Origin of the sequence: Methylobacterium sp. C25 (genome assembly GCF_021352225.1) — a bacterium.
Classification (GTDB): domain Bacteria; phylum Pseudomonadota; class Alphaproteobacteria; order Rhizobiales; family Beijerinckiaceae; genus Methylobacterium.
Map to the genome: position 1 here is coordinate 226988 of NZ_JAAUVI010000005.1, position 51699 is coordinate 278686.

The window sequence follows — 51699 nt, forward strand, 5'->3', positions numbered from 1 at the left end:
CTGCTCTGAGACTTTGCGGCGGCCGATGGCGAGCAGCAGGTTGGCGCGGGCCGGGTCGAGCAGCCGGTCCTCGGTGATGGTGCCGGGCGTGACGAGGCGCTGCACTTCGCGCCGAACCACCGATTTCGGCCCGCGCTTCTTGGCCTCGGCCGGATCCTCGACCTGCTGGCAGACGGCAACACGGTGGCCGAGAGCGATCAGGCGGCTAAGATAGTCGTCGGCGCGCTCCACCGGCACGCCGCACATCGGGATCTCGGAGCCTGCATGCTTGCCGCGCTTGGTCAGCACGATCCCGAGGGCACGGGAGGCGATCTCGGCATCTTCGAAGAACAGCTCGAAGAAGTCGCCCATCCGGTAGAACAGCAGGCAGTCGGTATTGGCCGCCTTGATCTCCAGGTATTGCGCCATCATCGGCGTCGCCCCGGCGCGGTCGAAGGAAATGGGCTCTTTCGCGGTCACGGGTTCGCGGCTCATGCGGCGACGCTTAACAGAAGCAGCCCGCTGAATCAGGCGAGCGCCGAATCTCGCCTGGGGAAACGGCTCCGCTTTCTGCAACGCCGAGCTTCGGCTGCATCGCCCAAAGTCTTGGTTGAGCCCACTGGCGGGCGGCAGTAGGCCACTGCCTCAAAAGAGGAAACGCCGATGACCGACAGCACGCCCATCCAGCCACGCAAGCGTCCGACCTTCACGGAAGATGAGGCACTCACCTTCCATGCCGGTGATCGGCCCGGCAAGCTGGAGGTCATAGCCACGAAGCCGATGGCGACGCAGCGCGACCTTTCGCTCGCCTATTCGCCCGGTGTCGCCGTGCCGGTGCTCGCCATCGCCGAGGATTCGTCGAAGGCCTACGACTACACGGCCAAAGGCAACCTCGTCGGCGTGATCTCGAACGGCACGGCAATCCTCGGCCTTGGAAATCGCGGCGCGCTCGCCTCGAAGCCCGTGATGGAAGGCAAGGCGGTGCTATTCAAGCGTTTCGCCGATGTCGATGCCTTCGATCTCGAAGTCGGCACCGAGGACCCGGACGAATTCATCAATGCGGTGCGCTACCTCGGGCCCACTTTCGGCGGGATCAACCTGGAGGACATCAAGGCCCCGGAATGCTTCATCATCGAGGCGCGCCTGCGCGAGCTGATGGACATCCCGGTCTTTCACGATGACCAGCACGGTACCGCGATCATCGCCGCGGCCGGCATTCTCAACGCGCTTCACCTGACGGGCCGCGACATCTCCAAGGCCACGCTCGTCGTGAATGGTGCGGGCGCGGCCGGCATCGCCTGCATCGAACTCCTGAAGGCCATGGGATTCGGCCACCGGAACGTGATCCTCTGCGACACCAAGGGCGTCGTCTACGAAGGCCGTACCGAGGGCATGAACCAGTGGAAGTCGGCCCACGCAGTACCCACCGACAAGCGCACGCTGGCGCAGGCCATGGTGGGCGCAGACATCGTGTTCGGTCTCTCGGTGAAAGGCGCCTTCTCGGCCGAGATGATTGCATCGATGGCGCCAAACCCGATCATTTTCGCAATGGCGAACCCGGATCCGGAAATCACCGTCGAAGAGGTCGGGCAGATCCGCACCGACGCGATCGTCGCTACCGGCCGCTCGGATTATCCCAACCAGGTCAACAACGTCCTGGGCTTCCCCTACATCTTCCGCGGGGCGCTCGACGTGCGCGCCAGCGCGATCAACATGGAGATGAAGATCGCGGCTGCCGAAGCCCTTGCGGCCCTAGCCCGCGAGGACGTGCCCGACGAGGTCGCAGCCGCGTACCAGGGCAGCCGACCGCGCTTCGGGCGCGAATACATCATCCCGGTGCCCTTCGATCCGCGCCTGATCCACACGGTGCCGCCGGCCGTCGCGAAGGCTGCGATGGACACGGGTGTCGCACGCAAGCCCATCGAGGACATGGCGGCCTATCGCGATCGGCTCTCGGCCCGCCGTGACCCGGTGGCCGGCGTGCTCAACCGCGTCTTCGAGCGCGTGCGCAAGTTCCCCAAGCGCGTGGTCTTCGCGGAGGGCGAAGAAGAACTGGTCATCCGCGCCGCCGTCTCCTTTGCGAACCAGGGCCTGGGCACCGCGATCCTGGTCGGACGCGAGGACCGCGTGAAGGCGAATGCGGCGGCTGTCGGCATCGACCTGGAGAAGCGCGAGACCATCGAGATTCACAACGCTTCGCTGTCGACGCGAAACGACGACTATGCCGGGCACCTCTACGCGCGCATGCAGCGTCAGGGGTTCCTGCTGCGCGATTGTCATCGTCTGATCAACCAGGACCGCAACGTCTTCGGCGCAACCATGGTCGCGCTCGGCGATGCGGACGCCATGGTGACCGGCGCGACGCGCAACTACTCCCTCGCTCTCGAGGATGTCCGCCGCGTCATCGACGTGAAGCCCGGACACAGGGTCATCGGCCTCTCGGCGGTGGTCGCGCGCGGCCGCACCGTGCTCGTCGCCGACACGGCCATCACCGAGATGCCGAATGCGCAGGAGATCGCCGAGATCGCCATTGAGGCTGCCGGTGCTGCGCGCAAGCTCGGCACCGAGCCGCGCGTCGCCCTGCTCTCCTTCTCGACCTTCGGGCATCCTAAGGGCGAGCGCATGGAGAAGGTGCGTGAGGCGGTGCGCATCCTCGACGGCATGAAGCTCGACTTCGCTTACGAGGGCGAGATGGCGGCCGACATCGCTCTCGATCACGAGCTGATGCAGCGCTACTATCCGTTCAGCCGTCTCAAGGAGCCAGCCAATGTGCTGGTGATGCCGGCTTTCCACTCGGCATCAATCTCCACCAAGATGCTGCAGGAACTCGGTGGTGCGATGGTGCTCGGCCCGATCCTGGTCGGGCTCGACAAGGCCGTGCAGATCGTGCCGCTCGGCGCGACCGATGCCGACCTCGTCAACATGGCTGCGCTCGCCGCGTTCGATATCGGCGGCTGAGGCGCCTTCAATCAGGAAACAGCCGATCCGCGCGAGGGGGCGGTGCGCGGACCGGCCGTCCATCGAGCGGCCCGGATGGGCCGCGCGATCGGAATGAACTGCAGGGTCAGTGGGCTTCCACCGGGGCCGAGGCCCCTTGCGGTTTCTTCAGGATGGCGACCACCGCCAGGCTGAGCACGAGGCTGACGCCGACGAGCCAGAAGCCGTCGGCATAGGCCATGACGTAGGCCTCTCGACGCACTTGCTGTGCCAGCATGCCGACGGCCGCGCCCTTCGCGGCGATCGGATCGATGATCCGCCCATGCAGGCCGGCGGCGAGCGCCGCGAGGTGCTCCTGCGTGCGGGTGGCATTCACGGTAATGGCCTCGGCAAGCACCGAGAAATGCATATGCTCGCGCCGGTCGATCATGGTCGACAGCATCGCAATGCCGATCGAGCCGCCGAGATTGCGCATCATGTTGGACAGCGCCGAGGCATCGGCCGTGTCGCGGGGCCCGAGGCCCACAGTCGAGAGCTGCGAGAGCGGGATCGTGAAGAGCGGCTGGCCGATGGCGCGCATCAGCTGCGGCAGGATCAACTGGTCGACCCCGACATCGTGCGTCAGCCCGACATTGATCCAGCAGCTCGCGATGAAGAACAGCGTTCCGACGATCACGAGCAGGCGCGCATCGAAGGCGCGCATGATCAGCGGCATCATCGGGAAGAGCAGCAGTTGCGGCAGGCCCGACCACATCACGACGTAGCCGATCTGCTGGGCATTGTAGCCCTGGATCTGCGCGCAATAGACGGGGATGATGTAGATGGAGCCGAAGGAAACCGCGCCGAGCACAGTCATCAGCACGCAGGCCCCGCCCACCGAGCGGTTCGCGAGCACCCGCAGGTTGATGAAGGGCCGCTCCGCCATCAGCTCGCGGATGATGAAGCCGACGATGCCGGCGGCTGCCAGCAGGCTCGCTTTCACGATGACCGGCGAGCCGAACCAGTCCTTCCGCTGACCCTCCTCCAGCACGAAGGTCAGCGCCGGCAGGCCGGTGGCCATGAGGCCGATGCCGATCCAGTCGCCCTTCAGGAGCTCGCTCCAGCGGGCGGGGACGCTGTCGAAGGCGCCGAGTTGGATCGCCGCGGCGAGCGGGCCGAAGATCAGGTTCAGGTAGAAGATGTAGTGCCAGGACAGGTTGTCGGTGAGCCAGCCGCCCACCGTCGGGCCGATGGCCGGCGCGAAGGTCGCGGTCAGGCCGAACAGCGCGATGCCGATCGGCTGTTGGCTCTTCGAGAGCCGGGTACGCACGATGACGATGGCCGTGGGGATCAGGACGCCGCCGGTGAAGCCCTGGCCGGCGCGAAAAAGAATCATCTGGCTGAGTGACGTCGAGAGCGCGCAGGCGAGCGAGAAGCCGGTGAACAGCATCGTGTTCACGGCGAGGTATCGGCGCAGCCCGATCACCGAGGAGAGCCAGCCGGTGAGCGGTATCACGATGATCTCTGCCATCAGGTAGGCGGTCGAGATCCAGCTCCCTTCCTCGGTCGAGGCACCGAGCGCGCCCTGGATGTCGGACAGTGAGGCATTGGTGATCTGGATGTCGAGAATCGCTGTGAAGGCGCCGAGGATGGCGCCGAACACAGCCAGCCAGTCGCGGGCGGAAGCTCGTTCCGGCGCGACGATGGCCGTCGCGGCGGCGCTCATCGCGGTAGCGCCTCGCTGACGAGGGCCGGAGCCGGTTTGGTGCGGCCGGATGCGACCGGCTCGATCGGGTCGAGCGTGTGCACGGTAGCCTCCACCGAGAGGCCGGGCCGCAGGCGGGAGAGCAGCGGATCGCCGGCGTCGAGGGCGATGCGTACGGGCACACGCTGCACGACCTTGGTGAAGTTGCCGGTGGCGTTCTCCGGGGGCAGCAGCGCGAATTGCGCGCCGGTGCCGGGAGAGAAGGATTGGATACGGCCGCCGAATTCGTGGTCGCCGAGTGCGTCCACCGTGAAGGTGACGCGCTGGCCCTCGACCATCTCGCCGGTCTGCGTCTCCTTGAAATTCGCGACCAGGTAGATGTCGCGGCCCATCGGCACGACGGTGAGCAGCCCCGTCCCAGCGGACACGAATTGGCCGACACGCAGCGAACGGTCGCCGACCACACCGTCGATGGGCGCGGTGATCGTGGTGTAGGTGAGGTTGAGCTGCGCCTGCTCGACTTTGGCCTGCGCGCCTTCGAGAGTGGCCTTCATGCTGGCTTCGAGCGCCTTGAGGCTCTCGACCTGCTTGTTCGCGGAATCGAGCGAGGCGTTGGCCTTGTCGTTCGCGGCCTTCTTCTGGCGCAGGTCCGAATCCGCCTGTTGCTGACGCTGCACCGTGCCGGAGCCGGTCTGCAGCAGATTTTGGTAGCGGGTGTATTCTTTGGAGGCGAAATCGAGCGCCGCGACGGTGTTGTCGACCTCGGCCTTGGCTGACTGGATCTGCGCCTGCTGCTGCAGGATGGCGGCGGCTGTTGCCAGCACCTGCGCGCGGCTCTTCTCGACATCGGCTTCGGCCTGCTTGAGCGCGACGCGGTACTCGCGATCGTCAAGGCGGGCGATGACGTCGCCGGGTTTCACCGGCTGGTTGTCGCCGACCATCACCTCGGCGACGTGGCCGGCGATGCGCGGGGCGACAGAGACCTTGTCCGCCTGCAGATAAGCGTCCTCCGTCGTCTCCAGGAATCGGCCGATGGTCCACCAGTGCCAGCCATAACTCCCGCCACCACCGATGGCTGCCAGCAGGACAAGCATCAGCACGAGGCGGCCCTTTCGACGCTTGCGCGCGGGAACTGTCGCCGGAACCGACGCGGTCCCCTGCATCGGCAAGGCCGGATCTGGCATGGCGGCGGTGGGGGGATTATCGCTTGGACGGGGTTTCATCGGCGCTGGGCATTAATGAAACGATACGGTATCGTTGCAATACGTCCGATCAGTTGAGCCTGCAAGGAGATTTTTAAAATGGCGCAGTCGGCCACCGCCGATGCCAACGAGCCACCGAAGCGCGGAAGCGGCGGACGTCCCACCCGGGAGGAAGCGGCGCGTCGCGAGGCTCGAATCGTCGAGGTGGCGACGCAGCTCTTCATGGAGCGAGGCTTCGACGCGACGTCGATCGACGCGGTCGCCGAGGCAGCGGGCGTGAGCAAGCCGACGCTCTATGCGCGCTATCGCGACAAGCGGGCCCTGTTCGAAGCCGTCCTGGAAGAGCGCGTCCGTGAATGGCTCGCCCCCCTGACAGCCGCCGAAGCCGAGGCCCTGCAGGCCAAGCCGGGGGGCGCCGAAGCAGTGCTCGACGATCTCAGCCGCAGCCTGCTCGCGCGCTCGCAGGAGCCCGGCGCGGCTGCGCTCACACGCTGCATCGCCGCGCAGGCCCTACAGTTTCCGGAGATGGCGAAGCTCGCCTACGAGGAAGGATGGCTGCGCGGCGTGCGCGCCGTCGGCCGCTTGCTGGACGTTCTCGCGGCCCAGGGACAGATCCAGGTCGACGATTCCGAGATCGCCGCCGATCTGTTTCTCAACCTGATCCTCGGCCGCTCTTCGAAACAGGCGCTCTACGGTATCGCCTTCGATCCGAAGGCTCAGGAGAAGCGGCGGCGTGCAGCCGTGGCGCTTTTTCTGGCCGGTGTCAGGCCGCATCGCGGCTGAGGGCGATCTGCCAGGTTCTCCACCCGGAAGTCGATGGCCACAGCTCCTTTCTCGCCTTCATGGCCAAGAGGGAGCTCGCGAAGTGCGGCAGAGTGATCGGCTTGGCGCCATCGGGCCCCTCTGTTGCGCCGGCCTCATTTCCGCGCCACGAGCGGCCGCGATGCCCCTGCCCCCGACGAGCCCTCTGCCGATTGATGCCGTCCTGCTGCAACTGCGCGAGGCGCTGGTCGTGTCGAGTGCGGCGGTCCTCGTCGCGCCGCCGGGTGCCGGCAAGACCACGCGGGTGCCGCTCGCGCTCCTCGATGAGCCTTGGCTCGCCGACCAGAAAATCATTCTGCTGGAACCGCGCCGTCTCGCCGCGCGCGGCGCCGCCGAGCGCATGGCGAAGACGCTGGGCCAAGCCGTCGGCGACACGGTGGGCTTACGTGTCCGCCTCGGCTCCAAGATCTCGGCGCGAACACGGATCGAAGTCGTCACAGAGGGCGTGTTCTCGCGCATGATCCTTGACGATCCCGAATTGTCGGGCATCGGCGCGGTGCTGTTCGACGAGTTTCACGAGCGCTCCCTCGACGCCGATCTCGGCCTCGCCCTGGCGCTCGATTCGCAGGCGGGGTTGCGGGAAGACCTGCGGGTTCTCGTGATGTCGGCGACCCTCGACGGCGCGCGCGTGGCGCACCTGCTAGGCGAAGCGCCCGTGATCGAGTCCGAGGGCCGGGCCTATCCTGTCGAGACCCGCCATCTCGAGCGTGATCCCAATGCGCGCATCGAGGATTCCGTCACCGAGGCCATTCTGCGCGCCCTCAGGGCGGATAACGGCTCGGTGCTAGCCTTCCTACCTGGACAAGCCGAGATCCGCCGCGTCGCCGAACGCCTCGAAGGTCGGGTCGGGCCGGAAACGGACGTCGCGCCGCTCTACGGTGCGCTGATGCAGGGCGAGCAGGACCGGGCGGTCTCGCCCGCGCCTCCGGGCCGGCGCAAGGTGGTGCTGGCGACCTCCATTGCCGAGACCTCGCTCACCATCGAAGGCGTTCGGATCGTTGTGGATTCCGGCCTCTCGCGGGTGCCGGTCTACGAACCCGGCAATGGCCTGACCCGGCTCGTCACCACCCGCGCCTCGCGCGCTTCGGTGGACCAGCGCCGGGGTCGCGCCGGACGCACCGAGCCGGGGGTGTGCTGGCGCCTCTGGTCGGAGGCGGCCACCGGCGCGCTGGAGCCGTTCACGCGGCCGGAGATCCTCGCCGCCGATCTCTCGGGGCTCGTGCTCGATTGCGCCGCCTGGGGCGTCAAGGATCTGAACACCCTGCGTTTTCTCGATCCGCCGCCAGCCCCGGCGCTGGCGGAGGCGCGTGCTCTTCTGGCCCGTCTCGGTGGTCTCGACGAGGATGGACGGATCACTCCGACGGGGCAGGCCCTGCGTGCCCTGCCGCTGCCGCCGCGGCTTGCTCGGATGGTGGTGACGGCTGCGGGCGCAGGCGCCGCGCGCCAGGCCGCCGATCTGGCTGCGGTGCTGGTCGAGCGCGGGCTTGGTGGCGACGGCGTCGATCTCGGGGAGAGGGTGGAGCGCTTTTCGCGCGAGCGCGGCGGCCGGGCTGCAGACATGCGGCGCCTTGCGGAGGGCTGGGCCCGGCAGGCCGAGCGAGCCACGGTCTCCCCGCAAATATCTAATTTGACAGCGGAAATCCTGTCGCGGCCCGGCCCCCTCCTGGCGCTTGCCTATCCCGATCGGATCGCGCGATCGCGAGGGCGAGACGGGGCTTACGTCATGGTCCAGGGCCGCGCGGGACAACTCGATCCGGCCAGCGCGCTGGCGCGCGAGCCGTTCATCGTCGTCGCTGACCTCGCCGGAACCGCCGGCTCGGCGCGCATTCTGGCGGCTGCGGCGATCGATCCGCGCGAGATTCGAGCCATCGCGTCGAACATGATCGAAGAGAGCACGACCATCATGTTCGACGACAGCTCCGGCCAAATCCGGGCGCGGACGGGGCGGCGGCTCGGGGCGGTCGTCCTGGACGAGCGCACGCTGCCCGTTCCGCCTGATGACGCTTCGGCGCAAGTCCTCGCGCGCGGTCTCGCCGGGCTCGGGCTCGACCGACTGCCGTGGAGCGCGGGTCAGCGGCAGTGGCTGGCCCGGGTCCGGTTCCTGCGGGCGGCCGAGGGCGACGCGTGGCCGGACCTGTCGGACGAGGCGCTGACGCAATCGGCGGAGGCGTGGCTGGCGCCGGCGATCGTCGGGCGCACCGGACGCGATGCCGTCACCGTGGATGATCTCGGCCGGGCACTCGACGGCCTGCTGCCCTGGAACCTGCGGGCGCGGCTCGAGGCGGAGGCGCCCTCCCATCTCGAGGTGCCGACTGGCTCGCGCATCCCGATCGATTACGAATCCGGGCCGGAGCCCGTGCTGGCGGTGCGGGTCCAGGAATTGTTCGGTCTCGACAGGCACCCGAGTCTCGGCGGCGGGCGGGTGCCGCTGGTGCTGCACCTGCTGTCGCCGGCCCAGCGCCCGATCCAGATTACGCGCGACCTGCCCGGCTTCTGGCGCGGATCGTGGGCGGCGGTGCGTTCCGAGATGCGCGGCCGCTACCCTCGCCATCCCTGGCCGGAGGACCCGCTCTCGGAAGCGCCGACGCGACGGGCGAAGCCGCGGGGAACGTGATGCAGACAGGACCGGCGCCGCACGCATCCGGCCGGCTCCAGAGGGGCGGTGATCCGGGCTTCGCGGCCCTCCTGCGCGGGTTCGATCCGCGGGGCCGGCTGTCGCGCCGCGCTTATGGCCGGCGCGTGGTGCGGCTTGGGCTGCTAGCGGCTGCGCTGGCGTGCCTCGCCGTCGTGCTGGCTGGCCAGGGATGGCGCGTGGCGGCCCTGGTAGTGGCCGGCAGCGCTCTCCTGCCGGGGCTTGCTGCCCTCGCGCAGACCGTGCGGCGGCTCCACGATCGCGGTCGCACCGGCCTGTGGCTCGCCCTGCCCCTGCTGCAGACGGCGCTCAGCTTCGTGCCGATCGAGGATCAGGTCGAGGCCCACCCTGCTGCGGTCCTGGCCTATGCTCTCGCCGCGCTGGCAGCCGGGCTGTGGTTTCTCATCGAGACGCTGGGCCGGCGCGGCACGGCCGGCCCGAACCGATTTGGCCCCGAGGACGGAGGCTGAAACGACGGTTCTGGAACGAGGGGACGACGTCCCCACGTCTGAACGCCCGATGCAATCCGGCGGCGGACGGAACCAACCTGAGGTGAGTCCACTTATCGCGAGTTAGGTCTTGGTTCAGACACCAACCTGGACGCAGCCGCCGCATGGCCGCTGCCTCAGGACGCCACAATGGTCCGGTACCAGACTGAGAAGTCGGCTCCCCTTGTTGGAAGAAGAAGATCCCATCGACGGGCCGACTCGCGCGGGCGCCAAGGCAGGCTCGCCGGAGCGCGCGTGTGAATTCTCCCCGGCGCAGGAAAGCGTTCCTGTCGCCTCGCAGGGAGTATACCGAAACAGGCTTCTCAGGCGGTGTGTGCCGGCCGACCTCGCGCTGCTCGCAACCAACCTCGTGCCGGTCGCGCTCGAATGCGGTCAGGTCCTGATCGAGCCCGGCCTGCCGATCCGCGAACTGGTGTTTCCTGAAAGCGGCTTCGTTTCAGTGGTCACGGGGCGGCGCGGCGACGGGGCCGAAATCGCTCTGATCGGCTGTGAGGGCCTGGTCGGCGCGGTCCCGGCGCTGCTGGGCGTCGATCGAACGCCCGACACATCGGTCGTCCAGGTCGCCGGGCATGGCCACAGCATCCGGATGGAAGCGCTCGAGGCGGCCGTGGCGGGGAGCTCGAGCCTGCTTCGGCTGCTGCTCGCTTTCGTGCAGACGCTCTACCTTCAGACGGCGCAGACCGCTCGTGCCAATCTCACCGACAACCTCGAATCCCGCCTCGCCCGCTGGTTGTTAATGTGCCAGGACCGTCTCGGGAGCGCGGACATTGCCGTCACCCACGAGCTCCTGGCGATGGTGCTCGGTGTGCAGCGTTCCAGTGTGACGGTGGCGATCCAGATGATCGAGGGCCGCGCGCTGATCAAGGCACAGCGAGGCCGGGTCCGCGTGATGGATCGGCATGGGCTAGAGGCGGCTGCCGGCTGTTCCTACGGCCTGCCGGAAACGGAATATGCGCGGCTGATCGGGACGGGGTGACCAGCGGAGACCGTTGCCGGCGGCACCTTAGGGTTGTTTCGTCGGTGAGATGTGGTCGCGGCGGGTAGAGTATTCAATCGGCAATATTCAGTAGCCGTAATGTCGGGTATCCGACATAAAACGGTCAATGCGTATACATCTTATGTTGAAACCCTATAGTTGTGCGATTGCTGCCGAGCGCTCGTGTCATGCGGAGGGCAAACCGTGTCCAACGTTGAAGCTCAGGTCGTAATGGAGACGATCGCAGAGATCGAACGAATCCGCGAAATATTCAAATCAAGTGGTAATCACAGGCTTTGCGTCTTGCTCGACATGATTACAATCGAGTTGAGGCATGAGCAATCGTTTTCCGTTACAGATCCTCGACCTGACACACCATCCGAACCTTAAGCGAAACGTGGCCCGTTTCGTCCCTTGCCGAGAGGATGAGCGTTGTTTCTTTCGCGTCTTCCGCTTCGGCAGCCATCAGAGCCGCCACGACGCCGAGGGCCTCACGGCGGAGCATGCGGTAATCGCGGATCTCGCGGCCGATTTCGTCGGGGATGGTCGAACCGTCGTCAATGTCGAAGAAATAGCGGCTCAAGGCCAGCCCCCGGTCTCTATTTGCCGATTTCGGCTATCACGTGCTGGGCGCGCCGGACACGTGTAGGAAGACTTAGCGCAAGCTTGGCCGGATTGAAAAGCTCGTGCGCAATCTTTGCGGTGGCCAACGCCGCAAGACGATCGATGACAACCTTGGCGGGTATACAGGCGTGGCGCCTGAGTGAGCCTCAGTGCTCGCGGACGCGATCCACGACGTCCCGGGCTGCAGAAAAGGCCTCGTCGGCGTCGAGTTCGGTCGTGTCGATCCGTACGGCATCCTCGGCGGCCTTGAGCGGGGCGGCACTCCGGGAGCTGTCGCGCTCGTCGCGAGCGCGGATATCGGCGAGGATCGCGGCGAGCGTGGTGTCTTCTCCGCGTCCGGCAAGTTCGCGATGGCGGCGGCGGGCGCGCTCCTCTGCCGAGGCGGTGATGAACAGCTTCACCCGCGCATCGGGACAAATCACGGTGCCGATGTCCCGTCCGTCCAGCACTGCGCCAGCATCGTCCGACGCGAACCGGCGCTGCCAGGAGAGAAGCGCGGCACGCACCTCTGGGATGCCGGAGACCCGCGACGCGGCCTCCCCCATCGCACGCTCGCGCAGGCGCGGATCGGCGAGTTGGTCGGCGACGAGCCGGGAGGCGACACGCGTGGCTTCCGCTGTGTCGCTGAGATCGGCCCCGGCATCGAGCATCAGCAGCGCGACAGCGCGGTAGAGCAACCCGGTATCGAGATGCGGCAGGCCGTAATGCAGGGCCAGACGGCGTGCGAGGGTGCCCTTGCCGGAAGCGGCCGGCCCGTCGATGGCAATGACCAATGGCATCGGATCAGCCCGAGATCGCGGCGCCGAGCGCCGTCATGCTCGGTGTGAAGCTCGGGAAGCTCGTCGCGATCATCGCGCCGTCATCCACCGTGACCGGCTCGCGGGTGGCGAGCCCCAGCACCAGGAAGGACATGGCGATGCGATGGTCGAGATGCGTCGCCACCGTGCCGCCTCCGCGGGGTGCGGAGCCACTGCCCCGGACGATCAGGTCGTCACCCTCGATGCTATGGTCGATGTCGTTGGCGGCGAGTCCGTCGGCGACCGCGGCAAGGCGGTCGGATTCCTTCACGCGCAGCTCGTGAAGGCCATTCATCCGCGTCGTGCCCTCCGCGAACGCGGCGGCGACGGCGAGCACCGGATACTCGTCGATCATCGCAGGCGCGCGCTCGGCCGGGACATCGACGCCCCTGAGGCGGCTTGCGCGCACGCGCAGGTCGGCGACGGTCTCGCCGCCTTCGTCGCGTTCGTTCAGGCGCTCGATATCGGCGCCCATCTCGATGAGCGTGGTGATGAGGCCGATGCGGAGCGGGTTCATCATCACGCCTTCGATCGTCACCTCCGAGCCCGGCACGATCAGGGCCGCCACGAGCGGGAAGGCCGCCGAGGACGGGTCCGCAGGTACGATCACGTGGGTGCCGCGCAGGGTCGGCTGGCCGGTGAGCGCAATGGCGCGGCCGTGCCCTCCGGGACCGTGCGGCGTTACCGCGACCTCGGCGCCGAACAGGCGCAGCATGCGCTCGGTATGGTCGCGGGTCGCGGCCGCCTCGATCACCGTGGTGATGCCGGGCGCGTTGAGCGCTGCCAGCAGCACCGCCGACTTGATTTGCGCCGAGGCCACCGGCGTCTCGTAGGTGATCGCGATTGCCTCCGCCGGCCCGCGCAGGGTGAGCGGCACCCGGCCGCCCTCGGCCTCGGAGACGACCTGGGTGCCCATCTTGAGGAGCGGATCGAGGATGCGCCGCATCGGGCGTTTGCGAAGGCTCGCATCGCCATCGAAGGTCGCGGTGACGGGCTGGCCGCCGACGACGCCCATCATCAGCCGCGAGCCGGTGCCGGCATTGCCGAAATCGAGCACGCCCACCGGATCGCTCAAGCCGCCGATGCCGACGCCCTTCACCTGCCAGCGTCCCTCGCCCAGCCGCTCGATCGAGGCGCCGAGTGCCTTCGCCGCATCGGCGGTGCGCAGCACGTCGTCGCCTTCGAGAAGACCCTCGACGCGCGTCTCGCCGATGGAGAGCAGACCGAAGATCATCGCCCGATGCGAGATCGACTTGTCGCCTGGCGGCCGAAGGGCGCCGCGCAGCGGCGTTCCGGGCGAGGCAGTGACGGGTTGCGGCTCTGAGGCGTGCGACACGGGCAGGGCTGAGGGGCTGTTTCGGGGATCGGGGTCGTCCCCGGGAAGGGGCCGGTTACCATGGGGGCGACCGCACGTCATCCGGGCCGCGCCGCATGCCGACACCGCCGGTGCCGGGCCTCTTGGTTGCGATGCCATTTGACATGCTCGCAGGAGCCGACTAACGGGGCCGCGCTCCCCCCGACACGACCTCCAGAGGTTCCAGCCCGTGGCCCGACCGGAACTCGGCATCAAGCGCCAATGCATGAATTGCGGCGCGAAGTTCTACGACTTGTCCCGCGATCCGGCGACCTGCCCGAAATGCGGCACGGTCTTCCAGATGGCGGCCGCCGGGCGCGGCTCGGCGCCGGTCGTCAACCGCAAGGATGACGACGAAGAGGACGAGGACGAGACGGGCCCCGAGGTCGTGTCCCTCGATGAGGCCGAGGCGAGCGAGGATAGCGACGCCAAGGTCGACGGCGACGACGGTGACGACGACGATTCGAGCTCCGGCGGAAGCGACGACGACACCTTCCTCGAGGAGGAGGATGACGACGACGTTTCGGACCTCGTCGAGAACGACGACGATAACGACGACGACAACTGATCACCCTCGCCCCTGATGCCTTGACGACACACCAAGCAGGGGCGAAAAAAGGAGCGGAGAAGGGGCTTGAGTCCCGGCAAACCTCCGCTTATAGAACCGCCCTCCCCGACGGGCCGACCGCCGGGAGGTTTTCCGAAACGAACGACCAGATCGTTTCGGACACAAGTGGGGCCTTAGCTCAGCTGGGAGAGCGCTTCCATGGCATGGAAGAGGTCATCGGTTCGATCCCGTTAGGCTCCACCATTTTCCTTCAGTAAGCTCGTCGTTGAGTTCAGGTGCCACAGCCGCGATCGAGACGCGCGCGCCGGACGAGACACGATGAAGATCACCCAGGCCTTCACCTTCGAGGCGGCGCACCGCCTTCCGAACGTGCCGCAGACGCATCGCTGCTTCCGCATGCACGGCCACTCCTATCGCGTCGAGCTGACGGTCTCCGGCCCGGTGGACGCGACGAGCGGCTGGGTCATCGACTTCTACGACGTCGAGAGCGCGTTCAAGCCGATCCTCGAGAGGCTCGACCATCATACCCTCAACGAGATCGAGGGGTTGGAGAACCCGACCGCCGAGCATATCGCGGCCTGGATCTGGCATAAGACGAAGCCTGTGCTGCCGGGCCTCTCCAGCGTGAAGGTGATGGAGACGCCGCTATCCTGGGCGGAGTATGACGGCGACTGATCCGAGCGACGACGGCGCGCTGGTCCTCTTTTCCGGAGGCCAGGATTCGACGACCTGCCTCGCCTGGGCGCTGGAGCGGTTCCCCCGCGTCGAGACGCTCGGCTTCGACTATGGCCAGCGCCATCGCATCGAGCTCGACTGTCGCGAACAGCTTCGCAGCGAACTCGGGCGCCTCGACGAACGCTGGGAGAGCCGTCTCGGCCCCGATCACACCATCGACCTCGCCGCCCTCGGCGCCGTCTCGGAGACCGCGCTGACCCGGGACACCGAGATCGCCATGGCGGCCGACGGCCTGCCCAACACGTTCGTGCCGGGCCGCAATCTGGTCTTCCTGACCTTCGCCGCTGCCCTCGCCTACCGGCGCGGCCTGCGCCACATCGTCGGCGGCATGTGCGAGACGGACTATTCGGGCTACCCGGATTGCCGCGACGACACGATCAAGGCGCTGCAGGTCGCGCTCAATCTCGGCATGGAGCGGCGCTTCGTGCTGCACACGCCGCTGATGTGGCTCGACAAGGCCGCGACCTGGGCGCTGGCCGAAGAACTCGGCGGCCGGCCGCTGGTCGACCTCGTCGTCGAGGACAGCCACACCTGCTATCTCGGCGAGCGCGGCGAACGGCACGACTGGGGCTATGGCTGCGGCACGTGCCCGGCCTGCGCGTTGCGAGCAAAGGGCTTCGCAGGCTATCTCGCCAGGCGCGGCGCCTGATCCTCGATACAGTGCTCGATGTGTGCTGTCGCACGCGAATGAGAATTCGTGTGTAACCTCTCCGTCTGTTCCGCGAAATCCTGATTAGCTGCGGCCAATACCGGCGCCAGAGCTCAATCAGGAGAAATATATCATGATCAAGCAGATCTTTGTTGCTGCTATTCTTGCTGTTGGTGCGACCAGCGGTGCTCTCGCACAGACGCGCACTATCAACGTCTGGGGTGCGCAGCTTGAGGTGCCGACCTATGGCGCGCCCGCGCCTGCCGCTCCCTCGGCCATGCAGGCTGCGGAGCGCTTCGATCGGAACACCACGACCTTCACGGCGATGCACACCCGCGACGGCCGCTCGCAGTCGCGCAACCGCTGACATCGACCTTTCTGTAATGACAACGGCGGCGCGCTCCGAAGGGAGGCGCCGCCGTTGCCGTCATGGCGGGTGCCGAGCCCGGGCCCGCTTCACGGTTCCTGTTTCGCGCGCTGCTCGACCCGCCGACGGCGCTTGGCGGCGCGGCGATCCTCGCGCGTCGTCCTGTCCAAAGTTGGTGCGTAGCCTTCGGGCACGGCATCCTCGGCAGCGGCGGCCTCGATCCGGGGCAAGGCGTAGGGCGCCAGAACCGTCGCGAAGGTGAGATCGCTGAAATCGGCGAGGCAGCGCGCAGAGGCGACGAGCTCCGCCGTCGAGCCCTGCCGTGCGATCGCCTCGGTGGGGAGCCGGTAGAGCCGGCCGCCGTCGGAGAAGAGCAGGTCGCCATTCCCGTCGAAGGCCGCCCAACCGCATCGCGGGAGGTCGACCGTGGCCCCGCCATCGATCACCAGGCGGTGCTCGATCGCCTCCTCCAGGGAGCCATGCATGCCCCGGCCCCAGCCCTCGAAGCAGGCTTTCCGGCGCAGGGCATGCCCGTGCAAACCCGCCCAGACCTCTTCCTGCTGCGACGGCCGGCTGCGCCAGGGCGTGTCCGCTCGCCGCTCGATCTCCGCCCGACTGTCGCGCGTGAGGGGCAACACCCTGATGCCCGGTGGCGGAGGGAAACCGGGAGCGAGATCGAACTGCCCGGCGCCGTTGGCCAGCACCATCTCGCGGTTCGACAGAAACCAGCGGCCGCCATGCCAGGTATCGCCCTGCGGCCATAGCGAGACCGCCGTGAAGAAGGGCGGCCGCGAGAGGACGGTGTAGGTACCGAACAGTCCGCGGTATTTCGCGAGGAAGCTGACGAGCCACGTCCCGTCCGGGGAGAGCCCGCCCCAGGACGGCTTCACCGTCCCCTTGAACCACTGGCCGATCCGGAAGCTGTCGTCGCTTCGGTCCCAGGCGATCAGGCAGGTCTGCTTCGAGGGCCCGCGCCGGTAGATCACGGCCGCCGGTGAGGAGGCCGCGAACACCGCATGCAGCGCGCATTTCGTGACGGCGGCCGCCATCACGCTCCGATCGCGCCGAGCAGGATCTCGCGCCGATGTCCTCGATCGCGATGCTCGATCAGGTAGATCCCCTGCCACGTCCCGAGCCCCAGTTGCCCGTCGATCACCGGCACGCTGAGCCCGGAATCGGTGAGCATGGTGCGGATATGCGCCGGCATGTCGTCCGGCCCCTCCATGCCGTGCACCCAGCCGGCATTGCGTGGCGCAAGGCTATCGAGGGAGGTGAGCAGGTCGGTGCGCACGTCCGGGTCGGCATTCTCCTGGATCGTCAGGGAGGCCGAGGTGTGCCGGCAGAAGACCGTGACGAGGCCCTCGCGCAGGCCGCTCTCGCGCAGGAAACCGGCGACGGCGTCGGTGATGTCCGTAAAGCCCTGGCCCGGCGTCGAGACCGTGAGCCGCGCGCTCGCCCGACGCTCGACGGCACCGCTCGAAAACCCCTCGATGGTGCCGACCTTGCCCGCCTGCCTCATCCATCCGTCTCCATGCTCGCGCCCGGCGCGATCTCGCGTTCGCCGCGTTCGAGGATCCGTTCCAGCGCCTCGAGCCTGTCCGCCTCTGCCGGAGGCTTGTCCCAGCGGATGCGGCTGACGCGCGGGAAGCGCATCGCGACACCCGATTTGTGCCGCGTCGAGCGCTGCACGCCCTCGAAAGCGATCTCCAGCACGAGGCCGGCCTCGCGGCCATAGGCCACTTCCCGCACCGGGCCGAAGCGCTTGGTGGTGTGGTTGCGGACGTAGCGATCGAGCTTCTGCAGCTCGGCATCGGTGAAGCCGTGATAGGCCTTGCCGACGGGCACCAGCTCCTCGCCCTCGTCCCCGTCGCGCCAGCAGCCGAAGGTGTAGTCCGAGTAGAAGGACGAGCGCTTCCCGTGCCCGCGCTGCGCGTACATCATCACCGCGTCGACGACGAAGGGCTCGCGCTTCCACTTCCACCACGGGCCCTTCGGGCGGCCCGGCTGATAGACGCTGTCGAGCCGCTTCAGCATCACGCCCTCGATCGCGTCGGCATCCGCGCCGGCCCCCGCCGAGGCCGGATCGGCCCGCGCCGTCGCGAGATCCTGCCAAGTCGCGAAGGGTACCAGCGGCGACAAGTCGACTCGCGCGTGGTCGAGCTTTTTTATGAGGTTTTCGAGTGCCTTGCGCCGCTCAGCGAACGGCAGCGCACGCAGATCCTCACCCCCGGCGGCAAGCAGGTCGTAGGCGCGCACATGCGCCGGAAATTCCTCCAGCAGCTTGCCCGTCACGGCCTTCCGGTTGAGCCGCTGCTGCAGCACGTTGAAGCTCTGCACGCGGCTCTCGCGCAGGATCAGCAACTCGCCATCGATGGCGCCCTCGAAGGTCACCGCCTCCGCGAGATCGGGAAACGCGCCGGTGATGTCCTCGCCCGTACGCGAATAGACTTTCGCGACTTGCCGCCCGTCCCGGTCGCGCCCGCCCGCGAGCTGAACGCGGATGCCGTCCCATTTCCACTCCGCCGAGAACTCGTCGGGCGCGAGCTTGTCGAGGTCCGCGTCCTCCTCGATCGGGTGCGAGAGCATCGGCGGCCGGAACGGGGCCGGATTCAGCGTCTCCGGCCGGTCGCCCCTGCCCTCGACCCAGGCGAACAGGCTCTCGTAGGGCGGCTCGAGCCCATGCCAGATCTCCTCGATCGCGTCCGGCTCATGAGCGCCGAGGGCGCCGAGGGCGGTCTTCGCGAGCCGCGCCGAGACGCCGACGCGCAGGTTGCCGGTGACGAGCTTCAACAGTGCCCAGCGGCCGGTCTCGTCGAGGGCATCGAGCCAACGGGCGAGGTGGCGGGGCAGATCTTTTTTCGCGATGGTCGAGAGGGTTTCCACCACCTCGGCGAGGGTCGGGACGTCGGGGGGCGGGTTGTTGTGGCCGGGGCCAGCTCCCAGCCCTCTCCCTACCGCGGAGATGCCGCTCCCCTCGCCCGAGCCGCTTTGCGGGCCACCCTCCCCTGCAGAGGGAGGGTTTGCAGGCGTCGCGCCAGCGGCCGGCCAGATCAACGCCACCGTCTCCGCGAGATCGCCCACATAGTTCCGCGACAGCCCGAACAGCACCGGATCGACCCGCTCCTCCGCGAGGACCCGGATCATCGCCGGCTTGGCCTCGCGAAAGCTCAGGTTCCCCGTCATCGCCGCGAGCGCGTAGCCCCGCTCCGGGTCGTGTGTGCTCGCAAAGAAATCCTTCAGCAGCCGCAGCTTGGCGTTGCGGCGGGGCTCGTAGGCGAGGCGGTCGAGGAGGTGCGCGAAGTCGTTCACGACGAGGCCTCCTCCATTCCCGGCTTCGCAGCAGGATCGGGCTCCGCCTCGCCGTCGTCGCCATAGCCCAGCAGATGCAGCGGCTTCGCCTTGATGCCCTGCGTGCCGCACCAATGCACGAGGGCGTCCTCCTGCCCGTGCGTCACCCAGACCTCCTCCGCGCCGATGTCGCGGATCGTCCGACAGAGGTCTGGCCAGTCCGAATGATCGGAGATCACCAGGGGCAGCTCGACGCCCTTCTGACGGGCGCGGGCACGAACCCGCATCCAGCCCGAGGCGAAGGCGGCGACCGGGTCGGGAAACTTGCGCGCCCACAGATCCTGGATCGCGGAAGGCGGGCAGATCACGATGGCGCCAGTCAGGTCCTTGCGCTCGGCAGCGACGACCTTCGGCGTATCGCCGAGCGGGATACCCTCTCGCTTGTAGAGCTCGGTCAGCTTCTCCATGGCGCCGTGCAGGTGGATCGGCCGATCCCACCCCTCCTCGCGCAGGAGCGCCATCACGCGCTGCGCCTTGCCGAGCGCATAGGCGCCGACGATGTGGGCGCGCTCGGGAAACAGCGCGACCGAGTCGAGCAGCTTCCTCACCTCGCCGCGCGTATCGGGATGCACGAAGACCGGGAGGCCGAAGGTCGCCTCGGTGATGAAGACGTCGCAGGGAATGACCTCGAAGGGCAGGCAGGTCGGGTCGGGCGCACGCTTGTAGTCGCCGGACACGACGATGCGCTTGCCGTCCTTCTCGATGGCGATCTGCGCCGAACCGAGCACATGGCCGGCCGGAGCGAAGCGCACCGTCACGTCGCCGATCCGCATCGCCTCACCGAGGCGAGCCTCCTGCCGCGTCCGGCAAAAATCCTCTCCGTAGCGCACGGCCATGATGCGCAGCGTCTCTGCCGTGCCGAGGACGTGCCCATGCCCGGAGCGGGCATGGTCGGCATGGCCATGGGTGATCAGCGCGCGCTCGACGGGCCAGGTCGGGTCGACGTGGAAGCGGCCGAGCGGGCAATACAGGCCCTCTCGCGTCAGGCTCAGCAATTCGGAGGCGCTGATCGGCATCAGGAGGGATATAGGAGCGGCCCAGAACTCCGCATCCAGTCCCAGACACCATGTCCCGCCAACGATCCTCCGGAGACCTCCTCGCCGACCGCCGCTACGCCTATGCCGAAGCCTGCCTGGCCGAGGGAGATGCCGAGGGGGCTGCCGAGATGGCCGAGCAGGCACTCGAAATCGCGCCGCTCTATGCCCCGGCGTGGTTTCTGCTCGGGCGGGCTCGGGAGGCCCGTTTCTTCGCGTCCAGCGAAGAGCGAGACGAACAGGCCGCCCGCGCGGCCTACGCCAAGGCGCTCGACATCGACCCCGGCGACACGCTCGGCGCACGTCTCCACCTCGCCGGGCTCGGCAGCGGCGATGCACTGGCCGCGATCACGCCGGCTTATGTGCGTGCGCTGTTCGATGGCTACGCGCCGCGCTTCGAGAAGCATCTCGTCGGCGACCTGCACTATCGCGGCCCCGAGCTGATCATGGCGGCGCTCGACGCGCTGCCGGATACCCCTGCCCGGTTCGAAACGGTGCTCGATCTCGGCTGCGGCACCGGCCTGATGGGTCGGGCGCTGGCCGGCCGGGTCGGGCAGCTTGCCGGGGTCGACCTGTCGCCGGCGATGCTCGCCCTTGCGCGACGGACGGGGCTCTATGCTCGGCTCGCCGAGGGCGAGCTGACGAGCTTCCTCTCAGAGGAAGCCCCGGCGAGTGCCGACCTCGTCATCGCGGCCGACGTGCTGATCTATTTGCCCAGTCTGGTCCCGGTCTTCACGGCCATCGAGCGCGTCATCCGGGCCGGAGCTCTGGCGGTCGTCTCCATCCAATCTCACGACGGCGAAGGCGTGGTCCTCGGGGCCGACGGGCGCTTCGCACATGGAAACGCCCATCTTCGCGCGGCAGCCGAACGGTCGCGTCTCGATCTGGTCGCCATGCCGGAGGCGGGAATTCGCCGGCAGCGGGGCGAGGAGGTCCCGGGTCGCATCGCGATCCTGCGCAAGCCGCGCTGATTGGATAGCGCTCCGAGCGGGACCCTCAGTCTCCGCCCGTGTCGCCGCGCAAACGCTTGACCGCGCCGCGCCGGCTCTTGGTTTCGAGCCGACGCGTCTTCGAGGCGAGTGTCGGCCTCGTCGCGCGCCGTGGCTTCGGTGGCACCGCAGCCTCGGCGACGAGAGCGGCGAGGCGTTCGCGGGCATCGGCCCGGTTGCGCTCCTGGGTGCGGTGCTGACGGGCGTCGATCACGAGGACGCCGTCATCGGTGAGCCGGCGGCCGGCGAGCTTCATGAGCCTGATGGCGACGGCGTTCGGCAGTGAGGGCGAGCGGCGTACATCGAAGCGGAGCTGCACCGCGCTCGCCACCTTGTTGACGTTCTGGCCGCCGGGCCCGGAGGCGCGCACAAAGCTCTCTTCGAGTTCTGCCTCGTCGATGGCGATCTGCGGCGTGCATTGGAGCGCCATCGGAACGACGTCAGCCGGCTTCGGACGGGGTGCGGGCCTTGAGGGCGAGCGCGTGCAAACCTCGTTCGAAGGCGGGCGCGAGCATGCCGTTCACGAGGCGATGGCGCTCGACCCGGCTCTTCCCTTCGAAGGCGGTCGAGACCACATCCACCCTGTAATGCGTTTCGCCACCGGGCCGTGCGCCCGAATGGCCCGCATGCAGGTGGGACTCGTCGACCACGTCGAGATGCGTCGGCGAGAGCTGGGCCTGCAGCGTCTGCCCGATCCAGTCCTTCAGCGTGCCTTGGCCGCTCATCATCGTCTCCACTCGTGTCCGACTGGCCGGCGGTGCGGGTCGTCAAGCCCGAAACCACGCATGCGTCATCAGGCCCGTCGGACTTGTGTCTCCGGTCCACCCCCTCATAATCGGGTCGTCATGGATCTCAACTCGCCGCTGTTCGACAGCATCCGCATCAAGCCCAAATGTGACGACCCGAAAGCCGGTTCGGGCAAGGGCGGCGCGGATCAGAGCGCGGCCGCCGATGCGCTCTGCGAGGCGCCCGGCTGCACGCATCCGGGCCTCTATCGTGCTCCCAAGGGCCGCAAGCAGGAGGGGCAATATCACCGCTTCTGCATCGATCACGTGCGCGCCTACAACGCCGCCTACAACTACTTCGACGGCATGAACGACGACGCCGTCCAGGCTTTCCAGAAGGACGCGATCATCGGTCATCGTCCGACCTGGGCGATGGGATCTGGCACCGCAGAGCCGCGCAAGCGTCGCCGCGATGCGCAGCCCGAGCGCGACTGGGCCTATGCCGATCCACTCGGCGTGCTGCGTGCGGCCGGCATCGGCGGCAACGAGCGCAAGGCGGCCCCCGAGCCGAAGAAGCCGCGATACTCCTCGGCGGTCCGCAAGGCCCTCGATGTGCTCGGGCTCGACGAGAACGCGGATACGGCAGCGATCAAGGCCCAATACAAGGTGCTGGTGAAGCGCTTCCATCCGGACGCCAATGGCGGCGATCGCTCCTTCGAGGACCGCCTGCGCGACATCATCCGCGCCCATGACGTGCTCCGCGGCGCCAACCTCTGCTGAGTGAGGGCCGCGTCCACGGCATGAAGGATGCTACCCGACAGGGGGCGGCAATCGCGTCGTTCAGAACTATATCCGGCCGGCCCCCTTGGCGGTTGCCGGACCCGGCGACTAAGGAAGGCGTCGGCATTCCGTCCTGCGGCCCGTTCCCGAGCCGGTCGCAAGCCAGCGATCCACGCGGGCGCACGCGCCCCGAAGAGGCCATTCATGCTTTCTGACGACACCTACGCCTCGCTCCCCGACCGGGAAGTCTCCGTCCGCGAGGCCTTCGGGATCGATCTCGACCTCAAGGTGCCGGCCTTCTCCGAGGCCGACGAGCACGTGCCGGATCGCGACCCCGACTACATTTTCGACCGCGAGACCACGCTCTCGATCCTGGCCGGTTTCGCCAAGAACCGCCGCGTCATGGTCACCGGCTATCACGGCACCGGCAAGTCGACCCATATCGAGCAGGTCGCCTCGCGGCTGAACTGGCCCTGCGTGCGCGTGAACCTCGACAGCCACATCTCGCGCATCGACCTCGTCGGCAAGGATGCGATCGTCCTGAAGGACGGCAAGCAGGTCACCGCCTTCCAGGACGGCATCCTGCCATGGGCGCTGCAGAACAACGTCGCACTGGTCTTCGACGAGTACGATGCAGGCCGCCCGGACGTGATGTTCGTGATCCAGCGCGTGCTGGAGGTCTCCGGCCGCCTGACCCTGCTCGACCAGAAGCGGGTCATCCGCCCTCACCCGGCCTTCCGTCTGTTCGCCACCGCCAACACGGTGGGCCTCGGCGATACGTCGGGCCTCTATCACGGCACGCAGCAGATCAATCAGGGCCAGATGGACCGCTGGTCGATCGTGACCACGCTGAACTACCTGCCGCATGACCGCGAGGTGGACATCATCCTCTCCAAGGCCACGCATTACCGCAACGAGCAGGGCAAGGACCTGGTCAACCGGATGGTGCGGGTGGCGGATCTCACCCGCAACGCCTTCATCAACGGCGACCTTTCCACGGTGATGAGCCCGCGTACGGTGATCACCTGGGCCGAGAACTCCGACATCTTCAAGGATATCGGCTTCGCCTTCCGCGTCACCTTCCTGAACAAGTGCGACGAGCTCGAGCGCCCGCTGGTCGCCGAGTTCTATCAGCGCGCCTTCGGCAAGGAGCTGCCGGAGAGCGCGGTGAACGTGGCCCTGAGCTGACGGACGCGCCCGCTTGTCAATTCCCAACCGCAGCAAGGTCGCCGCCACCCGCGAGCCCGTCGCGGAGCCGCTGAAGCGCTCCGTGGCCGGCTGCCTGCGGGCGATCGCACGTCGGTCGGAGATCGAGGTCACCTACGCCAGCGACCGCCCTGCCCTGCTCGGTGACAAGGCGCGTCTGCCGGAGCCGGCCCGCAAGCTAACGCCCGAGGACGTCGCGGTTCTGCGCGGCCATTCGGATTCGATGGCCCTGCGCCTCGGTTGCCATGACGCCGGCGTGCACCGTCGCCTGGCGCCGGAGAATGCGCAGGCCCGCTCGGTGTTCGATGCCGTCGAACAGGCCCGCGTCGAGGCGATCGGCTCGCGCCGCATGGCCGGCGTCGCCTCCAATATCACCGCGATGCTGGAGGACCGCTACCACCGCGGCGGCCGCTACGAGGACATCACCGACCGGGCCGATGCGCCGATGGAGGATGCCGTCGCGCTGATGGTGCGCGAGCGCCTGACCGGCCAGCGCCCTCCCGCCGCTGCGCGAAAGATCGTCGACCTCTGGCGTGAGCATATCGAGGAGAAGGCCGGCAAGAACCTCGACGGCCTGATCGGTTCGCTTGAGAACCAGCGCGCCTTCGCGCGCTCGGTGCGCGATCTCCTGACCTCCCTCGACATGGCGGACGAGACGCCGTTCGATCCTGAGGACGACGAGAACGAGGACGAGTCCGAGAGCCAGGACGACGAGCAGCAGCCAAACAGCGGCGAGGCCGAGGAGCAGTCGCAGGGCGACCGCGCCGAGATCGAGGTCACGGAAGAAGAGGCCGAGGATCTCGACGAGGGGGCCACCGAATCGGCCGATGCTCCCTCGGGCGAGCTGCCTGACGATGCCGACGATGCCGATTCGGAACAGGCTTCGGAGAATTCACGGCCGCCGACGCCGCGCCCCAACCAAGTCATCGGGCCCGAGTACAAGGTCTACAATCCGCGCTTCGACGAGGAGGTCCACGCCGAGGATCTCTGCGACGCCGAGGAACTGTCGCGGCTGCGCTCCTATCTCGACAAGCAGCTCGCTCATCTGCAGGGCGTGGTCGGCCGGCTCGCCAACCGCTTGCAGCGCCGTCTGCTCGCGCAGCAGAATCGTGCCTGGGACTTCGACCTCGAAGAGGGCCAGCTCGATCCGGCACGTCTGGTGCGCGTGGTCATGGATCCGTTCCAGCCTCTCTCTTTCAAGCAGGAGAAGGACACCAATTTCCGCGATACCGTCGTCACACTGCTGCTCGACAATTCGGGCTCGATGCGCGGCCGGCCGATCACGGTGGCGGCGACCTGCGCCGACATCCTGGCGCGCACGCTGGAGCGCTGCGGCGTCAAGGTCGAGATCCTCGGCTTCACGACGCGGGCCTGGAAGGGTGGTCAGTCGCGGGAAGCTTGGCTCTCCAACGGCAAGCCGTCCTCGCCGGGCCGCCTGAACGACCTGCGTCACATCATCTACAAGCCCGCCGACGCGCCCTGGCGGCGCGCGCGGAAGAATCTCGGGCTGATGATGCGCGAGGGTCTCCTGAAGGAGAACATCGACGGCGAGGCGCTCGATTGGGCGCACAAGCGGCTGCTCGCCCGGCCCGAGCAGCGCAAGATCCTGATGGTGATCTCCGACGGTGCGCCGGTCGACGATTCGACGCTGTCGGTGAACCCCGGCAACTACCTCGAACGGCACCTGCGCTGGATGATCGAGGAGATCGAGACGCGCTCGCCGGTCGAACTCCTCGCCATCGGCATCGGCCACGACGTCACCCGGTACTACCGCCGTGCCGTCACGATCATCGATGCCGAGGAACTCGGCGGTGCGATGACTGAGAAGCTGGCGGAGCTGTTCGAGGAAGATGCGCGGGTGGCCCCGGCACGGCCGGCGCCGCGCAGGGCGCCGACGAGAATCGAGGCGACGCGAGTGTCCGGCGCGCGATGAGCGAAGTGCGTCCGGCCGCTTGGCCGCGCCGGCCGCATGGACTTCTGCTGAACCCGTATCGCTGATCGCGGCTCAGGCGCGCCCGAGCACCAGCAACCAGCCCACGGTCGTCGCAGCTCCAGCGATCGTCGAGACGAGGAGCGAGGCGGCGATGACGCCCTGCTCGGTCCGATAGCGGGCGGCCAGAAGGTACGAGTTGATTCCCACCGGCATCGCCGCGAACAGCACGGCCACGCCCGCATAAGCCGGCGGCATCGTGAAGACGTGGAAGGCGAGCACGTAGACGGCGAAGGGGTGCATCCCGAGCTTCAGCGCCGCGATGATGCTGGCGCCCGGCAGGTCGTGGAGCACGCGGTAGCGTCTCAGGGCGGCCCCCAGCGCGATCAGCGCGCAGGTCGAGGCCGTGCTGCCGATGTCTGTGAGCAGGGTCTTGACCATCCCGCTCGGCATGATGCCGAACACCTTCATGGCCATGCCGGTCAGCAGCGCCAGGAAGATCGGATTCTTGATGAGGACGAGGCCGAGCCCCTTGATCCGGTCCGCGAGGGAGCGGTTGCCATCCGACTCGATCAGGAAAGTCGCCGCTCCCATCATCAGCGGCAGGTGCACGGCGAGCAGCATGAAGAGCGGGAAAGCGCCATCCTCGCCATAGGCCTGCAGGATCATCGGAACGCCGACGAAGATCGTGTTCGACTGGCTCGCTGCGAAGCCGTGCAGGATCGCGCCGCGCCGGTCGACGCCCTCTCGCCGAATGCCGATGAAGGAGGCGATGGCCCAGGCGACCGCCACTCCGCCGAAATAGCTGAACCAGTAGCCCCAGGCAATCTCGCCGTTCATGCCGGGGCGCGTCAGCGTTGTGATGATCAGCGCGGGAATCGCGATCGCGAAAACGTATTCCGACAGCCCCTCGCTGACGCGGTCGGAGAGCACCTTGGTGAGGGCGGCAAGCCAGCCGATCATCACGAGGCCGAAGATCGGGATGACGAGCGTCAGCGCGGTCATGGATCACAGTCGGGCATGACAAAGCCGCCGAGACGCAGAGGGCGCCCGGCGGCTGAAGTTCTCAGAGAAACGGATGCCGCGGCGATGCCACGGCAGGCCGAGCCAATCAGGCCGCGGCGGCTTCCGAGGTCTCGCCGAGCTTCTTCTGGATCTCGCGCTTGAGGAGCTTCGCGTTCTGCGAAAGCTCGACCTCGCGGGCCTTCACGAGGAAGGCATCGAGGCCGCCGCGATGCTCCACCGAACGCAGGGCGTGCGCGGTGACGCGAAGACGGACACGGCGGTTGAGCGAATCCGACGTCAGCGTGACGTTGACGAGATTCGGCAGGAACCGGCACTTGGTCTTGCGGTTCGAGTGGCTGACGAGGTGGCCGACCTGCACGGCTTTGCCCGTGAGTTCGCAGCGGCGCGACATTGACGTTTATCCCGTATCGTTCCGCGAACAAGCGACGCGCCGGTCCGTTTTGCGAGCGATGTGCGGCTCTCGCCGCGCACTCGAAAAACCCGCGCGTGAATTCGATGAAGTCCAGCGGAGTCCTGTTGAAGGCGCGAGGCTATAGGGGACCGGCCCCCGTTTCGTCAAGGCGAACCTTGGCATGCGAGCCTCAATCCGCATGGTTGGGAACGCCTCCCGGAAACAAGTGGCGATAAGGCCGCGCCCCGTCGATCGCCCGCTTCACCGAGGGCCTGTCCCTGAGCCGCGCCAGATAGGCCTTGAGGTGCGGATGGCTCTCATCGATCGGCTGGACCCAGTCGGCATAGAACAGGAAGGGCCCGGCCCCGCAATCCGCCAGGCTGAACATGTCGCCTGCCGCCCAGCTCCGGGTCGCCATCCGGTCGTCGAGCCAGCGGTAAGACGTGGCGAGCATGGCCTGCGCTTCTCCCACGCCTTGGGAATCTTGTGCGTGGGGGGGGCGCATGCGGTCGGCCACGATCTTCTGCTGCGGTGTCGAGACGTAGTTGTCGAAGAAGCGATCGAGCAGTCGCACGTCGAGGCGTGCATCCGGGTCTTCCGGCAGCAGCCGTTCGACCCCCGGGTAATGCAGGTCGAGATACTCGATGATGATGCTGGCCTCGGGAACGGTCTGCCCTCTGGCATCGTCGACCAGGACCGGGAACTTTCCGATCGGCCACAGGGCTTTGAACGCACCGTAAGTGGTTTGATCGAGGAGAACGGACTCGAACGGCGTCCCTGCTTCGTAGAGGGCGATCATCGCTTTCCAGGAATAAGAGGAGAAGGGGTGCGCGTGCAGGGTCAGCGTCATGGTGGCTCCTCGGCCGTGTGGCGGCTTGTGTCGACCCGAGGACGGCTGGGCGAGCGGCGATCCGACACGCCGAAATGATCGGCACGCAGTTTTTAGACGGATTCGGGATGTGCTAGGGCGCTCGCCGACGTGCGGAAGCCAAATCCGCCCCCGGAGCCGTTGTCCATGTCGAACGAACCGCGCCAGCTCGCCGTCGAGACGGCGCGAGAGACGGCTCCCGGCGCAAGCGCCCTGACCCTCACCCAGCGCCCGCGCCGCAACCGCAAGGCCGACTGGTCGCGCCGCCTCGTCCGCGAGCACACGCTGAGCGTGGACGACCTGATTTGGCCGCTTTTCGTGATCGAGGGAGAGGGGCGGCGCGAGCCCATCGCTTCTATGCCCGGTGTCGAGCGCCGCAGCGTGGACGAGGTGGTGCGCGACGCGGAAAGGGCCGCGCGCCTCGGCATTCCCGCGGTTACATTGTTTCCCTACACGGAGCCGGCCCTGCGTGATGAAAACGGCTCCGAGGCGCTCAATCGAGAGAACCTCGTCTGTCGCGCCGTTCGCGCCGTGAAGAAGGCCGTGCCCGAGATCGGCATCATGACCGACGTGGCGCTCGACCCCTATACCAGCCACGGCCATGACGGGTTGATCGAGGACGGTGCCATCCTGAACGACGAGACCGTGGCGGTCCTCGTCGAGCAGAGCCTGATCCAGGCCGAGGCCGGCACGGACATCATCGCGCCCTCAGACATGATGGACGGCCGCGTCGGCGCCATCCGCGCCGGGCTCGACAAGGCCGGCTTCCGCGATGTCCAGATCATGGCCTACGCTGCCAAGTATGCGAGCGCCTTCTACGGCCCTTTCCGTGATGCCATCGGGACCAAGGCCGCCCTCGTCGGCGACAAGCGCACCTACCAGATGGACCCTGGCAATGGCCTCGAGGCCTTGCGTGAGGTCGCCCTCGACCTTGCCGAGGGCGCCGACTCGGTGATGGTGAAGCCTGGCCTGCCCTATCTCGACATCATCCGCCGGGTGAAGGACGAGTTCGGCGTGCCGACCTTCGCCTACCAGGTGTCCGGCGAGTACGCGATGATCGAGGCCGCCGCTCGCAACGGCTGGCTCGACGGCGATCGCGCCATGACCGAGAGTCTTCTCGCCTTCAAGCGGGCCGGGGCCGACGGAGTGTTGACCTACTACGCCGTGCGCGTGGCGGAGCGTCTGAGCGCCGGTGCGTGACCTGCTCAGGAGGACGCCCTGCGCCGTCCTCGTCGTCCTGCTACTGCCAGCCCTGTCGGCCTGCGGCCGCGGTCTCGATGCGCGCCGCGCAACGGTCTGCCGACGCGCCGTCCCCGCCCTGGTCCCGCGCGATGCCAGCGTCTCGCTCCTGCGCGTCGGGTCCGGTTCATCCGCCGACAGCATCCGCGTCGACTACCGGCTGACGGGCGGCTCCGACGCCTCGAAGGCGCGCTGGATCGTCTGCGCCTTCGGCCCGGGATCGAGTCTCGACTCGATCACCACGGAGTCCGGGCCCATCAGCGGCGCGTCCGTGTATTTGCTCCGGCACTATTATCTCGACACGCCGGAAGCCGTAGCGGCCGATCCCGCCGGCCGGTGAATTGTCTTGAATGTCGTGAGTTGAGCGAGGCGTCGCGCTGACATGGCGCTCTCCCGCTCTGCGCTGAGCGGTCAGCAGCCCCAAGCCTATCGCATTGATCTTGCGAGCGATTCCGCTTAGCCCGGCGGCCTTCCCAAAAACAGCTACAGGACTATTGGATGCGGAGCTTGCTCTCGCTCGCCCTTCTTGTCGTTTGCGCGCTCGGCATCGTGCCCGGGGCGCAGGCTGCAACCAGTTACGTTTCGTTTCAGCCCCAGGTTCGTGGAATGGGCTGCCTACAACCGCGCACGCGGGCCATGATCGCGCACCTGACATCGCGCGTCGGTCCGATCCAGATCACCTCGACCTGTGGCGGACGCCACGCCCACAATTCGCAGCACTATCGCGGCGCCGCCGTAGATTTCCGTCCGAAAGCCAAGTCAGTCGCCGCGACCCTCGCCGTGCTTCGACAGATGCCGGAGGTCGGCGGCATCGGCTCGTATTCGGGCGGTTTGATCCATGCCGATATCGGCCAGCGCCGCATGGCCTGGTACGGCAGGGCGCGGCAGCACCTCGCGCGCGGCCACTTCCGCGCCCGATATGCCAGCGCGCAGCGCTACCGCCGCGGCAACGGCTAGCCTGACGAACCGAGGCCTGCCGCATCGCGCGGGCCTCGGCAAGGATGAGCTGGCAGCCCAATGGGCGCCGCCCCTTGGAACGTTCGAGAGGGCCTCTTACTTTCGGTGAGACAGGTCCTCACCGAGCAACGCCCGATGAACCAGCCCCAGACCGATTACGCTCAGCCCTACGGCACGACCGGCTATGGCGGTCCGTTGCCCGTGCCATATGCGCGCGCGAGCCTCGGCGGCCGCACGGTCGCCTACCTGTTCGACATCGCTTTCATCTTTCTGTTCACAGGGGTCCTGGCGACCGCCATCGCGGTGATCGGCCTGCTGACCTTCGGTTTTGGCTGGACGCTTTTCGCGATTCTGCCCGCAAGCGGCATCATCTACAGCGCAGTGACCGTCGGTGGTTCGAAGCAGAGCACCTGGGGCATGCGCATGCTCGGGCTACGCGTCGTCGCGCCGGAGAGCGGCACGCGGGTGGACATGCTGACCGCAGCGATCCACGCGCTGCTGTTCTATGTGGCGATTTCGACCTTTCTGCTCTGGTGCGTCGACGTCGTGTTCGGGCTCCTGCGCCCCGATCGCCGGCTCGGTCACGACCTGATCCTCGGGCTCGCGGTCGTCCGAGCCTGAGTCGGGCCTGAAATTTGCTCATGCGACGTAGCGGGATCCGTCACGAAGCCCATTGAGCGGCGCGACGATACCGTTACATTCCAAGGCGGAGCGGCATTGGCGTCCGCTCCAGCGGTCCCAGGCATCTATCGGCGTGACGAGTCATCCGCGCGACACACCGCAATTCTATCTGACGGCCGCCTCGCCGTGCCCTTATCTCGAGGGTCAGGAGGAGCGGAAGGTGTTCACGCACCTCGTCGGACGCCGGGCGCGAGACCTCAATGAGATCCTGACGCAGGGCGGCTTCCGCCGCTCGCAGACCATCGCCTACCGGCCGGCCTGCGAGACCTGCCGCGCCTGCATCTCGGTTCGCGTCCTCGTCGACGACTTCCGGCCCACCGGTAGCCAGCGTCGCATCCTGCAGCGCAGCTCTGACCTCGTCGGCGTGCCGGAATCCAATCGGCCGGCCTCGGACCAATACGCCCTGTTCCGGCGCTACCTCGATGCCCGCCACGGCGATGGCGGCATGGTCGACATGACCGTGCTCGATTACGCGATGATGATCGAGGACAGCCACGTTGACACGCATCTCGTGGTCTATCGCCGTCGCGGACCCGATACCGCCATCAACGGTCGCGGACGCGGCGGCCCGGTCGCCGTCTGCCTGACGGACGTGCTCGCAGACGGTCTGTCGATGGTCTACTCGTTCTATGACCCGGACGAGGCCTCGCGCTCCCTCGGCACCTACATGATTCTCGATCACATCCGCCGGGCACAGGAGATGGGGCTGCCCTATCTCTACCTCGGCTATTGGGTCGAGGGTTCGCGCAAGATGGACTACAAGGCCCGCTTCCGGCCGCAGGAGCGGCTGATGCCGCAGGGCTGGGCGCGGGTAGAGTGAACCGCGGTCTCGAGCGCGTTATTTTCTGGCGTCGCCATCCGGCGCGAAGCACATCAGATCGTCCGCCACCACCGTCGATCCCGTGTAATGCTCGGCGATCGTGGCGAGGTTTTTCGGCAGGACGTTCAGGCTCCGCGCCATGTTGTGTGACAGCACGAGCTTCTTGACGTTCGCAGCTTTGGCGAGCTTGCCGATCTCGCTCGGCCGGTCGTGCAGCGCGGCCTCGACCAGGCCCGCATCCTCCGGCACGGCGTGATCCATGACCAGGATGTCGGCCCCCTCGATCATCGCGGTGAAATCGGGATTGTCGCCGCCCTGGTCTCCCGAGAACGCGAACTTGCGCCCCCGCACCTCGACGACGTAGCCGAGCGCCGGCACCGGGCCGTGCATCACGCCGACGGCGCTGAGCTTGAACGCCGCGTTGGCGAAGGCCTTCTGCGGCTTTTCCGATTTTGCCGAGATTTCCGCGATCTCCGCCTTCGCGAGGCCGCCTGATCCGTCGAGATAGCCCGAAAGATAGCGATAGGCTCCGTGCCGCGCATCGAACAGGGCATGCATGTAGGTGCGCATGCCGGGGAAAGCGGGGCTTCCCGTCGGCCCGATGATCGGCAGGGGGCGCTTGCGGTCGCTGAAAAATCCGCTCTTCAGGATCGCCGCGAGGTCCGTGACGTGGTCGGCATGGAGATGGGTGATCGCGATGGCATCGAGCGTCTCGAATTTCGCCTTGGCCTCGCCGAAGCGCAGGAACACGCCGCCGCCGGCATCGATCAGCAGACGCGCTTCACCGTCGATCCAGACGAGATAGCCTGAACTGGCGCGGGCATCGTCGGAGACGGGGCCGCCGGAACCGAGCACCTGGACGGCGACCGGCGCGCTGCAGCCGGCTTGCGCGACCCCCGGCCCGAGGATCGACAGGGCTGCGAAGCCGACGACCGTCATGTGGCGGCGAACCCGTCGCGAAGCGCGCGACTCGATCGATCGAAGCATCGCGCCATCGCTTTCCGTTCGGAGGACGATGCGCTGGCCGATCCGGCGCATCCTGACATCCCGACATTCGCCACGTCCGGCCCGGCGTTACACGCCCTGGCGGACTTGGCCCGGCGTCAGCCTCGCGCCGCCCGGAACGTGTCGCAGCTCTTGGTCTGCCCGCTCTTGTAGCCGGTCGTGAACCAGCGCATGCGCTGCTCGGACGAGCCGTGCGTGAAGCTGTCGGGCACCGCATAGCCCTGGCTCTGCTCCTGCAGCTTGTCGTCGCCGATGGCGCTGGCGGCGTTGAGCGCCTCCTGGATGTCGCTCTGGTCGAGCGAGTTCCACTTGTCGTTGGAGTTCTTGGCCCAGACGCCGGCGAGGCAGTCGGCCATCAGCTCGATGCGCACTGATAGCTGGTTCGACTCGGTCTTGCTGCTCGCGTTCTGTTGCCGCCCTTGAACCTTGCCGAGGATGCCGAGCACGTCCTGGACGTGGTGGCCGACCTCGTGAGCGATGACGTAGGCGTAGGCGAACTCGCCCTTCACGCCGAACTTCCGCTGCATCTCCTGGAAGAAGGTCGTGTCGAGGTAAACCTTCTTGTCGATCGGGCAGTAGAACGGACCCATCGCCGCCCGCGCGTCACCGCAGCCGGAGCGCGTGCCGCCCTTGTAGAGAACCATCGTGGTCGGCGTGTACTGCTTGCCTGTCTGGTTCGGCAGCACCTCTTTCCAGACGTCCTCGGTGTTGCCGAGGATCGCGGCCGCGAAGCGGCCGGATTGGTCCGTCGGAGCCTGGCGCCGCCGCGCCTGCGTTTCGGGGTCGGCCTGCTGTTCGCGCGGCATACCGCCGCCGCCGCCCGTGATCTGCGAGTAGCCACCGATGAGGATCGCCGGGTTGATGCCCGTCGCCCAGCCGATGATGCAGAGGATGACGATGGTGCCGATGCCGAGGCCGCCGGCCCCGCCACCGGGAAAGCCCATTCCACCGCCGCCGCCCTCGCCGCGACGATCCTCGATGTTGTCCGAGCTTCGGAAATCATCCCAACGCATGGCCGTCTCGTCCCGTTCGCTGCCGCCGGGGCGAGGCCGGCGTCTGGCTTGAGAATGATTTGAGGAAAAATACGGTTCCGCTTGAACCCCCAAACCCTATCAGGTCGCGGCGTCGAGCGCCGCCCGCAAAGCGCGGAAATCGCGCCAGGCCAGCCGCTTCTGCACCGGTTGGCGCAGCAAATAGGCCGGATGGAGGGTCGCCAGCGCCCTGATCTCGCGGCCATCCGGCAGCGCGTAGGGGAAGAAGCGCCCGCGCGCCCGCAGGATGCCATCCTTGGTGCCTGTCAGAGTCTGCGTGGACGGCGCGCCGAGGCAGACGAGAACCGCGGGGTTCACCAGGGCGATCTGCCGCTCGATGAAGGGCCGGCAGATGGCGACCTCCTGCGGCGTCGGATTGCGATTTCCCGGCGGACGCCACGGCACGATGTTGGCGATGTAGCTGCTCGTCCGATCGAGCCCGACCGCCGCCATCATCCGGTCGAGCAATTGGCCGGACCGGCCCATGAACGGCTTGCCGACCCGGTCCTCGTCGGCGCCCGGCGCCTCGCCGACGAACATGACCCGCGCCTCGGGATTGCCGTCCGCGAAGACGAGATTCTTGGCGGTGAAACGTAGGCCGCAGCCCTCGAAATCGCGCAGCAGTGCCTCGAGCTCGTCCAGCGATTTGGTTTCGGCGGCCTTGGCCCGCGCGTCGATTGCAGCTTCCTCGGGCTTCGCCGAAGCCGAACTTCCGAAGGTGCGCGGTGCCGCAGGCCTCGGCTCGGGGGGCGCTTCACGAGAGGGCAGCGGCTCGCGGCGAAGCTCCGGCCTGGGAGCGGACAGGACGTCCCTTCTGGTTTCGCCGAAGGTCTCGCGAACCGCAGGCGGAAGATCGACTTCTGCGAAGCGATCATGTGGCGTTTCGTCGAGCACGACGTCGACGCCGGCCTCCACGTGGAAGTCGAGAAGCGCGATCAGGTTTGAGCGATCGGTGTCGAGGGACGCCATGCTGCTGATGTGGCGCGGATCGACGCTGTGGACAACACTCTCTCACACCCGGCCCACCGGGCTCTTCGTTCCGGTTGCATTTGGTCGACCACAGTCGCTCCTACCAGAGGCGACTTGCCTTCCTAGTTTGGAATGGGTTGAGAGACATCTTGAGCATATGCGCCCGCTCCGGCTTCGCCCGTGAGGTCTGCCGCGCCGAACGAAGACTTGGAGGATCGAGAGGATGGCGTTGCCGGAACGCGAGGGCATGGACTTCGACGTCGTGGTCGTCGGCGCGGGGCCGGCGGGCCTCGCCACCGCGATCCGGCTGAAACAGATCTCCGCCGGGAAGGGCGAAGAGATCAACGTCGTCGTGGTCGAGAAGGGCTCCGAGGTCGGCGCGCATATCCTGTCCGGCGCCGTGATCGATCCGTCGGGCCTCGACAAGCTGATGCCGGAATGGCGCGACGATCCCGAACGCCCGCTCACCACTGAAGTGGAGCGCGACGTCTTCCTGTACCTCACCGGGCATAGCGGGATGCGGATCCCGAACTTCGTGATGCCGCCGCTGCTGTCGAACCACGGCAAGTTCATCGGCTCGCTCTCGAACGTCACGAAGTATCTCGCGGCGAAGGCCGAGGCGCTCGGCGTCGAGATCTACCCGGGCTTCCCGGCCTCCGAGATCCTGTTCGACGAGGCCGGCACCGTCACCGGCATCGCCACCGGCGATCTCGGCATTGGCAGGGACGAGCAGCCGCGCGACGACTTCACCCGCGGCATGGAATTGCGCGGCAAATACGTGGTGTTCGGCGAGGGTGTGCGTGGCTCGCTGACCAAGCAGCTGATCGCCCGGTTCGACCTCGCGAAGGATTCCGATTTCCAGAAGTTTGGGCTCGGCGTGAAGGAGCTCTGGCAGCTTTCGGACGCCAAGTTCGAACCCGGCCTCGTGCAGCACACGCTCGGCTGGCCGCTCTCGAACAGGACCGGCGGTGGCTCCTGGATGTACCATTTCGGCGAGAACCTGCTCTCGATCGGGTTCGTCACGCATCTCAATTACGAGAACCCGACGCTGTCGCCGTTCGAGGAGTTGCAGCGCTTCAAGACCCACCCGATGATCCGCGAGGTGTTCGAGGGCGCCAAGCGCATCGGCTACGGTGCCCGCGCCATCAACGAGGGCGGCTGGCAATCCGTGCCGAAGCTGACCTTCCCGGGTGGCTGCCTCGTCGGCGATGCCGCCGGCTTCGTGAACGTCCCGCGCATCAAAGGCTCGCACAACGCGGTGCTTTCTGGCGTTCAAGCGGCGGAGGCGATTGCGGCTGCCCTGGCCGCGGGCCGGCAAGGCGACGAACTGACGGCTTACGAAGAGGGCTGGCGCGGCAGCGAAATCGGCCGCGACCTCAAGCCGGTTCGAAACGTCAAGCCGCTTCTCTCGCGCTACGGAACGATGCTCGGCACGGGCCTCGGCGGGCTCGACATGTGGACGAACAGCCTCGCCAACACCTCGTTGTTCGGCACGCTGAAGCACGGCAAGCCGGACTATGCCTGCCTGAAGCCGCTCTCCGAGGTACAGCCGATCAAGTACCCGAAGCCCGACGGTAAGATCACCTTCGACCGCCTGTCTTCGGTTTATCTGTCGAACACGAACCACGAGGAGGACCAGCCGGTGCACCTCAAGGTCCAGAACATGGAGCTCCAGAAGGCTTCGGAGCACGATGTGTTCGGCGGTCCGTCCGGTCGCTATTGCCCGGCCGGCGTCTATGAATGGGTCGAGGATGCGAGCGCCAGCGATGGCATCCGCTTCCAGATCAACGCGCAGAACTGCGTCCACTGCAAGACCTGCGACATCAAGGACCCGAACCAGAACATCAACTGGGAAACCCCGGAGGGACCGGGCGGCCCGAACTACACGAACCTGTAAATCCCTCTGTCACGGAGGGTGAAACGAAGCAGTCGGGCCATTTCGGGCGACGTTGAGTGTCGGATCGCGACGGCTTCGTTGCGCTCTCGGCGACCGGCGGCCCGAACGCCATGCTTTCGCCGTTCGGCCATGGCTTGCGGAGATGGCGGAAGGGATTAGTGTCCGCGCCGCCATATCGGCGCGGGCTGTTCGCCGGCGCACAGGAACAGGCTGCGAAAAGGTGGCAACGGTTTTTCGCTCAAAGCCTGCTCTAACCGTTTGAATCGATCATGTTTTCTGCGTTCTGATTGGTTCGATCGAAACGCAGCATGATCTTAGGAGCCGTATCTGGTGATCATGAACGGAAACGCCGCCCGCCGCCGGACCCTGTCGGCGCTTGCCCTGCTCCTGGCCTCGTCGGTTCCGGCGAGTCTTTCCGCTGTGGCGGCTCAGCCGCGCGAATCCTCGCCGATTTCCGAGTACGAGCCCGCCGAGTCGCTCGAAGGCAACTTCCTCTCCGCCTACATCGCCGGCGCGGCCAAGGACACCTCGGCTGCAGCGAGCTTCTACCGTGAGGCGGTAAAAGGCGACCCGCGCAACGCCGAGCTCCTGGAGCGTGCCTTCGTTTCACTGCTCGCCGACGGTGCGATGACCGATGCGTTCCGCGCTGCCGAGCGGCTTTCGACCCGCGAGGGTTCGAATGGGCTTGCCCAGCTCTCGCTCGGCGTTCGTCAGCTCAAGGCCGGACAATACTCGGCCGCGCGCCAGAGCTTCGGCCGCAGCGGCAAGGGCGCTGCCGCCGACCTGACTTCGACGCTGCTCACGGCCTGGTCCTATGCCGGTGCCAATGACGGCAAGCGCGCGCTCGAAACCGTGAACAAGCTGCGCGGCGAGCGCTACTTCAACGTCTTCCGCGACTACCATGCCGGGCTGATCGCCAACCTCGTCGGTGACAAGGCCGAGGCCGAGCGTCGGCTGAAGGCGGCCTACGACGCCGACCACAACACACTGCGCATCGTCGACGGCTATGCCCGCTTCGAGGCCGCGGCCGGCAAGACCGATCTCGCCATCCAAGCCTATACCGATTTCGACAAGGTACTGCCGCGCCACCCGATCGTCACCGACGCCCTTGAGAAGCTCAAGGCCGGCAAGCCGCTCAGTCAGCTTATCAATTCAGCCCAGGAAGGCGCCGCCGAGGTGCTCTACGGGCTCGGCTCTGCCGGCTCCACGCAAGGCGACGAGCTGCCTGCCGTGGTCTATCTCCGCCTCGCCCTCTACCTGAACCCGGAGCACGGCGTCGCCCGCCTTACCCTGGCCGACACGCTCGACCGGATGAAGCAGGCCGAGCGCGCGAACGAAGCCTACAGCCAGATCCCGGCTTCATCCCCGCTCAAGCTCAACGCCGATATCCAGGTCGGCCTGAATCTCGAACAGATGGGCAGGGGCGAGGAGGCGCTTCAGCACCTCGACGCTGTCCAGAAGGAACATCCGGACAACATCGACGTGATCTCGGCGCTGGGCAACGTCCAACGTTCGCGCAAGAAATTTGCTGATGCCGCAGAGACCTATAGCCGCGCGATCAAGCTGATCGGTCCCGGCCAGGAGGCCGGCTACTGGACGCTGTTCTACTTCCGCGGCACCGCCTATGAGCGCGCCGGTGAGTGGCCCAAGGCCGAGGCCGACCTCAAGAAGGCCCTCGATCTGATCTCGCCGACCCAGCCCAACGCTCGCGCCCAGGTCCTGAACTACCTGGCCTATTCCTGGGTCGACCGGAACATGAACATCGACGAGAGCTTCAAGATGCTGAAGCAGGCTGTCGATCTCTCCCCGCGCGACGGCATGATCATCGACTCGCTCGGTTGGGCCTATTTCCGCCTCGGCCGCTGGGACGACGCGGTGCGCGAGCTGGAAAAGGCCGTCGAGCTGAAGCCCGGCGATCCGACCATCAACGACCACCTCGGCGACGGCTACTGGCGCACCGGCCGCCGGCTGGAGGGCAAGTTCCAGTGGCAACACGCCAAGGACCTGAACCCCGAGCCGGATGATCTCGCCAAGATCAACGCCAAGCTCAAGGACGGCCTGCCCGAGCTCGACAAGCCGGCCGTGACCGCCCAGAATCCGCCGGCCCCGGCCGAGCAGACCCCGGCTCCGGTGGCCGCTCCGCACAATGCCGAGAACCCCGAGCTGCCGAAAGGCGCGCCCGCTCCGAGCGAGCCTCCGGGCGCAGCGGACAAGGTCGATAAGAAGCCGGGTGGCTAGCAGCCGGTTTGCTTGCCGGGTCAAGCGCGGTCGCCTATGGCCGCGCTTCGATCTCGTTCAGCCGTAGCGAAGACCCGTGACCGCCCTCAGCACCCTGGCTCCGGCCAAGATCAACCTGACGCTTCATGTCCTCGGGCGGCGCGCGGGCGACGGCTATCATGCGCTCGAAAGTCTCGTCGCCTTCGCTGGCATCGGCGACACGCTGACGCTGGAGCCCGGTGACGCGCTGAGCCTCGACGTGTTTGGCCCGACGGCAGGCACGGCTGGCCCCACCGACGACAACCTCGTCCTGCGCGCGGCCCGTCACCTCGCCACGAGTGTACCGGGTCTGCGCGTCGGAGCATTCAAGCTCGACAAGCGCCTGCCGGTGGCCGCCGGGATCGGCGGGGGCTCGTCCGACGCCGCGGCGGCCCTGCGCCTCCTTGCGCAGCTCAATGACCTGCCGCTGGATCATCCCGCCATCGTCGCTGCCGCACGCGCTGCAGGCGCCGACGTGCCGGTCTGCCTCGATCCGCGGGCGCGCATGATGCGCGGCGCGGGCGAAGACCTCGGCCCGGCGCTCGACCTTGCTCCACTGCCGACGCTGCTGATCAACCCGGGGGTGCCGGTCTCGACGGCTCCCGTGTTCAAGGCTCTCGGACTTCAGGTCGGCGAAACTCTGCCCGGCGCCGAGCATCCGGTCGTCCAGGCTGGTCTCGATCTCGATGGGGTGCTCGGGGCGGTCACTCCTGCGCGTAACGACCTGGAAGCGCCTGCACTCACCGTTGCGCCGATCATCGGTGAAGCTCTCGGCGCGCTGCGCGATCAGCCGGGCTGCAGGCTCGCGCGGATGTCGGGCTCGGGCGCGACGGTTTTTGCGGTGTTTTCGGATCTGTCGGCGGCCGAGCGCGCAGCAAGGGCGATCGGCGCTTCGCGGCCTAACTGGTGGGTCGAGGCGACGACGCTGAGCTGACGAAAGGGCTCAGTGAGCCCTGGCGATGCAGAAATCCACGACCTGCAGCAGCGCCGTCTTCACCGGCCCGTTTGGAAAAAGCGCCAGCGCATCGCGCGCCATCGCACCGTAATGCCGGGCCCGTTCCGTGGTGTCTTCGAGCGCGCGGTGCCGCCGGAGGATACCGAGAGCGGTCTCGAGATCTCCCTCGTTGATCTCGCCGTCCTGCAGTGTGCGCCGCCAGAAGGTACGCTCCTCCTCCGAGCCGCGACGGAAGGCGAGGACGATCGGCAAGGTGATCTTGCCCTCGCGAAAATCATCGCCGACGTTCTTGCCGAGGCTGGCGCTGGTGCCACCGTAATCGAGCACGTCGTCGACGAGCTGGAAAGCGATGCCGAGATTCATGCCGTAGGAGCGGCAGGCCGCCTGCTCCGCGCGCGGACGTTCGGCGAGGACGGGTCCGACCTCGCAGGCCGCGGCGAAAAGCTCCGCGGTCTTGCCACGGATCACTGCGAGATACTCGTCCTCGCTGGTCTCGGTATTCTTCGCGGCGGTGAGCTGCATCACCTCGCCCTCGGCGATCACCGTGGCGGCGGAGGACAGGATGTCGAGGGCGCGGAGCGAGCCGACCTCCACCATCATTCGGAAGGCCTGGCCGAGCAGAAAGTCGCCGACGAGGACGCTCGCCTCGTTGCCCCACTTGATGCGGGCAGCGACCCGGCCGCGGCGCATGTCGCTCTCGTCCACGACATCGTCGTGCAGGAGCGTTGCCGTGTGCATGAATTCGACGCTGGCTGCGAGCTTCACCGCGCCGTCGTCGCCGCGATAGCCGCAGAGGTCGGCACAGGCGAGCGTGAGGATCGGGCGCAGGCGCTTGCCGCCGGAGGCGATCAGGTGCTGAGCGACTTCCGGGATCATCGTGACGGCCGAGCCGGTGCGCGACAGGATCGTCGTGTTCACCCGCTCCATGCCGCCCGCGACGAGGGCGACCAGATCGTTCAGGGAGCTTTCCGGATCGGAGCGGCTCTCATCGAGGGAAACCACGACGCCCAATACGCACCTGCCTGCGAACCTGTCCGAGCGGGCCGAGCCCGCCACGGGACGTTTCCGACCCCTTCGCACGGGCGATGCGGCCTCGCAACATGCGCGCCGTCGCACGAGGCGCGGCCCACCCGTGCGTGAGCGCCCGGTGAATGGTAGAGCGAGCCCAGAGAGCAGGGATGCCGCCGCCCGTGACCGAGCTGATCCGCACCAACGATATCGTCCTGATCGGTTTCGCACGCTCGCTGCTGGAAGGCGCCGACATTCCGGTGCTCGTGGCGGACGAACATATGAGCCTGATGGAGGGCTCGATCGGCGCGTTCGGCCGCCGCCTGCTGGTGCCGGACGATCATTGCCGACAGGCGCGGCGCATCCTCACCGATGCCGGCCTCGCAGCGGAACTTCGCGATGACGGAGCCCACTGAGCCGGATCGCTGGCTCGGCGGCCGGCTGACGCTGCGCCAACCACCACGCGGCGCACACCGGGCCGGCACGGATGCCGTGCTGCTCGCGCGATTGTTCGAACCGCCGCCCGGTGCGGTGATCTGCGATCTCGGGGCGGCGAGCGGCGCCGTCGGGCTCGCCTATGCCGCGCTCCATCCGGAGTGCCGCGTCGTGCTGGTGGAGAAGGAAGAGCGCCTCGCGGTGCTGGCGCGGGAGAACGCTGCCGAGAATGGCCTCGCCGAGCGCGTCACGGTCGTCGAAGCCGACGTGCTCGCGCCGGGTGCCAGGCGGCGAGAGGCAGGCCTGCTGCCCGACATGGCCGACATCCTGGTGACCAACCCGCCCTTCTTCGAGGAAGGGCGTCATCGTCCCTCGCCGGTCGCGGGGAAGGCCTCCGCTCACACTTTCGCGGCGGATGGGCTGGAGGCTTGGCTGCGCACCTGCGCCGATATCCTGCGCCCGAGCGGACAGCTTGGCCTGATCCATCGTGCCGACAGTTTGCCCGATTGCCTCGACGCCATGCGCAAGCGCTTCGGGACGATCACCGTACGCCCGATCCATGCCGCTCCCGATCGCCCGGCGATCCGCGTGCTGATCGGTGCGGTGATGGGGAGCCGGGGACCGTTCTCGCTGTTGCCGCCTCTGGTGCTTCACGATGCATCCGGCCGCTTCACGGCGGAGGCCGAGGCTCTGCATCGCGGTGACCTTCTGACGCCATGAAAAAGGGGCGCCCGCCAGCGCCCCTCGGTCCCGTTGATCCGCTTTGGGATCAGAAGAAGAAGCGTCTACGATAATACCGCGGGCGATAGTAATAGCGCGGGCGGTAGTAATATCTGCGATAATACCGCGGGCGGTAGTAGTAACGCGGGCGGTAGTAGCGGCGGCGAACGAAGTAGTAATAAGCTTTTTCGATGGTCGGGGCCGGGCTGGTTTCGGAAACGATTCCGGCGACCGGCATCGGCGCAGCATTGGCGGACGCACTGAGGCCGATGGCGCCCCCGAGCATCCCGATGATCAACATCATCAAACGTAAGGCACGCATGACGTCTTGCTTCCTCCGCTGAGTGGCCGCCCAAGTGCACGGTCGTGGCGCGTGGACGGATCGCGACTCGACACGCGCGTATGATCCATAAACAAAGCTCAATGGGAATTGTCGATTTGTCCGCATCTATGTTTTGACTGGGGTTGAAACACGTAGTCGTTGCCTTGGGGCTGCGCCTATTGCCAATGTCATCAGTCGTTTCGTGTCGAGCTCAAGGCCGATCGTTCCGTCACACGCGCCGGCCGGCCTGTCGGCGGATCACGGTGGCGCGACGGCTTCCCGCGCTTTACGCAGAGCATCAGCCCGCTTCCCCGGATCTCGAACACAATGCCGAGCATCACCGCGATCACCGACGGCCTGCGCCGGTTCCTCCCGGCACGTTGGCGTCAGGCTCCCCCGCGCGTGGCGGTGCTGCGGCTCAACGGGGCGATCGGTGCGGTTTCTCCGATCCGTCCGGGCCTCTCGATCGGGACGTTGGCGACCAGCCTGGAACGGGCCTTCGCCATGCCGCGCCTTGCCGCGGTGGCGCTGATCGTCAACTCGCCCGGCGGTTCGGCCGCGCAGTCGCACCTGATCTATCGCCGCATTCGGGCGCTCGCCGCCGAGAAGAAGCTGCCGGTCTTCGCCTTCGTCGAGGATGTCGCCGCGAGCGGGGGCTACATGATCGCCTGCGCCGCCGACGAGATCATCGCCGATCCGGCCTCCTTGGTCGGCTCGATCGGTGTGGTCTCGGCGGGGTTCGGCTTCGACAAGCTGATCGAGCGGATCGGTGTCGAGCGCCGCGTCCACACGCAGGGCGAGGCGAAGGCAATGCTCGATCCCTTCCGGCCCGAGGATCCGGCCGACGTCGAGCGGCTGAAGGCAATTCAGGCCGACGTGCAGGGCCTGTTCACCAGTCTCGTCACTGAGCGGCGGCCGAAGCTGCCGGGTGGCCAGAACCTGTTCACAGGCGCGGTCTGGAGCGGCCGTCAGGCGCTCGAACTCGGTCTCGTCGACGGCCTCGGCGACGTCCGCACCACCCTGCGAGACCGTTTTGGCGAGAAGGTCGAGCTCAAGCTCGTCGCCGAGGCTAAGGGCTCGTTCCTGGCGCGGCTGCTGCGCCGGGCCGGGCCCGGTACGGCTGCCGACATGCCTGATGCCATGCTCGCGGCGATCGAGGAGCGCGCCGCCTGGGCGCGCTTCGGCCTCTGATCAGCGCGCGGTGGAAACGCAAGCCGCAGAAGCGGAGGCATAACCGCTGTAGACGACGCGGACCTTGCGGTTGCAGGTCTCCGGCGCAACAGCGCTGGTGACCGGAGCGACCTCGACCGGTGTCACCGCGACCGCCTGGGTGACGGTCTCCGGGCTGTCCGGCGTGGCGAGGGCATTGGCGGCGCCCATCACCATCGTGGTGGTGAGGAGCGAAGTGGCGACGAGAGCCGCGAAGACAGTGTAACCCTGGCGCATGACGTGGTTGCCCAACTAATCGTCCACCGTCGCGGTGGAGCTTGACCGTTTGATTGCTGCATTAACTTGGCAGTAATCTTCTGGTTCCGGTGTGGGCGGATTCGAAGGCCAAGGATGTGCAGGCCCGCACGTCGAACCGGGAAGCCCGGCCCGCTCCATCGCAATCTGGGTGTGGTGGTGCACGTCCGATCCAGGCGATAAGTCGGCGCATCGGCCGTCTCGAGGGCGCAGGAGATCCGAACAGCGTGGCCCGTGTCTCCGAACGATCAGATGCCCGGCAGGAGACCTCTGCCGTCGAGGCGCGGCGCGCGGCCATCGTCACGGCGGTCCGCCAGCGCGGCTTCGTGACGATCGAGGCGCTGGCGGCGAGCCATGGCGTGACCGTGCAGACGATCCGGCGCGACCTCAACGAACTGTCCGCCGAGGGCCGCCTGGAACGCTACCGAGGGGGCGGCGGCCTGCCCTCCAGCGTCGAGAATATCGACTACGCCGACCGCAGGGTGAAACTCTCCGACGAGAAGACGCTCATCGGCCGTCTCGCAGCCGAGCGCATCCCGTCGCATTGCTCTGTCTTCATCGGCATTGGCACCACGACCGAGGCGGTGGCCCGCGAGCTGATGCGCCACGACGATCTCTCGATCATTACCAATAACCTGCACGTGGCTCTCTCGCTCGCCGAGACCACGGAGTTCCGCATCGTCGTGGCGGGCGGCACCATCCGCCGTGACGGGGCCGTGCTCGGCCAGCTCTCCCTCGACACGCTGAGCCAATTCCGGGTGGACTATGCAGTGATCGGCTGCAGCGGCATCGATGGCGACGGCACGCTGCTCGATTTCGACTACGAAGAGGTGCGCGCCACCCAAGCCATTCTGGCGCATGCCAAGACCACCTTCCTGGTCGCGGACCACAGCAAGTTCTCCCGCCGGCCGATGGTACGGGTCGGCAGCCTGGAGCGGGTCCATACGCTCTTCACCGATCGGGCTCCTCCGGCCGAGATCGCTGCGCTGATGGACCGGCAGGGGATCGAGCTTGCGATCGCCTCCCGCTTCGGCTGATCGTTATCGAACGAAAAAGTTTTCGCTTGCGAACATTTTGGCGCGCACAATATGATCCCTGATCGGATTCGCGTCCGCGTTCGGAGGGATCGCCTTGCAGCCTGCTTACGATCTGCTCGTCATCGGCGGCGGCATCAATGGTGCCGGCATCGCGCGCGACGCGGCGGGACGCGGCCTGAAGGTTTTGCTCTGCGAGCGCGGCGACCTTGCCGAGTTCACCTCCTCCTCGAGCACCAAGCTCATCCATGGCGGCCTGCGCTACCTCGAGTACTACGAGTTCCGCCTGGTCCGTGAAGCTTTGGCCGAGCGCGAGCGGCTGCTTCGCGTTGCCCCTCACATCATCTGGCCGTTACGCTTCGTGTTGCCGCACGACGAGGGACTGCGCCCAGCCTGGATGCTGCGGATCGGATTGTTCCTCTACGACCACCTCGCGCGGTTGCGAACGCTTCCCGGCTCAAAGTCGGTTCGCTTGCGAACATCGCCGCTTGGCGCTCCACTTCAGCAGCGCCTGGCCAAGGGTTTCGTCTATTCGGATTGCTGGGTCGAGGACAGCAGGCTCGTGGTGCTCAACGCGATGGATGCGCGGGCGCGCGGCGCCGAGATCCGAACACGAACCGGCGTCGTGTCCGCCCGCCGCGATCACGATGCCTGGGTCGCCGAGTTGCACGACGAGCGGACGGGAGCAGCCGAGACCGTTCGCGCCAAGGCAGTGGTCAACGCGGCCGGTCCCTGGGTCAGCGAGACGCTCGGCGAGACGCTCGGCATCAACAGCCGGGCGGCAGTTCGGCTCATCAAGGGCAGCCACATCGTCGTGAAACGGCTGTTCGAGGGCGAGCAGGCCTACATTCTGCAGCAGCCCGACCAGCGCATCGTCTTTGCGATCCCGTACGAGCGCGACTTCACGCTGATCGGTACGACCGATGTGCCCTACGAGCGCGAGCCCGGCGCGGTGACGATCTCGCCGGAAGAGACCGCCTACCTTTGCGACTGCATCAACCGCTCCTTCGCGAAATGCATCGGGCCGGACGATGTCGTCTGGAGCTATTCGGGTGTGCGTCCGCTCTACGACGATGCTGCCGCCAATGCGTCCGCCGTGACGCGCGACTACGTGCTTGACGTGTCGGACCAGAACAACAGCCTGCCGGTGCTTTCGGTGTTCGGCGGCAAGATCACGACGTATCGCCGTCTCTCCGAGCACGCCCTCGAGAAGCTCGAAGAGTACTTTCCAGAGCTCAAGCCGGCCTGGACTGGTGATGCGCCGCTGCCGGGCGGTGACATGCCCGATGCGGATTTCGACGCTTTCCTGGCCGCACTGAAAGCCGGGTCGCCGTTCCTGCCGCCGGAGACCGCACGGCGGCTGGCGCGTGCTTATGGAACGCGAGCGCGCGACATCCTCAAAGCCGCTCGGTCGCTGTCGGATCTCGGCGAGAGTTTCGATGGCGGCCTGACCGCGCGGGAAGTTGATTATCTGCGTGATCAGGAATGGGCGATCACCGCTCACGACATCCTGTGGCGCCGCTCCAAGCTCGGCCTGCAGACGAGTGCGGAGAGTGAGGCGCGCCTGCAGGCCTACCTCGACGGCAAGGCCTCTCAGGCCGCGTGACCCGATGAGACGGCCCCGACCGGCGAAAGACCGGCGAGGCCAGAAGAAGACGACACCATGAATCCCAGGGAGGGATGAGCCATGAGCCGATATGTCGGTGCCATCGACCAGGGCACCACGAGCAGCCGCTTCATCGTGTTCGACCGCAAGGGCACCGTCGTCTCGGTGGCCCAGGAGGAGCACGAGCAGATTTTCCCGAAACCGGGCCATGTCGAGCACGACCCGCGGGAGATCTGGAAGAAGACCCGCAAGGTCATGAAGAAGGCGCTCGAGAAGGCCGACCTCAAGCCCAAGGATCTCGTTGCGATCGGTATCACCAATCAGCGCGAGACCACGCTGATCTGGGACAAGACGACCGGCGAGCCGCTGCATAACGCGCTGGTCTGGCAGGATACCCGCAACGACCGTCTCGTCGCCGAATTCGCGAAGGACGGTGGGCCCAATCGCTTTCGCGAGATCACCGGCTTGCCGCTGGCCAGCTATTTCTCCGGGCTGAAGCTGCGCTGGCTCCTCGACCACGTGAAGGGCGCCAAGGGAAAGGCCGAGGCCGGCGACGTGCTCTTCGGCAACATAGACACTTGGCTTGTCTGGAATCTCACTGGCGGCACCGAGGGCGGCCTCCACCTCACCGACGTGACCAATGCCAGCCGCACGCAGTTGATGTCACTTGAGACCCTCGACTGGGACGAGGGCATGTTGACGGCCTTTGGCATTCCGCGAGCGATGCTTCCCAAGATCGTGTCGTCGAGCGAGGTCTACGGCGAGACGAAGGCTCCGTTCGAGGGGGTGCCGATCGCAGGGATCCTGGGCGACCAGCAAGCGGCCCTGTTCGGCCAGACCTGCTTTGCGCCGGGTGAGGCGAAGAACACCTACGGCACTGGTTGCTTCGCGTTGATGAACACTGACGGCAAGCCGGTCCCGTCGAGCGCTGGTCTTGTGACGACGCTGGCCTATCGGCTCGGAGACCAGAAGCCGGTCTACGCCCTGGAAGGCTCGATCGCGGTTACGGGCTCTCTGGTCCAGTGGCTGCGCGACAACCTCGGGATGATCAAGGAGAGCGCCGAGGTCGAGAAGCTCGCCGCGACGGTCGAGGACAACGGCGGCGTCTACTTCGTGCCGGCCTTTTCCGGCCTCTATGCCCCGCACTGGAACGACGCTGCGCGCGGCCTGATCATCGGCCTGACCCGCTACGCCAACAAGGGGCACATCGCCCGCTCGGTGCTCGAGGCGACGGCCTTCCAGACCAAGGAGGTGCTGGAGGCGATGGAAAAGGATTCCGGGATCGGCGTGAAAGAGCTGCGCTCGGATGGCGGCATGGTCGCCAACGACACCCTGATGCAGTTCCAATCCGACATCCTCGACGTGCCGGTGGTGCGCCCGAAGGTCACCGAGACCACGGCGCTCGGCGCCGCCTACGCCGCAGGCCTCGCCACCGGCTACTGGAAGGATCTCGACGACCTCAAGCACAACTGGAGCGTCGATCACCGCTGGGAGCCGCAGATGGATTCCGGCCAGCGCAAGAAGATCTACGCCGCCTGGAGCCGCGCGGTGAAACGCTCCTTCGATTGGAAGACCGACGAGGATTGAGCCGGGGACGTCCGGCCTGTCTCTGCGATCCAAAAACAATCGGAGGAAACCGTCATGACGTCGCCGTTCCTGGGCGAATTGTTGGGCACGATGACCCTGATCATCTTCGGCGATGGCGTCGTGGCGGGAGCGCTGCTGGCGAAGTCCAAGGGTGAGGCCATGGGATGGGTCGGCATCACCGCGAGTTGGTGCTTCGGTACCGTCGCGGGGATCTTCGTCGCCACCGCGGCCGGAAGCGCGGACGCGCATATCAACCCCTCGGTCACCATCGCGGCCGCCGTCGCCACCGGCGACTTGAGCAAGCTCGGCGTCTACATTCCCGCCCAGATGATCGGAGCCTTCCTCGGCGCGGCGATCGTCTGGCTGCATTACCTGCCGCACTGGGAGGCAACCGAGGACAAGGACCTCAAGCTCGCCTGCTTCTGCACGGGGCCCGCGATCCGCCACACCGGCGCGAACCTTCTCTCCGAAGTCATCGCCACCTTCGTCCTGGTGCTCGTGATCTACGCGGTCGTCTCCAAGGCCGTGATCGCGCCGGGCGCCTTCCCGACCGGCATCGCTCCCTACATCATCGGCGTGCTGGTCTGGGGTATCGGTCTCTCGCTCGGCGGCCCGACCGGCTACGCCATCAACCCGGCCCGCGACTTAGGGCCGCGTATCGCCCACGCCGTCCTCCCGATCGCCGGCAAAGGCGGCTCGGATTGGAGCTACGCCTGGATTCCGGTGGTCGGGCCGGCGATCGGCGCGTCGCTGGCCGCGCTTTTCGTCGGCATCATCGGGATCTGAGGAAACCACGACGGAGGCATGGACGCCGCTGGCCCCTCGCCTCTCCGGCCAAGCCGTGCTCAAAGAGCGGCGGATTTCCCGATCGGACTTCACGCCCCATGATCCGCCGCCTCTACGAGTGGATACTCGCGCTCGCCGGCAAGCCGTCGGCGCCCTATGCGCTCGGCGCGGTGGCCTTCGCCGAAAGTTCGTTCTTCCCGGTGCCCCCCGACGCCATGCTCGTGCCGATGGCGGTGACGCGGCCGGACAGGGTCTGGTTCTACGCCACCATCGCAACGGTGGCATCGGTCCTCGGCGGTCTCGTCGGCTATGCCATCGGCGCGCTGCTCTTCGATTCCGTCGGCCAGTGGCTCTTCAACCTCTACGGGCTCTCGGACAAGGCCCACACCTTCCAGGAATCCTACGCCAAGTACGGGCATTGGGTGATCCTGCTGAAGGGGCTCACGCCGATCCCCTACAAACTCGTGACCATCACCTCGGGCTTTGCCCATTACGACCTGTTCTGGTTCGTGGTGCTCTCGATCCTCACCCGTGGGGCGCGCTTCTTCCTGCTGGCGGGACTGCTCGGCCGCTACGGCATCTCGATCCGCTCGGTGCTCGACCGGCACCTCAACGTCGTCGTGGCCATCTCCGTGGCAGTGATCATCCTCGGCTTCTTCGCCTTCAAGGTGGTGTTCTGATGCCCCTCGGCGTCTTGCTGCGGCCGCGGACGGCTGCGCTCTTGCTCCTCCTCGGCGCCGTCCTGACCGTCGGCGGCGCGCTCTTCTTCGAGCATGTTCTCGGCTACGTGCCCTGCAAGCTCTGTCTCACGGAGCGCGTGCCCTACTATCTCACGCTGCCGTTGGCTGCCGCGGCTGCGCTCCTGCCAAGACGAGCCTCGCGGCTCACCCTCGGACTCATTGCTCTCATCCTGCTCTACGGAGCCGGCGTCGGCGTCTATCATGCCGGCGCCGAGTGGGGCTTCTGGCCGGGACCAGCCGATTGCGGTGGCGGCTCGGCAGCCGCGGCCGACATCAACGACTTCCTGAAGGACCTCGCGGTCAAGCAGCCCGTCGACTGCACCAAGGCGGCCTGGATCTTCCTCGGACTCTCGCTGGCCGGCTGGAACGCGGTGATCGCCGCGTCCCTGGCTGCGTTCGCAGGCCTCGCCGCGCTGTCGCGTCAGCCCTCGACGGGACCGCACCAGCCCGGCAGGTAGCCGGCATCCATCGACTTCGCGAGGCCGAGTGCCTCCTCAAGCGCGGACGAGAAGTCGTTCTCGACCGCCTTGCGCTTCATCCGCCTGCGCAGGAAGTCGGCCCACAGGAACTCGCTGAACGGCGTCGTGTCCTTCGCGAATCCGCCAGCCCGGCGCAGCTCGCCGGCCAAGCTGCGGAACGGATCGTCGACGAGATCGGCGATCTTCTTGGGAACCTCGGAATAGCCGACGCGAACCCCCTCGGCGTTGTAGGGGTGAGACCAGGACTTCAGATCGATGACCGTCCAGAAGGCGTCCTTGTCGAGGGCGTGAAGGTCGGCGACCACATTCACCAGTATGTTTTCCTCGCCCTCGTCCTGGAGCGCGCGTGCGAGGTGGTGATGGTCGATGACGTAGTGGCGCTTCTTCGGCCCGAGGAGCACCGGGATCATGTGCGAGCCGAGGAAGGCCGCCTTCTTGTCGGGATCATGCTCCCGCCAGCGCTTGCGCTTCTCCTCGACCTCCTTGAAGCCGACCGTGATCTGGGTCGGCCGCAGCTCGGCGATCGGGACTGGTTTGAGGAGGGGTTCACGAGTTGTCATGGTGGCGTCTCTGAGAGGGTCCCCCACCGCCAAGGCGAGCGCCTGATTCACGCGGAATGCAAGCGTCAAAGCGTCACGTTGGAGAGACGTCAGCCTTTCGGCAGGCCGCCCATCTCGCAGACCGCCTTCCACTCGGCTTCAGTCACGGGTTGAACCGAAAGACGAGAGTTGTTGACGAGCACCATGTCCTTGAGCCGCGGCTCGACCTTGATCGCGTCGAGGGTGACGGGTTGAGCCAGCGGCTTCACGGCCTTGATATCGACCATGCCGAAGCGGCCAGACTCGTCCGTGTGGTCCGGATAGTACGGCTTGATCACCTCGACGATGCCGACGACCGCCTTGCCCTCGTTCGAGTGGTAGAAGAAGCCGCGCTCGCCGACCTTCATGGCCTGCAGGTTCAGCTTGGCCGAGTGGTTGCGAACCCCGTTCCAGAACGTGCCCCCCTCCCCGGCTTCGACCTGCTGCTGCCAGGACCAAGTCGAGGGTTCGGATTTGAACAGCCAATGGGCCATCAGGGGCAGGCTCCGCGGAAGAAGGCCGATCGTCTACACGCTCGACCTTCGTGCCGAAAGCGTCGAGATCAACCCGGTAGCAGCGCCCTGTCGAGGACGCGTGCGACGTGCTCGGCGTCGCGTTGGACGCCGTCATGGATCTGGTGTCGGCAGCTGGTTCCGTCGGCGACGACGAGGTCGTCCGGGCCGGCCTTGCGGAGCGCCGGAAACAGCGACAGCTCGGCCATGGCGAAGGACACGTCGATGGTCTCCGCCCGGTAGCCGAAGGCCCCGGCCATGCCGCAGCAGCTCGACTCGATCACCCGCACGTCGAGCCCAGGCACGGCGCGCAGCACCGTCTCCACAGCGCCCATCGCCCCGAAGGATTTTTGGTGGCAGTGGCCGTGCAGATGCGCCACTCGGCCCGCCTGGTCGGCGAGGTTCAGGGTGATGCGTCCCGCCTTCAGGTCGGCGGCGAGAAGTTCTTCGAACAGGAAGGCCTGACCCGCCAGCGTCTTCGCCTCC

53 protein-coding genes, 1 tRNA gene and 1 pseudogene (1 of these 55 running past the window's edge) are annotated in these 51699 nt (G+C 67.0%); 31 read left to right on the plus strand and 24 right to left on the minus strand.

The window, feature by feature from the left end:
* Positions 1-474: the start of a DNA mismatch repair protein MutS gene (gene mutS / locus HCU64_RS15655; RefSeq protein WP_233384998.1), read on the minus strand. The gene continues 2244 nt to the left of window position 1, outside the view; only the first 474 of its 2718 coding nucleotides appear in the window; the start codon lies at positions 472-474; its stop codon lies off the left edge, out of view.
* 168 nt (positions 475-642) lie between these two features.
* On the opposite strand from mutS, the gene HCU64_RS15660 reads away from it, so the two are divergent.
* On the plus strand, positions 643-2937 hold the full coding sequence (locus HCU64_RS15660; RefSeq protein WP_233384999.1) for an NADP-dependent malic enzyme: 2295 nt from the start codon (positions 643-645) through the stop codon (positions 2935-2937).
* 106 nt (positions 2938-3043) lie between these two features.
* Here HCU64_RS15660 and HCU64_RS15665 read toward each other — a convergent pair whose 3' ends face one another.
* Positions 3044-4621 (minus strand): DHA2 family efflux MFS transporter permease subunit, encoded by a 1578-nt coding sequence (locus tag HCU64_RS15665; RefSeq protein ID WP_233385000.1) that lies wholly within the window; start codon positions 4619-4621, stop codon positions 3044-3046.
* Positions 4618-5763 carry an HlyD family secretion protein gene (locus tag HCU64_RS15670; RefSeq protein WP_233385001.1) on the minus strand — a complete coding sequence of 382 codons (1146 nt, stop codon included), beginning with the start codon at positions 5761-5763 and terminating at the stop codon, positions 4618-4620. The genes HCU64_RS15665 and HCU64_RS15670 overlap by 4 nt, the downstream gene beginning before the upstream one ends.
* Before the next feature lie 138 nt (positions 5764-5901).
* Here HCU64_RS15670 and HCU64_RS15675 point away from each other — a divergent pair, with 138 nt between their 5' ends.
* The 4 genes from HCU64_RS15675 to HCU64_RS15690 all read left to right on the plus strand — a co-directional run bounded on the left by HCU64_RS15675 (position 5902) and on the right by HCU64_RS15690 (position 10741).
* Positions 5902-6585, plus strand: coding sequence for a TetR/AcrR family transcriptional regulator (locus HCU64_RS15675; protein ID WP_233385002.1), 684 nt, complete (start codon positions 5902-5904; stop codon positions 6583-6585).
* A gap of 160 nt (positions 6586-6745) precedes the next feature.
* Positions 6746-9238: an ATP-dependent helicase HrpB gene (gene hrpB / locus HCU64_RS15680; protein WP_233385003.1), complete on the plus strand. Its 2493-nt coding sequence runs from the start codon at positions 6746-6748 to the stop codon at positions 9236-9238.
* Entirely contained in the window at positions 9238-9726 is a 489-nt protein-coding gene (locus tag HCU64_RS15685; protein WP_233385004.1) for a DUF805 domain-containing protein, read from the plus strand. The genes hrpB and HCU64_RS15685 overlap by 1 nt, the downstream gene beginning before the upstream one ends.
* Positions 9727-10078: 352 nt before the next feature.
* A complete protein-coding gene (locus HCU64_RS15690) occupies positions 10079-10741 on the plus strand; it encodes a Crp/Fnr family transcriptional regulator (protein WP_233385005.1) in 663 nt (220 codons plus the stop codon).
* A gap of 352 nt (positions 10742-11093) precedes the next feature.
* On the opposite strand, the gene HCU64_RS15695 is transcribed toward HCU64_RS15690, so the two are convergent.
* The 3 genes from HCU64_RS15695 to aroA all read right to left on the minus strand — a co-directional run bounded on the left by HCU64_RS15695 (position 11094) and on the right by aroA (position 13498).
* A complete protein-coding gene (locus HCU64_RS15695) occupies positions 11094-11324 on the minus strand; it encodes a DUF6894 family protein (protein ID WP_233385006.1) in 231 nt (76 codons plus the stop codon).
* A 187-nt stretch (positions 11325-11511) separates the two neighbouring features.
* On the minus strand, positions 11512-12144 hold the full coding sequence (gene cmk / locus HCU64_RS15700; protein ID WP_233385007.1) for a (d)CMP kinase: 633 nt from the start codon (positions 12142-12144) through the stop codon (positions 11512-11514).
* 4 nt (positions 12145-12148) lie between these two features.
* Positions 12149-13498 (minus strand): 3-phosphoshikimate 1-carboxyvinyltransferase, encoded by a 1350-nt coding sequence (gene aroA / locus HCU64_RS15705; RefSeq protein ID WP_233385008.1) that lies wholly within the window; start codon positions 13496-13498, stop codon positions 12149-12151.
* A 208-nt stretch (positions 13499-13706) separates the two neighbouring features.
* Between aroA and HCU64_RS15710 the strand changes: the two genes are divergently transcribed.
* The 5 genes from HCU64_RS15710 (at position 13707) to HCU64_RS15730 (ending at position 15835) form a co-directional block, all read left to right on the plus strand.
* Positions 13707-14084 carry a TIGR02300 family protein gene (locus HCU64_RS15710; RefSeq protein ID WP_233385010.1) on the plus strand — a complete coding sequence of 126 codons (378 nt, stop codon included), beginning with the start codon at positions 13707-13709 and terminating at the stop codon, positions 14082-14084.
* A 167-nt stretch (positions 14085-14251) separates the two neighbouring features.
* A tRNA-Ala gene (locus tag HCU64_RS15715) sits at positions 14252-14327 on the plus strand.
* 75 nt (positions 14328-14402) lie between these two features.
* Complete coding sequence (queD, locus tag HCU64_RS15720; protein ID WP_233385011.1) at positions 14403-14759, plus strand: 6-carboxytetrahydropterin synthase QueD; 357 nt, start codon at positions 14403-14405, stop codon at positions 14757-14759.
* Positions 14746-15468 (plus strand): 7-cyano-7-deazaguanine synthase QueC, encoded by a 723-nt coding sequence (gene queC / locus HCU64_RS15725; RefSeq protein WP_233385012.1) that lies wholly within the window; start codon positions 14746-14748, stop codon positions 15466-15468. Before queD ends, queC begins: the two co-directional genes overlap by 14 nt.
* A 133-nt stretch (positions 15469-15601) precedes the next feature.
* On the plus strand, positions 15602-15835 hold the full coding sequence (locus HCU64_RS15730; RefSeq protein WP_233385013.1) for a hypothetical protein: 234 nt from the start codon (positions 15602-15604) through the stop codon (positions 15833-15835).
* An 89-nt stretch (positions 15836-15924) separates the two neighbouring features.
* Here HCU64_RS15730 and HCU64_RS15735 read toward each other — a convergent pair whose 3' ends face one another.
* The 4 genes from HCU64_RS15735 to HCU64_RS15750 are packed head-to-tail and all read right to left on the minus strand — an operon-like array spanning position 15925 to position 20199.
* A complete protein-coding gene (locus HCU64_RS15735; protein ID WP_233385014.1) occupies positions 15925-16884 on the minus strand; it encodes a hypothetical protein in 960 nt (319 codons plus the stop codon).
* Positions 16884-17354, minus strand: coding sequence for a secondary thiamine-phosphate synthase enzyme YjbQ (locus tag HCU64_RS15740; protein WP_233385015.1), 471 nt, complete (start codon positions 17352-17354; stop codon positions 16884-16886). Before HCU64_RS15740 ends, HCU64_RS15735 begins: the two co-directional genes overlap by 1 nt.
* Complete coding sequence (locus HCU64_RS15745) at positions 17351-19144, minus strand: cisplatin damage response ATP-dependent DNA ligase (protein ID WP_233385016.1); 1794 nt, start codon at positions 19142-19144, stop codon at positions 17351-17353. Before HCU64_RS15745 ends, HCU64_RS15740 begins: the two co-directional genes overlap by 4 nt.
* Complete coding sequence (locus HCU64_RS15750; RefSeq protein ID WP_233385017.1) at positions 19141-20199, minus strand: ligase-associated DNA damage response exonuclease; 1059 nt, start codon at positions 20197-20199, stop codon at positions 19141-19143. Before HCU64_RS15750 ends, HCU64_RS15745 begins: the two co-directional genes overlap by 4 nt.
* 50 nt (positions 20200-20249) lie before the next feature.
* Here HCU64_RS15750 and HCU64_RS15755 point away from each other — a divergent pair, with 50 nt between their 5' ends.
* Positions 20250-21188: a methyltransferase domain-containing protein gene (locus HCU64_RS15755; RefSeq protein WP_233385018.1), complete on the plus strand. Its 939-nt coding sequence runs from the start codon at positions 20250-20252 to the stop codon at positions 21186-21188.
* A 25-nt stretch (positions 21189-21213) separates the two neighbouring features.
* Here HCU64_RS15755 and arfB read toward each other — a convergent pair whose 3' ends face one another.
* Positions 21214-21636 carry an alternative ribosome rescue aminoacyl-tRNA hydrolase ArfB gene (gene arfB, locus HCU64_RS15760; RefSeq protein ID WP_233385019.1) on the minus strand — a complete coding sequence of 141 codons (423 nt, stop codon included), beginning with the start codon at positions 21634-21636 and terminating at the stop codon, positions 21214-21216.
* A gap of 10 nt (positions 21637-21646) precedes the next feature.
* Positions 21647-21934, minus strand: coding sequence for a BolA family protein (locus HCU64_RS15765; protein WP_233385021.1), 288 nt, complete (start codon positions 21932-21934; stop codon positions 21647-21649).
* 117 nt (positions 21935-22051) lie between these two features.
* On the opposite strand from HCU64_RS15765, the gene HCU64_RS15770 reads away from it, so the two are divergent.
* The 3 genes from HCU64_RS15770 to cobT all read left to right on the plus strand — a co-directional run bounded on the left by HCU64_RS15770 (position 22052) and on the right by cobT (position 25850).
* Positions 22052-22711 (plus strand): J domain-containing protein, encoded by a 660-nt coding sequence (locus tag HCU64_RS15770; protein WP_233385022.1) that lies wholly within the window; start codon positions 22052-22054, stop codon positions 22709-22711.
* A gap of 204 nt (positions 22712-22915) precedes the next feature.
* Complete coding sequence (gene cobS / locus HCU64_RS15775; RefSeq protein ID WP_233385023.1) at positions 22916-23899, plus strand: cobaltochelatase subunit CobS; 984 nt, start codon at positions 22916-22918, stop codon at positions 23897-23899.
* A 13-nt stretch (positions 23900-23912) separates the two neighbouring features.
* Positions 23913-25850: a cobaltochelatase subunit CobT gene (gene cobT / locus HCU64_RS15780; protein ID WP_233385024.1), complete on the plus strand. Its 1938-nt coding sequence runs from the start codon at positions 23913-23915 to the stop codon at positions 25848-25850.
* A 72-nt stretch (positions 25851-25922) separates the two neighbouring features.
* Here the strand turns inward: cobT and HCU64_RS15785 are convergent, their stop codons facing one another.
* From HCU64_RS15785 to HCU64_RS15795, 3 genes are all read right to left on the minus strand, one after another.
* Positions 25923-26852 carry an AEC family transporter gene (locus tag HCU64_RS15785; protein ID WP_233385025.1) on the minus strand — a complete coding sequence of 310 codons (930 nt, stop codon included), beginning with the start codon at positions 26850-26852 and terminating at the stop codon, positions 25923-25925.
* A 106-nt stretch (positions 26853-26958) separates the two neighbouring features.
* Entirely contained in the window at positions 26959-27264 is a 306-nt protein-coding gene (rpmB, locus tag HCU64_RS15790; protein WP_233385026.1) for a 50S ribosomal protein L28, read from the minus strand.
* A gap of 190 nt (positions 27265-27454) precedes the next feature.
* The gene (locus tag HCU64_RS15795) at positions 27455-28114 is read right to left on the minus strand and encodes a glutathione S-transferase family protein (protein ID WP_233385027.1); all 660 of its coding nucleotides are present in this window, start codon (positions 28112-28114) and stop codon (positions 27455-27457) included.
* A 165-nt stretch (positions 28115-28279) separates the two neighbouring features.
* Here HCU64_RS15795 and hemB point away from each other — a divergent pair, with 165 nt between their 5' ends.
* From hemB to HCU64_RS15820, 5 genes are all read left to right on the plus strand, one after another.
* Positions 28280-29332 (plus strand): porphobilinogen synthase, encoded by a 1053-nt coding sequence (gene hemB, locus HCU64_RS15800; RefSeq protein WP_233385028.1) that lies wholly within the window; start codon positions 28280-28282, stop codon positions 29330-29332.
* Positions 29325-29711 carry a hypothetical protein gene (locus HCU64_RS15805; RefSeq protein WP_233385030.1) on the plus strand — a complete coding sequence of 129 codons (387 nt, stop codon included), beginning with the start codon at positions 29325-29327 and terminating at the stop codon, positions 29709-29711. The genes hemB and HCU64_RS15805 overlap by 8 nt, the downstream gene beginning before the upstream one ends.
* A gap of 158 nt (positions 29712-29869) precedes the next feature.
* Positions 29870-30328: a hypothetical protein gene (locus HCU64_RS15810; protein WP_233385031.1), complete on the plus strand. Its 459-nt coding sequence runs from the start codon at positions 29870-29872 to the stop codon at positions 30326-30328.
* 135 nt (positions 30329-30463) lie between these two features.
* Positions 30464-30949 carry an RDD family protein gene (locus HCU64_RS15815; RefSeq protein ID WP_233385032.1) on the plus strand — a complete coding sequence of 162 codons (486 nt, stop codon included), beginning with the start codon at positions 30464-30466 and terminating at the stop codon, positions 30947-30949.
* Between the two features lie 133 nt (positions 30950-31082).
* On the plus strand, positions 31083-31829 hold the full coding sequence (locus tag HCU64_RS15820) for an arginyltransferase (RefSeq protein ID WP_233385033.1): 747 nt from the start codon (positions 31083-31085) through the stop codon (positions 31827-31829).
* A gap of 18 nt (positions 31830-31847) precedes the next feature.
* On the opposite strand, the gene HCU64_RS15825 is transcribed toward HCU64_RS15820, so the two are convergent.
* The 3 genes from HCU64_RS15825 to HCU64_RS15835 all read right to left on the minus strand — a co-directional run bounded on the left by HCU64_RS15825 (position 31848) and on the right by HCU64_RS15835 (position 34834).
* A complete protein-coding gene (locus HCU64_RS15825; protein WP_233385034.1) occupies positions 31848-32816 on the minus strand; it encodes an MBL fold metallo-hydrolase in 969 nt (322 codons plus the stop codon).
* 116 nt (positions 32817-32932) lie between these two features.
* The gene (gene ypfJ / locus HCU64_RS15830; protein WP_233385035.1) at positions 32933-33847 is read right to left on the minus strand and encodes a KPN_02809 family neutral zinc metallopeptidase; all 915 of its coding nucleotides are present in this window, start codon (positions 33845-33847) and stop codon (positions 32933-32935) included.
* Positions 33848-33946: 99 nt separating this feature from the next.
* Complete coding sequence (locus HCU64_RS15835; RefSeq protein WP_233385036.1) at positions 33947-34834, minus strand: uracil-DNA glycosylase; 888 nt, start codon at positions 34832-34834, stop codon at positions 33947-33949.
* A gap of 223 nt (positions 34835-35057) precedes the next feature.
* Here HCU64_RS15835 and HCU64_RS15840 point away from each other — a divergent pair, with 223 nt between their 5' ends.
* From HCU64_RS15840 to HCU64_RS15850, 3 genes are all read left to right on the plus strand, one after another.
* Positions 35058-36731 carry an electron transfer flavoprotein-ubiquinone oxidoreductase gene (locus tag HCU64_RS15840; protein WP_233385038.1) on the plus strand — a complete coding sequence of 558 codons (1674 nt, stop codon included), beginning with the start codon at positions 35058-35060 and terminating at the stop codon, positions 36729-36731.
* A 336-nt stretch (positions 36732-37067) separates the two neighbouring features.
* Positions 37068-38969: a tetratricopeptide repeat protein gene (locus HCU64_RS15845; RefSeq protein WP_233385078.1), complete on the plus strand. Its 1902-nt coding sequence runs from the start codon at positions 37068-37070 to the stop codon at positions 38967-38969.
* A 76-nt stretch (positions 38970-39045) separates the two neighbouring features.
* Complete coding sequence (locus tag HCU64_RS15850; RefSeq protein ID WP_233385039.1) at positions 39046-39921, plus strand: 4-(cytidine 5'-diphospho)-2-C-methyl-D-erythritol kinase; 876 nt, start codon at positions 39046-39048, stop codon at positions 39919-39921.
* A gap of 9 nt (positions 39922-39930) precedes the next feature.
* Here HCU64_RS15850 and HCU64_RS15855 read toward each other — a convergent pair whose 3' ends face one another.
* Positions 39931-40953, minus strand: coding sequence for a polyprenyl synthetase family protein (locus HCU64_RS15855; protein ID WP_233385040.1), 1023 nt, complete (start codon positions 40951-40953; stop codon positions 39931-39933).
* Between the two features lie 179 nt (positions 40954-41132).
* Between HCU64_RS15855 and HCU64_RS15860 the strand changes: the two genes are divergently transcribed.
* Together HCU64_RS15860 and HCU64_RS15865 are read left to right on the plus strand one after the other, a co-directional pair.
* Entirely contained in the window at positions 41133-41366 is a 234-nt protein-coding gene (locus HCU64_RS15860) for a putative signal transducing protein (RefSeq protein ID WP_233385041.1), read from the plus strand.
* Positions 41350-42105, plus strand: a complete 756-nt coding sequence (locus tag HCU64_RS15865) for a tRNA1(Val) (adenine(37)-N6)-methyltransferase (protein ID WP_233385042.1) — start codon at positions 41350-41352, stop codon at positions 42103-42105. The genes HCU64_RS15860 and HCU64_RS15865 overlap by 17 nt, the downstream gene beginning before the upstream one ends.
* A 49-nt stretch (positions 42106-42154) precedes the next feature.
* Here the strand turns inward: HCU64_RS15865 and HCU64_RS15870 are convergent, their stop codons facing one another.
* Positions 42155-42427: a hypothetical protein gene (locus HCU64_RS15870; protein WP_233385043.1), complete on the minus strand. Its 273-nt coding sequence runs from the start codon at positions 42425-42427 to the stop codon at positions 42155-42157.
* A gap of 327 nt (positions 42428-42754) precedes the next feature.
* Between HCU64_RS15870 and HCU64_RS15875 the strand changes: the two genes are divergently transcribed.
* Positions 42755-43618 carry a S49 family peptidase gene (locus HCU64_RS15875; protein WP_233385044.1) on the plus strand — a complete coding sequence of 288 codons (864 nt, stop codon included), beginning with the start codon at positions 42755-42757 and terminating at the stop codon, positions 43616-43618.
* Here HCU64_RS15875 and HCU64_RS15880 read toward each other — a convergent pair whose 3' ends face one another.
* Positions 43619-43873 (minus strand): hypothetical protein, encoded by a 255-nt coding sequence (locus tag HCU64_RS15880; protein WP_233385079.1) that lies wholly within the window; start codon positions 43871-43873, stop codon positions 43619-43621.
* 245 nt (positions 43874-44118) lie between these two features.
* Between HCU64_RS15880 and HCU64_RS15885 the strand changes: the two genes are divergently transcribed.
* From HCU64_RS15885 to HCU64_RS15910, 6 genes are all read left to right on the plus strand, one after another.
* Complete coding sequence (locus HCU64_RS15885) at positions 44119-44928, plus strand: DeoR/GlpR family DNA-binding transcription regulator (RefSeq protein ID WP_233385045.1); 810 nt, start codon at positions 44119-44121, stop codon at positions 44926-44928.
* A 94-nt stretch (positions 44929-45022) separates the two neighbouring features.
* Entirely contained in the window at positions 45023-46531 is a 1509-nt protein-coding gene (glpD, locus tag HCU64_RS15890; protein WP_233385046.1) for a glycerol-3-phosphate dehydrogenase, read from the plus strand.
* Between the two features lie 81 nt (positions 46532-46612).
* Positions 46613-48118: a glycerol kinase GlpK gene (gene glpK, locus HCU64_RS15895; protein ID WP_233385049.1), complete on the plus strand. Its 1506-nt coding sequence runs from the start codon at positions 46613-46615 to the stop codon at positions 48116-48118.
* 54 nt (positions 48119-48172) lie between these two features.
* A complete protein-coding gene (locus tag HCU64_RS15900) occupies positions 48173-48904 on the plus strand; it encodes an MIP/aquaporin family protein (protein ID WP_233385051.1) in 732 nt (243 codons plus the stop codon).
* A gap of 98 nt (positions 48905-49002) precedes the next feature.
* A complete protein-coding gene (locus HCU64_RS15905; protein ID WP_233385053.1) occupies positions 49003-49584 on the plus strand; it encodes a YqaA family protein in 582 nt (193 codons plus the stop codon).
* Positions 49584-50102 (plus strand): disulfide bond formation protein B, encoded by a 519-nt coding sequence (locus tag HCU64_RS15910; protein ID WP_233385054.1) that lies wholly within the window; start codon positions 49584-49586, stop codon positions 50100-50102. Before HCU64_RS15905 ends, HCU64_RS15910 begins: the two co-directional genes overlap by 1 nt.
* On the opposite strand, the gene HCU64_RS15915 is transcribed toward HCU64_RS15910, so the two are convergent.
* The 3 genes and pseudogenes from HCU64_RS15915 to HCU64_RS15925 form a co-directional block, all read right to left on the minus strand.
* Complete coding sequence (locus tag HCU64_RS15915) at positions 50066-50683, minus strand: ParB-like protein (protein WP_233385056.1); 618 nt, start codon at positions 50681-50683, stop codon at positions 50066-50068. The genes HCU64_RS15910 and HCU64_RS15915 overlap by 37 nt on opposite strands.
* A gap of 89 nt (positions 50684-50772) precedes the next feature.
* A complete protein-coding gene (locus HCU64_RS15920; protein WP_233385058.1) occupies positions 50773-51195 on the minus strand; it encodes an EVE domain-containing protein in 423 nt (140 codons plus the stop codon).
* Positions 51196-51263: 68 nt separating this feature from the next.
* Positions 51264-51699, minus strand: a pseudogene (locus tag HCU64_RS15925) (FAD-binding oxidoreductase); the annotation flags it as partial.

Coding starts and splice junctions, on each gene's coding strand:
- HCU64_RS15915 (WP_233385056.1), bottom strand. CDS start 50,683: ATGACAACTCGTGAACCCCTCCTCAAACCAGTCCCGATCGCCGAGCTG.
- ypfJ (WP_233385035.1), bottom strand. CDS start 33,847: ATGCGTTGGGATGATTTCCGAAGCTCGGACAACATCGAGGATCGTCGC.
- hrpB (WP_233385003.1), top strand. CDS start 6,746: ATGCCCCTGCCCCCGACGAGCCCTCTGCCGATTGATGCCGTCCTGCTG.
- queD (WP_233385011.1), top strand. CDS start 14,403: ATGAAGATCACCCAGGCCTTCACCTTCGAGGCGGCGCACCGCCTTCCG.
- HCU64_RS15685 (WP_233385004.1), top strand. CDS start 9,238: ATGCAGACAGGACCGGCGCCGCACGCATCCGGCCGGCTCCAGAGGGGC.
- HCU64_RS15905 (WP_233385053.1), top strand. CDS start 49,003: ATGATCCGCCGCCTCTACGAGTGGATACTCGCGCTCGCCGGCAAGCCG.
- HCU64_RS15920 (WP_233385058.1), bottom strand. CDS start 51,195: ATGGCCCATTGGCTGTTCAAATCCGAACCCTCGACTTGGTCCTGGCAG.
- HCU64_RS15730 (WP_233385013.1), top strand. CDS start 15,602: ATGATCAAGCAGATCTTTGTTGCTGCTATTCTTGCTGTTGGTGCGACC.
- queC (WP_233385012.1), top strand. CDS start 14,746: ATGACGGCGACTGATCCGAGCGACGACGGCGCGCTGGTCCTCTTTTCC.
- HCU64_RS15665 (WP_233385000.1), bottom strand. CDS start 4,621: ATGAGCGCCGCCGCGACGGCCATCGTCGCGCCGGAACGAGCTTCCGCC.
- HCU64_RS15910 (WP_233385054.1), top strand. CDS start 49,584: ATGCCCCTCGGCGTCTTGCTGCGGCCGCGGACGGCTGCGCTCTTGCTC.
- HCU64_RS15870 (WP_233385043.1), bottom strand. CDS start 42,427: ATGCGTGCCTTACGTTTGATGATGTTGATCATCGGGATGCTCGGGGGC.
- HCU64_RS15770 (WP_233385022.1), top strand. CDS start 22,052: ATGGATCTCAACTCGCCGCTGTTCGACAGCATCCGCATCAAGCCCAAA.
- HCU64_RS15840 (WP_233385038.1), top strand. CDS start 35,058: ATGGCGTTGCCGGAACGCGAGGGCATGGACTTCGACGTCGTGGTCGTC.
- cobS (WP_233385023.1), top strand. CDS start 22,916: ATGCTTTCTGACGACACCTACGCCTCGCTCCCCGACCGGGAAGTCTCC.
- HCU64_RS15845 (WP_233385078.1), top strand. CDS start 37,068: ATGAACGGAAACGCCGCCCGCCGCCGGACCCTGTCGGCGCTTGCCCTG.
- HCU64_RS15875 (WP_233385044.1), top strand. CDS start 42,755: ATGCCGAGCATCACCGCGATCACCGACGGCCTGCGCCGGTTCCTCCCG.
- HCU64_RS15835 (WP_233385036.1), bottom strand. CDS start 34,834: ATGGCGTCCCTCGACACCGATCGCTCAAACCTGATCGCGCTTCTCGAC.
- HCU64_RS15670 (WP_233385001.1), bottom strand. CDS start 5,763: ATGCAGGGGACCGCGTCGGTTCCGGCGACAGTTCCCGCGCGCAAGCGT.
- HCU64_RS15810 (WP_233385031.1), top strand. CDS start 29,870: ATGCGGAGCTTGCTCTCGCTCGCCCTTCTTGTCGTTTGCGCGCTCGGC.
- HCU64_RS15660 (WP_233384999.1), top strand. CDS start 643: ATGACCGACAGCACGCCCATCCAGCCACGCAAGCGTCCGACCTTCACG.
- HCU64_RS15765 (WP_233385021.1), bottom strand. CDS start 21,934: ATGATGAGCGGCCAAGGCACGCTGAAGGACTGGATCGGGCAGACGCTG.
- arfB (WP_233385019.1), bottom strand. CDS start 21,636: ATGGCGCTCCAATGCACGCCGCAGATCGCCATCGACGAGGCAGAACTC.
- glpK (WP_233385049.1), top strand. CDS start 46,613: ATGAGCCGATATGTCGGTGCCATCGACCAGGGCACCACGAGCAGCCGC.
- cmk (WP_233385007.1), bottom strand. CDS start 12,144: ATGCCATTGGTCATTGCCATCGACGGGCCGGCCGCTTCCGGCAAGGGC.
- rpmB (WP_233385026.1), bottom strand. CDS start 27,264: ATGTCGCGCCGCTGCGAACTCACGGGCAAAGCCGTGCAGGTCGGCCAC.
- HCU64_RS15750 (WP_233385017.1), bottom strand. CDS start 20,199: ATGCCGATCAGCGCCTCCGAATTGCTGAGCCTGACGCGAGAGGGCCTG.
- HCU64_RS15865 (WP_233385042.1), top strand. CDS start 41,350: ATGACGGAGCCCACTGAGCCGGATCGCTGGCTCGGCGGCCGGCTGACG.
- HCU64_RS15675 (WP_233385002.1), top strand. CDS start 5,902: ATGGCGCAGTCGGCCACCGCCGATGCCAACGAGCCACCGAAGCGCGGA.
- HCU64_RS15795 (WP_233385027.1), bottom strand. CDS start 28,114: ATGACGCTGACCCTGCACGCGCACCCCTTCTCCTCTTATTCCTGGAAA.
- HCU64_RS15900 (WP_233385051.1), top strand. CDS start 48,173: ATGACGTCGCCGTTCCTGGGCGAATTGTTGGGCACGATGACCCTGATC.
- HCU64_RS15825 (WP_233385034.1), bottom strand. CDS start 32,816: ATGCTTCGATCGATCGAGTCGCGCGCTTCGCGACGGGTTCGCCGCCAC.
- HCU64_RS15755 (WP_233385018.1), top strand. CDS start 20,250: ATGTCCCGCCAACGATCCTCCGGAGACCTCCTCGCCGACCGCCGCTAC.
- hemB (WP_233385028.1), top strand. CDS start 28,280: ATGTCGAACGAACCGCGCCAGCTCGCCGTCGAGACGGCGCGAGAGACG.
- HCU64_RS15735 (WP_233385014.1), bottom strand. CDS start 16,884: ATGGCGGCCGCCGTCACGAAATGCGCGCTGCATGCGGTGTTCGCGGCC.
- HCU64_RS15880 (WP_233385079.1), bottom strand. CDS start 43,873: ATGCGCCAGGGTTACACTGTCTTCGCGGCTCTCGTCGCCACTTCGCTC.
- HCU64_RS15785 (WP_233385025.1), bottom strand. CDS start 26,852: ATGACCGCGCTGACGCTCGTCATCCCGATCTTCGGCCTCGTGATGATC.
- HCU64_RS15740 (WP_233385015.1), bottom strand. CDS start 17,354: ATGAGGCAGGCGGGCAAGGTCGGCACCATCGAGGGGTTTTCGAGCGGT.
- HCU64_RS15815 (WP_233385032.1), top strand. CDS start 30,464: ATGAACCAGCCCCAGACCGATTACGCTCAGCCCTACGGCACGACCGGC.